The 57,671-nt window shown below is 71.4% G+C and carries 46 protein-coding genes (1 of these 46 only partly in view); 24 read left to right on the forward strand and 22 right to left on the reverse strand.

Going from position 1 to position 57,671, the window contains the following annotated elements:
* Positions 1–15: 15 nt before the first annotated feature.
* Positions 16–1,401 carry a glycoside hydrolase family 43 protein gene (locus A6P39_RS39120; RefSeq protein ID WP_067051491.1) on the reverse strand — a complete coding sequence of 462 codons (1,386 nt, stop codon included), beginning with the start codon at positions 1,399–1,401 and terminating at the stop codon, positions 16–18.
* A 222-nt stretch (positions 1,402–1,623) separates the two neighbouring features.
* On the reverse strand, positions 1,624–3,015 hold the full coding sequence (locus tag A6P39_RS39125; protein WP_159396130.1) for a hypothetical protein: 1,392 nt from the start codon (positions 3,013–3,015) through the stop codon (positions 1,624–1,626).
* A gap of 220 nt (positions 3,016–3,235) precedes the next feature.
* Here A6P39_RS39125 and A6P39_RS39130 point away from each other — a divergent pair, with 220 nt between their 5' ends.
* From A6P39_RS39130 to A6P39_RS39150, 5 genes are all read left to right on the forward strand, one after another.
* Positions 3,236–4,321, forward strand: a complete 1,086-nt coding sequence (locus A6P39_RS39130) for an S-(hydroxymethyl)mycothiol dehydrogenase (protein WP_067051496.1) — start codon at positions 3,236–3,238, stop codon at positions 4,319–4,321.
* Positions 4,321–4,953, forward strand: a complete 633-nt coding sequence (locus A6P39_RS39135; protein ID WP_067051498.1) for an MBL fold metallo-hydrolase — start codon at positions 4,321–4,323, stop codon at positions 4,951–4,953. Before A6P39_RS39130 ends, A6P39_RS39135 begins: the two co-directional genes overlap by 1 nt.
* Before the next feature lie 260 nt (positions 4,954–5,213).
* The gene (locus A6P39_RS39140; protein WP_067051502.1) at positions 5,214–5,576 is read left to right on the forward strand and encodes a bifunctional 3-phenylpropionate/cinnamic acid dioxygenase ferredoxin subunit; all 363 of its coding nucleotides are present in this window, start codon (positions 5,214–5,216) and stop codon (positions 5,574–5,576) included.
* Positions 5,573–6,742, forward strand: coding sequence for an NAD(P)/FAD-dependent oxidoreductase (locus A6P39_RS39145; protein WP_067051575.1), 1,170 nt, complete (start codon positions 5,573–5,575; stop codon positions 6,740–6,742). Before A6P39_RS39140 ends, A6P39_RS39145 begins: the two co-directional genes overlap by 4 nt.
* A gap of 60 nt (positions 6,743–6,802) precedes the next feature.
* Positions 6,803–7,936 (forward strand): aromatic ring-hydroxylating oxygenase subunit alpha, encoded by a 1,134-nt coding sequence (locus A6P39_RS39150; protein ID WP_067051504.1) that lies wholly within the window; start codon positions 6,803–6,805, stop codon positions 7,934–7,936.
* 74 nt (positions 7,937–8,010) lie between these two features.
* On the opposite strand, the gene A6P39_RS39155 is transcribed toward A6P39_RS39150, so the two are convergent.
* Complete coding sequence (locus A6P39_RS39155; protein WP_067051506.1) at positions 8,011–8,808, reverse strand: IclR family transcriptional regulator; 798 nt, start codon at positions 8,806–8,808, stop codon at positions 8,011–8,013.
* 152 nt (positions 8,809–8,960) lie between these two features.
* On the opposite strand from A6P39_RS39155, the gene betA reads away from it, so the two are divergent.
* The 6 genes from betA (at position 8,961) to A6P39_RS39185 (ending at position 19,023) form a co-directional block, all read left to right on the forward strand.
* Complete coding sequence (gene betA, locus A6P39_RS39160; RefSeq protein WP_067051508.1) at positions 8,961–10,631, forward strand: choline dehydrogenase; 1,671 nt, start codon at positions 8,961–8,963, stop codon at positions 10,629–10,631.
* Between the two features lie 211 nt (positions 10,632–10,842).
* Positions 10,843–12,312, forward strand: coding sequence for an aldehyde dehydrogenase family protein (locus tag A6P39_RS39165; RefSeq protein WP_067051510.1), 1,470 nt, complete (start codon positions 10,843–10,845; stop codon positions 12,310–12,312).
* A 20-nt stretch (positions 12,313–12,332) separates the two neighbouring features.
* On the forward strand, positions 12,333–13,424 hold the full coding sequence (locus A6P39_RS39170; RefSeq protein ID WP_067051513.1) for a quaternary amine ABC transporter ATP-binding protein: 1,092 nt from the start codon (positions 12,333–12,335) through the stop codon (positions 13,422–13,424).
* Positions 13,424–15,400: an ABC transporter permease gene (locus A6P39_RS39175; protein ID WP_067051515.1), complete on the forward strand. Its 1,977-nt coding sequence runs from the start codon at positions 13,424–13,426 to the stop codon at positions 15,398–15,400. The genes A6P39_RS39170 and A6P39_RS39175 overlap by 1 nt, the downstream gene beginning before the upstream one ends.
* Before the next feature lie 13 nt (positions 15,401–15,413).
* Positions 15,414–16,376: an ABC transporter substrate-binding protein gene (locus A6P39_RS39180; protein ID WP_067051517.1), complete on the forward strand. Its 963-nt coding sequence runs from the start codon at positions 15,414–15,416 to the stop codon at positions 16,374–16,376.
* Positions 16,377–16,584: 208 nt separating this feature from the next.
* Positions 16,585–19,023, forward strand: coding sequence for a GcvT family protein (locus A6P39_RS39185; RefSeq protein WP_067051519.1), 2,439 nt, complete (start codon positions 16,585–16,587; stop codon positions 19,021–19,023).
* Positions 19,024–19,142: 119 nt separating this feature from the next.
* Here A6P39_RS39185 and A6P39_RS39190 read toward each other — a convergent pair whose 3' ends face one another.
* On the reverse strand, positions 19,143–20,681 hold the full coding sequence (locus A6P39_RS39190; RefSeq protein ID WP_067051521.1) for an AMP-binding protein: 1,539 nt from the start codon (positions 20,679–20,681) through the stop codon (positions 19,143–19,145).
* Positions 20,682–20,851: 170 nt separating this feature from the next.
* Complete coding sequence (locus A6P39_RS39195) at positions 20,852–21,649, reverse strand: IclR family transcriptional regulator (RefSeq protein WP_067051523.1); 798 nt, start codon at positions 21,647–21,649, stop codon at positions 20,852–20,854.
* 457 nt (positions 21,650–22,106) lie between these two features.
* On the opposite strand from A6P39_RS39195, the gene A6P39_RS39200 reads away from it, so the two are divergent.
* On the forward strand, positions 22,107–22,607 hold the full coding sequence (locus A6P39_RS39200; protein WP_159396131.1) for a hypothetical protein: 501 nt from the start codon (positions 22,107–22,109) through the stop codon (positions 22,605–22,607).
* Positions 22,608–22,832 carry a hypothetical protein gene (locus tag A6P39_RS39205; RefSeq protein ID WP_267893356.1) on the forward strand — a complete coding sequence of 75 codons (225 nt, stop codon included), beginning with the start codon at positions 22,608–22,610 and terminating at the stop codon, positions 22,830–22,832. It begins immediately after the preceding gene.
* A gap of 44 nt (positions 22,833–22,876) precedes the next feature.
* Here A6P39_RS39205 and A6P39_RS39210 read toward each other — a convergent pair whose 3' ends face one another.
* Complete coding sequence (locus A6P39_RS39210; RefSeq protein WP_067051531.1) at positions 22,877–23,533, reverse strand: response regulator transcription factor; 657 nt, start codon at positions 23,531–23,533, stop codon at positions 22,877–22,879.
* A complete protein-coding gene (locus A6P39_RS39215; protein WP_079133610.1) occupies positions 23,473–24,771 on the reverse strand; it encodes a sensor histidine kinase in 1,299 nt (432 codons plus the stop codon). Before A6P39_RS39215 ends, A6P39_RS39210 begins: the two co-directional genes overlap by 61 nt.
* A 177-nt stretch (positions 24,772–24,948) precedes the next feature.
* Here A6P39_RS39215 and A6P39_RS39220 point away from each other — a divergent pair, with 177 nt between their 5' ends.
* The 3 genes from A6P39_RS39220 (at position 24,949) to A6P39_RS39230 (ending at position 27,501) form a co-directional block, all read left to right on the forward strand.
* Positions 24,949–25,620 carry a VC0807 family protein gene (locus A6P39_RS39220; protein WP_159396132.1) on the forward strand — a complete coding sequence of 224 codons (672 nt, stop codon included), beginning with the start codon at positions 24,949–24,951 and terminating at the stop codon, positions 25,618–25,620.
* A gap of 36 nt (positions 25,621–25,656) precedes the next feature.
* A complete protein-coding gene (locus tag A6P39_RS39225) occupies positions 25,657–26,412 on the forward strand; it encodes an SDR family NAD(P)-dependent oxidoreductase (RefSeq protein ID WP_067051537.1) in 756 nt (251 codons plus the stop codon).
* A gap of 126 nt (positions 26,413–26,538) precedes the next feature.
* Positions 26,539–27,501: a LysR family transcriptional regulator gene (locus tag A6P39_RS39230; RefSeq protein ID WP_067051539.1), complete on the forward strand. Its 963-nt coding sequence runs from the start codon at positions 26,539–26,541 to the stop codon at positions 27,499–27,501.
* A 16-nt stretch (positions 27,502–27,517) separates the two neighbouring features.
* Here A6P39_RS39230 and A6P39_RS39235 read toward each other — a convergent pair whose 3' ends face one another.
* Positions 27,518–28,138, reverse strand: coding sequence for a TetR/AcrR family transcriptional regulator (locus A6P39_RS39235; RefSeq protein ID WP_067051542.1), 621 nt, complete (start codon positions 28,136–28,138; stop codon positions 27,518–27,520).
* Positions 28,139–28,184: 46 nt separating this feature from the next.
* Between A6P39_RS39235 and A6P39_RS39240 the strand changes: the two genes are divergently transcribed.
* The 3 genes from A6P39_RS39240 (at position 28,185) to A6P39_RS39250 (ending at position 30,937) form a co-directional block, all read left to right on the forward strand.
* Positions 28,185–28,649, forward strand: coding sequence for an SRPBCC family protein (locus tag A6P39_RS39240; RefSeq protein WP_067051544.1), 465 nt, complete (start codon positions 28,185–28,187; stop codon positions 28,647–28,649).
* Between the two features lie 158 nt (positions 28,650–28,807).
* Positions 28,808–29,170: a hypothetical protein gene (locus tag A6P39_RS39245; RefSeq protein WP_067051546.1), complete on the forward strand. Its 363-nt coding sequence runs from the start codon at positions 28,808–28,810 to the stop codon at positions 29,168–29,170.
* A gap of 183 nt (positions 29,171–29,353) precedes the next feature.
* Positions 29,354–30,937, forward strand: a complete 1,584-nt coding sequence (locus A6P39_RS39250) for an alpha/beta hydrolase (RefSeq protein WP_443053029.1) — start codon at positions 29,354–29,356, stop codon at positions 30,935–30,937.
* 91 nt (positions 30,938–31,028) lie between these two features.
* Here the strand turns inward: A6P39_RS39250 and A6P39_RS39255 are convergent, their stop codons facing one another.
* Positions 31,029–31,622, reverse strand: a complete 594-nt coding sequence (locus tag A6P39_RS39255; protein WP_067051550.1) for a PadR family transcriptional regulator — start codon at positions 31,620–31,622, stop codon at positions 31,029–31,031.
* A gap of 73 nt (positions 31,623–31,695) precedes the next feature.
* Here A6P39_RS39255 and A6P39_RS39260 point away from each other — a divergent pair, with 73 nt between their 5' ends.
* Both A6P39_RS39260 and A6P39_RS39265 read left to right on the forward strand, forming a co-directional pair.
* On the forward strand, positions 31,696–32,166 hold the full coding sequence (locus A6P39_RS39260) for a hypothetical protein (protein ID WP_067051552.1): 471 nt from the start codon (positions 31,696–31,698) through the stop codon (positions 32,164–32,166).
* 1 nt (position 32,167) lies between these two features.
* A complete protein-coding gene (locus tag A6P39_RS39265) occupies positions 32,168–33,334 on the forward strand; it encodes an FAD-dependent oxidoreductase (protein ID WP_067051554.1) in 1,167 nt (388 codons plus the stop codon).
* A gap of 23 nt (positions 33,335–33,357) precedes the next feature.
* Here A6P39_RS39265 and A6P39_RS39270 read toward each other — a convergent pair whose 3' ends face one another.
* The 4 genes from A6P39_RS39270 to A6P39_RS39285 form a co-directional block, all read right to left on the reverse strand.
* Positions 33,358–34,782: a M1 family metallopeptidase gene (locus tag A6P39_RS39270; RefSeq protein WP_067051556.1), complete on the reverse strand. Its 1,425-nt coding sequence runs from the start codon at positions 34,780–34,782 to the stop codon at positions 33,358–33,360.
* Entirely contained in the window at positions 34,779–38,792 is a 4,014-nt protein-coding gene (locus A6P39_RS39275) for a Pls/PosA family non-ribosomal peptide synthetase (RefSeq protein ID WP_079133604.1), read from the reverse strand. The genes A6P39_RS39270 and A6P39_RS39275 overlap by 4 nt, the downstream gene beginning before the upstream one ends.
* 238 nt (positions 38,793–39,030) lie before the next feature.
* Positions 39,031–39,993, reverse strand: coding sequence for an alpha/beta fold hydrolase (locus tag A6P39_RS39280; protein WP_079133611.1), 963 nt, complete (start codon positions 39,991–39,993; stop codon positions 39,031–39,033).
* Between the two features lie 62 nt (positions 39,994–40,055).
* On the reverse strand, positions 40,056–40,505 hold the full coding sequence (locus tag A6P39_RS39285; RefSeq protein WP_234379086.1) for a VOC family protein: 450 nt from the start codon (positions 40,503–40,505) through the stop codon (positions 40,056–40,058).
* A gap of 116 nt (positions 40,506–40,621) precedes the next feature.
* Between A6P39_RS39285 and A6P39_RS39290 the strand changes: the two genes are divergently transcribed.
* The gene (locus tag A6P39_RS39290) at positions 40,622–41,113 is read left to right on the forward strand and encodes a hypothetical protein (protein ID WP_067051559.1); all 492 of its coding nucleotides are present in this window, start codon (positions 40,622–40,624) and stop codon (positions 41,111–41,113) included.
* Here the strand turns inward: A6P39_RS39290 and grpE are convergent.
* The 3 genes from grpE to A6P39_RS39305 all read right to left on the reverse strand — a co-directional run bounded on the left by grpE (position 41,079) and on the right by A6P39_RS39305 (position 44,479).
* Entirely contained in the window at positions 41,079–41,639 is a 561-nt protein-coding gene (gene grpE, locus A6P39_RS39295) for a nucleotide exchange factor GrpE (protein ID WP_079133605.1), read from the reverse strand. The genes A6P39_RS39290 and grpE overlap by 35 nt on opposite strands.
* Before the next feature lie 2 nt (positions 41,640–41,641).
* A complete protein-coding gene (dnaK, locus tag A6P39_RS39300; RefSeq protein WP_067051562.1) occupies positions 41,642–43,510 on the reverse strand; it encodes a molecular chaperone DnaK in 1,869 nt (622 codons plus the stop codon).
* Between the two features lie 126 nt (positions 43,511–43,636).
* Entirely contained in the window at positions 43,637–44,479 is an 843-nt protein-coding gene (locus A6P39_RS39305; protein WP_067051563.1) for a hypothetical protein, read from the reverse strand.
* A 226-nt stretch (positions 44,480–44,705) separates the two neighbouring features.
* Between A6P39_RS39305 and A6P39_RS39310 the strand changes: the two genes are divergently transcribed.
* On the forward strand, positions 44,706–46,118 hold the full coding sequence (locus tag A6P39_RS39310) for an RtcB family protein (RefSeq protein ID WP_067051565.1): 1,413 nt from the start codon (positions 44,706–44,708) through the stop codon (positions 46,116–46,118).
* A gap of 27 nt (positions 46,119–46,145) precedes the next feature.
* Here A6P39_RS39310 and A6P39_RS39315 read toward each other — a convergent pair whose 3' ends face one another.
* From A6P39_RS39315 to A6P39_RS39330, 4 genes are all read right to left on the reverse strand, one after another.
* Entirely contained in the window at positions 46,146–46,604 is a 459-nt protein-coding gene (locus A6P39_RS39315) for an archease (protein ID WP_067051580.1), read from the reverse strand.
* A 309-nt stretch (positions 46,605–46,913) separates the two neighbouring features.
* A complete protein-coding gene (locus A6P39_RS39320; RefSeq protein ID WP_067051567.1) occupies positions 46,914–47,132 on the reverse strand; it encodes a hypothetical protein in 219 nt (72 codons plus the stop codon).
* Positions 47,133–47,282: 150 nt separating this feature from the next.
* Positions 47,283–48,125, reverse strand: a complete 843-nt coding sequence (locus A6P39_RS39325; protein ID WP_079133606.1) for a nuclear transport factor 2 family protein — start codon at positions 48,123–48,125, stop codon at positions 47,283–47,285.
* 12 nt (positions 48,126–48,137) lie between these two features.
* Complete coding sequence (locus A6P39_RS39330; protein WP_079133607.1) at positions 48,138–49,556, reverse strand: NAD(P)/FAD-dependent oxidoreductase; 1,419 nt, start codon at positions 49,554–49,556, stop codon at positions 48,138–48,140.
* 194 nt (positions 49,557–49,750) lie between these two features.
* Between A6P39_RS39330 and A6P39_RS39335 the strand changes: the two genes are divergently transcribed.
* Positions 49,751–50,119 carry an SRPBCC domain-containing protein gene (locus A6P39_RS39335; protein ID WP_159396133.1) on the forward strand — a complete coding sequence of 123 codons (369 nt, stop codon included), beginning with the start codon at positions 49,751–49,753 and terminating at the stop codon, positions 50,117–50,119.
* Between the two features lie 108 nt (positions 50,120–50,227).
* Here the strand turns inward: A6P39_RS39335 and A6P39_RS39340 are convergent, their stop codons facing one another.
* Both A6P39_RS39340 and A6P39_RS39345 read right to left on the reverse strand, forming a co-directional pair.
* Positions 50,228–54,136 carry a type I polyketide synthase gene (locus tag A6P39_RS39340; RefSeq protein ID WP_443053080.1) on the reverse strand — a complete coding sequence of 1,303 codons (3,909 nt, stop codon included), beginning with the start codon at positions 54,134–54,136 and terminating at the stop codon, positions 50,228–50,230.
* Positions 54,137–54,153: 17 nt separating this feature from the next.
* On the reverse strand, positions 54,154–57,671 hold the 3' portion of the coding sequence (locus tag A6P39_RS39345; protein ID WP_443053030.1) for an SDR family NAD(P)-dependent oxidoreductase. The gene runs 2,203 nt beyond the window's last position; only the last 3,518 of its 5,721 coding nucleotides appear in the window; its start codon lies off the right edge, out of view — the gene reads right to left on this strand; it ends in the stop codon at positions 54,154–54,156.

A 57,671-nucleotide genomic window follows, 5' to 3' on the forward strand; every position in this document is an offset into this window, starting at 1 on the left:
CGCCGGACCCGCTGGTCAGTAGCTGACGTGGAAGGTCGCGTCCTGCTGGTCGGTGGCGGTGGAGACCGGATCGATCCGCAGGACGTAGTCCGAGTGGCGGATGTAACGGGTGGGGTGGTTGTACGACCGGAAGGACGCCCAGCTCGCGTCGGCGAGGCCCGCCGTGCGGTAAAAGGTGGCGTCCGCCGCGAACGTGGACGTGCCGTCGTTCACGTCGAGTTGGAGCTGGTAGGCGTAGTGCCGCAGGTAGCGGCCCGGGTAGTTGACCGACTGGAAGGACACCCCGGAACCGTCGGCGAGCCCCGGCACGAGCTTCCACAGCGAGTCGGTGTACGGGTCGAAGGGGTACTCGTCGATGCGGCCGACGAAGTCGGAGTGCCGGACGTAACGGGCGGGATAGTTGTAGGACTTGAGCCGGTTCCATTCGGGGGCACCCCACCGGGCCACGAGACGGTCGTACTCCGTGCTGCTGAGGGGCGTGATCCCGCAGTGTTTGGAGTTCACCGGCTGCGTATAGGTCTTCTGGTCGAGTGCGGTCCACGTCCCCGAGGACATGTCGGCGGTCTGCCAGGCGTAGAAGACGCCGTTGGGCGTGTAGGTGTCACCCCAGAGGAAGAACGTGTCGGCATTCTGGGACTTGACCAGGGTGGGCGCCTCGGTGCCGCCGTGGGCGACGGGTGTGCTGAACTCGGTGAAGCTGCCGGGATCGAGGCTCGTGGAGCGGGCGCCGACCAGCTTCTGGTCCTTCTTGAAATAGAGGTAGTTGACGCCGTTCACGCCCACGGCCATGTCTCCGTCGATCACGTCGTAGCCCGGGTCGAAGAAGACCTGGGGGGCCGAGACGGTGACGAAGTCCGTGGTGTAGTTGACCATGATCACGTTGTGGCCGCTGCCGTTGACCGCGCAGTAGATGAGGGCGTACCGGCCCCGCCCCGCGTCCCAGAACGCCTCCGGCGCCCAGGCATGGGTGTTCATGTCGTGCACCTTGAGCCGGTGGTAGCCGGTGAAGGTGTGCAGGTCGGTGGAGTTCCAGACATGGACGTACTGGCTGACATAGCTCCAGTCGGTGCCCTTCAGGTCGGTGGCGAGGACGACGAAGGTGCCGTCCTGCTTGCGCAGGATGAACGGGTCGCGCAGACCGAGTGCGCCCTCGGTGGGGGTGACGACCGGGTTGTTCTGGTTGAGCGGCATCCAGTTGAGCGAGTCCCTGCTGACGGCCAGGTGGAGGCCGTAGTCGGTGCCGGTGCCGTTGGGCGACTCGGTGAAGTACGCCATCGCATAGGCGGAGTCGGCGGCGTGGGCGGTTCCGGCCCCCAGGCTCAGGGCGCCCGTCATGGCCAGGGGAGTGGCGGCGGCCAGGCCGAGGAAGGCGCGCCGGGTGGGGGAGGGGTGGGGGTTCATGCGCACTCCGAGTCATCGCGTTCGACATATCGATCAGAGTTCGGGTGATCGGTCAGACGGTAAGGCTGGGTCATGTGCGCGTCAATCACTTGGACCGGACTTGTGTGGCGTCTGTGCGAGAAGTGTCCGTCGTCCGGCTTCGGCACACGGCCGGTTCGTCCGGGCCGCGGCGAACAGCCTCCGGTCGGTTCGTCCGGGCCGCGGCGATCAGCCTCTGCGGCATCAGGCCGCACCTTCCGCATCCGGGAGCAGCAGCACCGTGTTGGACACGGCACCGGCAGCGGCGTTCACGGGCGAGGCGCCGCAGGGATCCGCTTCGGGACCCGGGTGGCGGACATGGGCCCCCGCGGGACCTCTGTCGACAAGGAACGGGGACAGGACCAAGGGGACGCGGGCGGCTGTGCGGACACCGTCCAGGCTCCGGAACGGCATCCACGTGGTGTCGGGCACGAGCCGGCGCTGGAGGACGAGAGTCCGCCGGCTCGACTCCCGCGTCAGCAGTTCCCGCCACTGCCGCTCGCTGACCTGGTGTCCGGCGACGAAGCCCGCGCCTCCGCGCCCGGAGGAGGGCTTGAGGATCAGGTGGACCCGGTCCCGCGCGGCCTGTTCCAGGATCTCCCGGCGCTGCTCAGGGCTTTGCCGGGGCCCCAGCCAGGTCGTCCACGGCACATGCCGCAGGATCAGCTCACGGTCCGCCGGGTCGTACAGCTCCAGGTCCTCGTGCATCCAGGCCAGGACCTGCTTGGCGCTGAGCAGGCACGACGCTTCGGGGACGAACAGCCGCACGGTGCCGGCCAGGACCTGCTCGCGCAGCACGCCGATGGATCGCCGGTCCGCCACCACGCGCCCGGCGAACTGATTGAAGACCACGTCGATGCGGTCGCCGCCCGCCCACAACCCGCCTCCGGTGCCGCCGCGCATCTCGGACAGGTCCGCGACGGACACGTCCAGGCCCGCCGTCCTGGCGGCTTCCGCGGCCGGCTCCAGGTACCGGCGCAGCGCGCGCGGGTCTTCCAGCTTCGCCGCGAGGCCCGAGGTCGCGCGCCAGGTCGGGACGAGGGCTCTGCTGCGCCCGGTGCCGGACACCGGTACGGTCCGGGCCAGGGCGTTCGCCCGGGCGCGCAAGGTCGACGGGGGCTCTGCGAGGGTGCCGCCCGGCCAGCGCAGGGCGAACGCCGTCCCACGCTCCTCGAGGCGGGGGATCCAGTAGATGTTGGGGCCGATGTTCAGCTCGACGAACCAGGGCGTGCCGCCGACCAGGAGCGCGTCGGGTCGGGCCATGCGCAGCAGCGCGGCGGCGGACAGGCGCTGCGACGGGTCCAGCAGCGGCAGGTCGAACTGCTCGTCCAGGGCCCGGTGCAGCTCGCCCGCGGTCCCGGCTCTGCGCCGGCAGGCGAGCAGGGCGCAGCGCAGCACTCCGGCCGCCAGCGCGGTGAACCGGTAGTACTCCGCTTCGGACAGGACCAGCGGTCGCATGGCCTCCCAGCGGGTCGGCCGCGTCTCCGGCGCCCACCGGCCGGCCTCGGCGCAGCGGCGCAGGAATTCCGAGCGGGATCCGCCGGGCAGCCGGTCCCACAGATCCCGCAGGACCACGGCTTTCGGCCCGGACTCCACGTACGCCTCCCTCGGACGGCGGCGGTGCGGCGGTGCGCGGCCCGCGGCGCCCACCGTCCCGGTGCCCATCCTGCGGCTGCGGCCCGGGATGCGCACTCCGGCACGTACCGGAGTTCCGATCCTTGACCGCCGCTTCGGCCTCCGCGATGCTGTGTTGCGAAACGCGAGATGCGTGCCGTAATAGGCAACATCTTGCCTCGCTGTGAGCAGAGGAGTGGCCATGACCCAGCAGGTCCGTGCCGTCGTCGCGCGGAGCAAGGGCGCCCCTGTCAGCCTGGAGACGATCGTCGTGCCCGACCCCGGCCCGGGGGAGGCGTTGGTCAGGATCGAGGCCTGCGGGGTCTGCCACACCGATCTGCACTATCGCGAGGGCGGGATCAGCGACGACTTCCCGTTCCTGCTGGGGCACGAGGCGGCGGGCGTGGTGGAGGCGGTGGGCGAGGGCGTCACGGACGTGGCACCGGGCGACTTCGTGATCCTCAACTGGCGTGCCGTGTGCGGCCAGTGCCGGGCCTGCCTGCGCGGGCGGCCCTGGTACTGCTTCAACACGCACAACGCCGAGCAGAAGATGACCTTGCTCGACGGCACGGAACTGTCGCCGGCCCTGGGTATCGGTGCCTTCGCCGAGAAGACGCTCGTGGCGGCGGGGCAGTGCACGAAGGTCGACCGGACCGCCTCTGCCGCCGCCGCCGGACTGCTCGGCTGTGGCGTCATGGCCGGCATCGGCGCGGCCATCAACACGGGCAATGTCGGACGCGGCGACACCGTCGCCGTGATCGGCTGCGGCGGCGTGGGAGCCGCGGCGATCGCCGGATCGAACCTGGCGGGCGCGGCGAAGATCATCGCGGTGGACATCGACGACCGCAAACTGGCCACGGCGACGAGGCTGGGCGCGACCCACACCGTCAACTCCCGGCAGACGGACGCGGTCGACGCGGTGCGCGAGCTGACCGGAGGCTTCGGCGCCGATGTCGTCATCGACGCGGTCGGACGCCCGGAGACGTACCGGCAGGCCTTCTACGCCCGCGACCTCGCCGGGACGGTCGTGCTGGTCGGCGTGCCCACCCCCGAGATGAAGCTGGACCTGCCGCTGCTCGACGTCTTCGGCCGGGGCGGGGCGCTGAAGTCGTCCTGGTACGGCGACTGCCTGCCCTCCCGCGACTTCCCGATGCTCATCGACCTCTACCTCCAGGGCCGCCTCGACCTGGACGCCTTCGTCACCGAGACCATCGCGCTGGACGACGTGGAGAAGGCCTTCGAGCGGATGCACGGCGGTGACGTGCTGCGCTCGGTGGTGGTCCTGTGATGGCCGGTGTCCGCATCGAACGCCTCGTCACCTCCGGGACGTTCTCGCTGGACGGCGGTACCTGGGACGTCGACAACAACGTGTGGATCGTGGGTGACGACACCGAGGCGGTCGTCATCGACGCCGCTCACGACGCCGACGCCATCGCCGGGGCCCTCGGCGGACGCGCCCTGCGGGCGATCGTGTGCACCCACGCGCACAACGACCACATCGGTGCCGCGCCCGAACTCGCCGCCCGGACCGGAGCGCCTGTCCTGCTGCACGCCGACGATCTGGAGCTGTGGAAGCAGACCCATCCCGATCGTGCGCCCGACGCGGAGCCGGCCGACGGGCAGTCCCTCACGGTCGCGGGAGTGGAACTGACCGTGCTGCACACCCCGGGCCATACACCCGGGGCCGTGTGCCTGTACGCGCCGCGACTCTCCGCGCTCTTCAGCGGCGACACGCTGTTCGCCGGCGGGCCGGGGGCGACGGGACGGTCCTACAGCGACTTCCCGGCCATCGTCCGTTCCATCAGGGACCGCCTCCTGACCCTGCCGGGCGGCACCGTCGTGCACACCGGGCACGGCGAGACCACCACCGTCGGTGCCGAGGCACCGCATCTCCAGGAGTGGATCGACCGCGGCTTCTGACGGTCCGGCCGCCGACGAGCGGCCCCGCCGCGGTGCCGGACCTGCGTGTACGGCACCGGCGGCAGGGCCGTCGGCGCGCCCCGCGAGGCGCCTGTTTCCCCCTTGCTGACCTGCGCTTTCGCAGGCGCTGCGGCATGCCCGGAAATCGCCGTCGAACCCGGCGCAACCCGGCTTCCCGACGCCTTGACAACGCTTCAGGGCCGCCAGCAGACTGACGTTGCGCTCATCGCAATCCGTTTCGTTATACGCACCGAGGTGTCATGATGATTCCCGCGTGCCGTCTCGCGGATCTGCCGCGAGGCGAGGCCCACCGGCTCGACATCGACCCGCCCGTGTCGGTGTTCCACACCGACGACGGCGAGCTGTTCGCCATCGACGACACCTGCACCCACCAGGATGCGTCGCTCGCCGACGGCTGGCTGGAGGGCTGCGAGGTGGAATGTCCCCTGCACGCCTCGAAGTTCGACCTGAGGACCGGAGCCGTGGACGCGCCCCCGGCCAAGCTGCCGGTCCGCACCCACGAGGTCGTCGTCGAGGACGGCATGATCCACGTCCGGATCTCCACGGAAGCGCCCAACCTGCCGCCGTGCATCGCCGCCCGCCTGGCCGGGGGCCCCGCGTGAGGACCGTGGCCGTCGTAGGCGCCTCGCTGGCCGGTCTGTCGGCCGCGCGTTCGCTGCGCAAGCGGGGCTACGACGGCCGCCTGGTCCTCGTCGGCGAGGAACCGCACCGCCCGTACGACAGGCCGCCGTTGTCCAAGGAGTTCCTGGCCGGCACCATCGGCGAGGCCGAACTGGCGCTGGAACGGGACGAGGAGGACCTCGAGGCGGAGTGGCTGCTCGGCACCCGCGCCACCGGACTCGACCGCACCGGGCGGGCGATCCGGCTCGCCGACGGCCGCGCGATCCAGGCCGACGGCGTGGTCATCGCCACCGGCGCCGCCGCCCGCACCCTGCCCGGCACCGAGGGCCTCGCCGGAGTCCATGTGCTGCGCACGCTGGACGACGCCCGCGCCCTGCGGGACGAACTGGCCCGGGGCGGACGGGTGGTGGTGATCGGCGGCGGGTTCATCGGCGCCGAGGTCGCCTCCACGGCGTACGCCCTCGGCCTGGACGTCACTGTCGTCGAGGCGGCACCGACGCCGCTGGCCGGGCCGCTCGGCCGGGCCATGGGCGAGGTCGTCTCCGCCCTGCACACGGATCACGGGGTGCGCCTGCTGTGCGGGGTGGGCGTCAAGGGGCTGAGCGGGGAGCACCGGGTCGACGCCGTCCTGCTGGAGGACGGCCGCACCGTTGCCGCCGACACCGTCGTCGTCGGCGTGGGCGCGCGACCCTGTGTCGACTGGCTCGAGGGATCCGGCCTCGCGCTCGACAACGGCGTGACGTGCGGGGCCGACGGCCGCACGAGCGTGGCCGGCGTCGTCGCCGTGGGCGACTGCGCCAACTGGTACGACCCGCACACCGCGGCCCACCGCAGGGTCGAGCACTGGACCGGCGCGCTGGAGCGGCCGGACGCCGCGGTCGCCGCCCTGCTCTCGGGCGGTGCCACCCAGCCGGGTGTGCCCCGGCCCGCGTACTTCTGGTCGGACCAGTACGGCGTGCGGATCCAGTTCGCCGGCCACGCCGCCGGGGCCGACAGCGTCACGGTCGAGGAGGGCTCCGCCGGCGAACGCAGCTTCCTCGCGGTCTACCGGCGGGCGGGCCGGCCGGTCGCCGTGCTCGGCATGAACCAGCCACGACTGTTCACCCGCTGGCGCAAGCAGCTCGCCTCCGCGGCGACCGGGTCCTGACGTGTCCACGGACCGACGTACCGACGTACCGACGCCACGACGTTTCCCGAGGAGTGCACCGTGACCTCGACCAGCCTGCCGGACAGCCTGATCGCCACCCTCCCCGGCTCCGCCTACACGGACCCCGGCATCTTCGCCCAGGAACAGGAGCACATCTTCGAGGCGATGTGGTTCTGCGTCGCGCGCTCGTCCGACCTGGCGAAACCGGGCGCCTTCCGCACCGTCGACGTGGGCCGCGAGAGCATCCTCGTCACCCGCGCCCGGGACACCTCGATCCGCGCCTACTTCAATGTCTGCCGGCACCGCGGAGCCAGGCTCTGCACCGACGGGGCCGGCGAGGTCAAGCGCGCCTTCCAGTGCCCGTACCACGCCTGGACGTACGACCTGGACGGCAAGCTCGTCGCGGCGCCCAACCTCACCAAGATGCCCGACGTCGGCCGCACCGAGTACGGCCTCGTGAGCGTCGCCGTGCGGGAATGGCTCGGCTATGTCTGGGTGTGCCTGGCGGAGAACCCGCCCTCCTTCGAGGAGGACGTGATCGGCGAGGTCGTCAGCCGCCTCGGCGACGTGGAGTCGATCGAGCACTACGACATCGCGAACCTCTCGGTGGGCAAGCGGATCGTCTACGACGTGAAGGCGAACTGGAAGCTCATCGTCGAGAACTTCATGGAGTGCTACCACTGCGCCACGATCCACCCCGAACTCACCGAGGTGCTCCCGGAGTTCGCGGACGGCTACGCGGCTCAGTACTACGTCGGCCACGGCGCCGAGTTCGGCGCGGACGTCCGGGGCTTCACCGTGGACGGCTCCGAAGGGCTCGACCGCATCCCGTCAGTCGCCGAGGACCAGGACCGCCGGTACTACGCGATCACCGTAAAACCGCAGGTGTTCATCAACCTGGTGCCGGACCATGTCATCTTCCACCGTATGTACCCGACGGCGCACGACCGCACGGTGGTGGAGTGCGACTGGCTCTATCTGCCGCACGTGGTGGACAGCGGCAAGGACGTCAGCCGGTCCGTGGAACTGTTCGACCGGGTCAACCGCCAGGACTTCGACGCCTGCGAGCGCACCCAGCCGGGGATGGCTTCACGGCTGTACGCCAAGGGCGGAGTGCTCGTGCCCAGCGAACACCACATCGGAGCCTTCCACACGTGGGTGAACGAACGACTCGGTACGCGTCGGCCGGAGTGATGCGAAGGAGGGCTGCCGCCCCTGGCCCGCGTGAGCGGCGTACGCGGGCCGTGCGGCGGTCGTGCTGCGTGGGCTCAGCCCAGGTACCCCATCCGGTGGCTGATCTCCTCCGCGCCCTTGACCAGCACCGGAGCCAGCTCGTGCATCCGCTCCTCGGTGAACCGGTAGGCGGGTCCGGAGGCGCTGATGGACGCGATGACCCGGCCCTCCCGGTCCCGGATCGGCGCGGCCATGGCGTGCAGCCCGATCTCCAGTTCCTCCAGCGTCCAGGCGTAACCGCGCTCGCGGGCCTCGGCGAGGTTCTTCTCCAGCCTGGCCTTCGCGGAGATCGTGTGCGGGGTCAGCTTCTTCAGGCCGGCCTCCGCCAGCAGCGCGGCGCGCTCCTTGGCGGGCAGATGGGCCAGCATGATCTTGCCGCTGGAGGTGGCGTGCAGCGGGGTCAGCTGGCCGACCCAGTTGTGCGCCGTGACGGCGGCCTGGCCGCGCACCTGGTAGAGGTTGATCGCGTAGTGCTCCTGCATCACGGCGATGTTGACCGTCTCGCCGATCCCCTCGGCCAGTCGCTCGCACACCGGCCGGCCCTGCTGGGTGATGTCGATACGCCCCGTGACGGCGCCCGCCAGGCGGACGATGCCGAAACCGAGGGCGTACTTGCCCCGCTCGCCCGACTGCTCCACGAGGCCGCGCGCCTCCAGGGCACCGAGCAGCCGGAAGGCGGTCGACTTGTGCACGTCGATCTCGGCGGCCACCTCGCTCACGCCCGCCTCGCCGCGCTGGGCCAGGATCTCGAGGACGCTGATGGCCCGGTCGACGGACTGCACTCCGCCGGACTGCGACCCGCTGGTTTCGGTATCCGGACTGTAGTTGCTCATAGCGGAACTATACGCGCAGTAAACAACGCTCCTGCAAGTAACGCGGAGTGAACACAGATCTTACAAGTTGCGTTGTTCGCAACCTGGTGCGCATAGCGATACCCGTACTAGCATGCCGCGCGTATCGACGGCGCGAGCGAAGGTGAGGCACCATGGCTCCCCTGCACTACGACTTCGTCATCGTCGGCGGTGGATCGGCCGGCAGCGCACTGGCGAGCCGGCTCTCGGCCGACCCCGGGAACCGTGTGCTCGTCCTGGAAGCGGGCCGCTCCGACTACCCCTGGGACGTCTTCATCCACATGCCCGCGGCGCTGACCTATCCCATAGGCAGCCGCTTCTACGACTGGAAGTACGAGTCCGAGCCCGAACCCCACATGGGGGGCCGGCGCATCTACCACGCCCGTGGCAAGGTGCTCGGCGGCTCCAGCAGCATCAACGGCATGATCTTCCAGCGCGGCAACCCCATGGACTACGAGCGCTGGGCCGCCGACCCCGGCATGGAGACCTGGGACTACGCCCACTGCCTGCCCTACTTCCGCCGGATGGAGAACTGCCTGGCGGCCGACCCCGACGACGAGTTCCGCGGTCATGACGGCCCGCTGGTCCTCGAACGCGGACCGGCCACGAATCCGCTCTTCACGGCCTTCCTGGAGGCCACCCAGGAAGCGGGTTACGCCCCCACCGACGACGTCAACGGCTACCGGCAGGAGGGCTTCGCCAAGTTCGACCGCAATGTCCACCGCGGGCGCCGGCTCTCGGCCTCGAAGGCGTACCTCAAGCCCGCGATGAAGCGGCCGAACCTCACCGTGAGGACGCGGGCACTCGTCACCCGGGTGCTCTTCGAGGGCAGGCGGGCGGTCGGTGTCGAGTACCGGCGCGGCAAGGGCGCACCCCAGCAGGTCCGCGCCGGCGAGGTCATCCTGTGCGGCGGCGCGATCAACTCCCCGCAGCTGCTGCAGCTCTCCGGGGTCGGCAACGCCACCGAGCTGTCCGCCCTCGGCATCGACGTCGTCCAGGACCTGCCGGGCGTCGGTGAGAACCTGCAGGACCACCTGGAGGTGTACGTCCAGTACGCCTGCAAGCAGCCCGTGTCCATGCAGCCGTACATGGCGAAGTGGCGTGCCCCCTTCATCGGTCTGCAGTGGCTGTTCGGGAAGGGGCCCGCGGCCACCAACCACTTCGAGGCGGGCGGGTTCGCCCGCAGCAACGAGGACGTGGACTATCCCAACCTGATGTTCCACTTCCTGCCGGTCGCCGTCCGCTACGACGGCTCCTCGCCGGCCGGCGGCCACGGCTACCAGGTGCACGTCGGGCCCATGTACTCCGACGCCGTCGGATCGGTGAAGATCAGGAGCCGGGACCCGCGGCAGAAGCCCGCACTGCGCTTCAACTACCTCTCCACCGAGCAGGACCGCAGGGAATGGGTCGAGGCGATCCGCGTCGCCCGCAGGATCCTCAACCAGCCGGCGCTCGCCCCCTACAACGGCGGCGAGATCTCGCCGGGACCCGCCGTGGACACCGACGAGGAGATCCTCGCCTGGGTCGCCAGGGAGGGCGAGACCGCCCTGCACCCCTCCTGCACCTGCAAGATGGGCATCGACGAGATGGCCGTCGTCGACCCGCTGAGCATGCGGGTGCACGGACTGGAGGGGCTGCGCGTGGTGGACGCGTCGGTGATGCCGTACGTCACCAACGGAAACATCTACGCCCCGGTGATGATGACCGCCGAGAAGGCGGCCGACATCGTGCTCGGAAACGAGCCGCTGCCGCCCTCCAAGGCCGCGTACCACCGGCACCGCGACGCCCGGAAGCACGCCGGGTAGCCGGTGGGCGCAGAGGACCTGCGGGCGCTGCTCGCGGCGCCCGGGGACCGTGTACGCAGCCGTCGCCGGCCCCGTGCGGCGGGCGAAGCTGAACGCCTGAAACCGGGATCGGCCGACCCCTTGACGGGTGTCGGCCCATTCGGCCAGGGTGTTCCACCACAAGCAATGCAATGCACAATGCGCAACGAATTCTGCTCGAAGGGCGCGGCGCATGGCAGATCTGTATGTGGACGGACAATGGCGTGATCCGGTGGCCGGCGGCCAGCGGGAGATCCGCTGCCCCGCGGACGGCACGCTCGTCGCGAAGGTCTCGGAGGCCACCCGCCCCGACACCGGGACGGCGATCGCCGCGGCCCGGCGCGCCTTCGACGACGGCCCCTGGCCCCGCACCCCCGAGCGTGAGCGCGGCGCACTGCTGCTGCGCACCGCCGACATCCTCGAGCGCGACGCCGGGGAGTTCGCCCGCGCCGAATCCCTCGACACCGGCAAGCGCCTGGTCGAGAGCGAGTACGACATCGCCGACGTCGTCTCCTGCCTGCGCTACTACGGCGGCATCGCCGGCACCGGCGCCGGCCGGGTGGTCGACACCGGCCGCGACGACGCGCTCAGCCGGGTCACCTACGAGCCCGTCGGCGTCTGCGGCCTGATCACCCCCTGGAACTACCCGCTGCTGCAGGCCTCCTGGAAGGTCGCCCCGGCCCTCCTCGCCGGCAACACCCTCGTCCTCAAGCCCAGCGAGCTGACGCCCTCCACCTCGATCCTGCTGATGAAGGCGCTGGAGGAGGCCGGGCTTCCGGCCGGCGCCGCCAATCTCGTCCTGGGCGCCGGAGCCGAGGCGGGCGCGCCGCTCGCCGAGGACCCGGCCGTCGACATGGTGTCCTTCACCGGAGGCCTGCAGACCGGGCGGCACATCATGGCCACCGCCGCGGCGACGGTGAAGAAGGTCGCCCTGGAACTCGGCGGCAAGAACCCGAACGTGGTCTTCGCCGACGCCGACTTCGCCACCGCCGTCGACTTCGCGCTCACCGCCGTCTTCCTGCACTCCGGGCAGGTCTGCTCGGCGGGCGCCCGTCTGATCGTCGAGGACAGCCTGCACGACGCCTTCGTGGACGAGGTCGTACGCCGTGCCCGGCTCATCCGCCTGGGCGGGCCCTTCGACCCCCGGGCCGAGACCGGACCGCTGATCTCCGCGCAGCACCGGGAGAAGGTCGAGGCGTACGTCGCGGCCGGCCTCGCCGAGGGTGCCGTGCTGCGCTGCGGCGGCCGGCGCCCCGACGACCCGGCGCTGGCAGGCGGCTTCTACTACCCGCCGACCGTCCTGGACGAATGCCGGCAGGACATGCGCGTGGTGCACGAGGAGTCCTTCGGACCCGTGCTGACCGTCGAGCGCTTCCGTGACGAGGAGGACGCCGTCCGCATCGCCAACGACACGGAGTACGGCCTCGCCGGTGCCGTCTGGACCCAGGACGCGGGCAGGGCCCAGCGGGTCGCCCGCCGGCTGCGCCACGGCACCGTGTGGATCAACGACTACCACCCCTATGTGCCGCAAGCGGAGTGGGGTGGTTTCGGGCACTCCGGCGTGGGCCGTGAGCTGGGGCCGACCGGCCTCGACGAATACCGGGAGCCCAAGCACGTCTGGCAGAACATCCAACCCCGGCCGCAGCACTGGTTCCGCGGCTGAACGCCGAAAAGAGGTCGATCGTGACCCCAGCACAGACCGAGGTGTCGCGGCGGCGCGACACGTCCCAGGACCCCGAGGACCGCACCCCGGTCATCTCCGTGCGCCGGCTGTGGAAGGTGTTCGGGCCGAAGGCCGACGAGGTGCCCGGCTCGGCGGAGTTGTGCGGTCTCACCCGCCGCGAGCTGATGGACCGCACCGGCTGCACGGCCGCCGTACGGGACGTGGACTTCGAGGTGTCGCCCGGCGAGGTCTTCGTCGTCATGGGCCTGTCCGGCTCCGGCAAGTCCACCCTGGTGCGATGTCTGACCCGGCTGATCGAACCGACCGCCGGGGAGGTCGTCTTCGAGGGCGAGGACATCCGGGACGCCGATCCCAGGCGGCTGCGCGAACTGCGCCGCAGCAAGTTCTCCATGGTCTTCCAGCACTTCGGCCTGCTGCCGCACCGCAGGGTCGTGGACAACGTGGCGTTCGGCCTGGAGATACGGGGCATGGGCAAGGCCGAGCGCACCAGGAAGGCCCTGGAGGTCGTCGAACTGGTGGGCCTCGCCGGATACGAGAACTCCTACCCCGACCAGCTCTCCGGCGGTATGCAGCAGCGCGTCGGACTCGCCCGCGCCCTCGCCGGCGACCCCGACGTCCTCTTCTTCGACGAGCCGTTCTCCGCGCTCGACCCGCTGATCCGCCGCGACATGCAGAGCGAGGTCATCCGCCTGCACCACGAGGTCGGCAAGACCATGGTGTTCATCACCCACGACCTCTCCGAGGCACTCAAACTCGGCGACCGCATCCTGATCATGCGCGACGGCAAGATGGTGCAGTGCGGCACCGGAGACGAACTGGTCGGTGCACCCGCCGACGACTACGTACGCGACTTCGTCAAGGACGTACCCCGCGGTGACGTCCTGACCCTGCGCTGGATCATGCGTCCCGCGGAGCCCGAAGACGCCCTCGACGGGCCCGAGTTGGGCCCCGACGTCGTGGTGCGCGAGGCCACCCGGGCCGTACTGGCCGCCGAGAAACCGGTCAAGGTCGTCGAGCGCGGCAAGCTGCTCGGCATCGTCGGCGACGAGGAGATCCTCTCCGTCGTCGCCGGCCGGGAAGGCGGCGCGTGATGGCCGTCGCCGCCGACGCGACCGCGCCGGTCGCGACGATACGCAAGAAGGTCAGCCGTCCCATGGTGGTGGCGGGAATCCTGCTCGCCTGGCTGGTGCTCTTCGCCGTCCTGCGCGGCCGGCAGACGCTGACCCTCGCGGCGGCCGACCTCACCGCACTGCACCGCTGGCTGAACGACCTCAACGACAGCATCGGGGCCAACCGCAACTCCAACCCGCTGTTCCTCTACTTCTTCAACGAGATCCGGCTGGCCATCGACAACCTGGTGACCTTCGTCCAGTCCCTGATCTCCCAGCCCACCGGCACCCGGCCCGTCCCGCAGATCGGCTGGCTCGGCGTCGTCGGCGTCACCGGCTATGTCTCCTGGGCCGTGGGCAACTGGCGGGTCGCCCTGCTGGCCGTGGCCGGCTTCACCTTCTTCGGGCTGCAGGGGCTGTGGCAGGAGAGCATGGACACCCTGGCGCTGACCCTGTCCGCCGTCGTCGTGGCGCTGCTCATCGGCATCCCGCTCGGTGTGTGGGCCGGCCTGTCCGACCGGTTCAACCGGATCATGACGCCCTTCCTGGACTTCATGCAGACGATGCCGACCTTCGTCTACCTCGCCCCGCTCACCCTGATCTTCCTCATCGGCGGGGCTTCCGCCGTGATCACCACGGTGATCTACGCGGCACCGCCCGCCATCCGCATCACCGCGCACGCCATCCGCTCCGTGCCCGAGACCACCGTCGAGGCGGCCGACTCGCTCGGCGCGACACGCACCCAGCAACTGGTGAAAGTCCTGCTGCCGATGTCGAAGCGCACGGTCGTCATGGGCGTCAACCAGACCATCATGGCCGCCCTCGCCATGGTGACCATCGCCGCCCTGATCGACGCGCCCGGCCTCGGCAAGACCGTCGTCCAGGCGCTGCAGTCCCTCGATGTGGGGACCGCGTTCAATGCCGGCCTCGCCATCGTCGTCATGGCCATCGTGCTCGACCGGGTCACCACGGCGGCGGCCGGACGCGCCGAGGCGGCCCGCCGCACCGGCGGCCGCCTCCTGAAGTGGCGCCGGCCGCTGCTGGTGGCCGGCGGGATCGCGGCCGCCGTCCTGGTCTACCTGTCCCACACCTACGTCTGGGCGGCCGAGTTCCCCGGCAACGGCAGCACCGGCAGTCACATCGCGAGCGCGGCGGACACCGCCACCACCTGGCTGCAGGACCATCTCTCGGGACTGACCAACGCCCTGCGGGACGCCATCACCAACGGCCTGCTCAACCCCTTCCAGACGCTGCTCACCGACTCCCCGTGGTGGCTCGTCGGCATCACCCTGGTCGCGCTCGGCGCGGTGCTCGGCGGCCGGTGGGCCGCGGTGACGGCCGCCGTGTGCGTCGGGCTGCTGGTCGGTACGGGCGTGTGGTCGGACAGCATGACCACCCTCGCCTCGACCGCCGTGGCCACGGTGCTGGTGATGCTGCTCGGTGTCGTCTTCGGCGTGTGGATGGGACGCAGCCCGCTCGTGGACCGGCTGGTGCGGCCCACGCTGGACGCCGCACAGGTCATGCCGCCGTTCGTCTACCTCGTGCCGTTCCTGGCCCTGTTCGGCGCCACCCGGTTCACCGCGATCGTCGCGGCCGTCGTCTACGCGGCACCCGTCGCCATCAAGATCATCGCGGACGGTGTGCGGAACGTGCCCGAGTCCACCGTGGAGGCGGCCACTTCGGCCGGGTGCAACACCTGGCAGATCATCACCAAGGTCCAGCTGCCGATGGCACGCAGCGCCCTGACCCTCGCGACCAACCAGGGTCTGATCTACGTGCTGTCGATGGTTGTTGTGGGCGGCCTGGTAGGGGCCGGAGCACTCGGCTACGACGTCGTGGCCGGGTTCTCGCAGGGAGAGCTGTACGGCAAGGGGCTGGCGGCGGGGCTCGCCATCGTACTGCTCGGAGTCATGTTCGACCGGATCACTCAGGCTGCGGCACGACGCACCAGGGCATAAGGAGCACGACACCATGGCAAGACACTGGCGAGCCGGCGCGGCCGGCCTGGCCGTCCTCGGCCTCACCCTCACGGCCTGTTCGGGGGCGAAGGTCGGCGACAGCACCTCGGGCTCCAAGGCCTCGGGCGGCAAGTGCGGCACCTTCAACCTGGCCGTCAACCCCTGGGTGGGCTACGAGGCGGACGCGGCGGTCGTCGCGTACGTCGCGCAGCACGACCTCGGCTGCACGGTCAACAAGAAGGACCTGAAGGAGGAGATCGCCTGGCAGGGCTTCGGGACCGGTGAGGTGGACGCCGTCCTGGAGAACTGGGGCCATGACGATCTGAAGAAGAAGTACATGACCGGCCAGAAGACCGCCGTCGAGGCGGGCCAGACCGGAAACAAGGGCGTCATCGGCTGGTTCGTGCCGCCGTGGCTGGCCAAGGCCCACCCGGACATCACCGACTGGAAGAACCTCAACAAGTACGCGGCCGACTTCAAGACCTCCGAGTCGGGCGGCAAGGGCCAGCTCCTCGACGGCGACCCGTCCTACGTCACCAACGACGCGGCGCTGGTGAAGAACCTGAAGCTCGACTTCAAGGTGGTGTACGCGGGCAGCGAGACCGCGCTCATCCAGGCGTACCGGACGGCCGAGAAGAACAAGCAGTGGGTGATCGGCTACTTCTACGAGCCGCAGTGGTTCATGTCCGAGGTGCCGCTGGTCAAGGTGAACCTGCCGACGTACAAGACGGGCTGCGACGCCGACGCGGCCAAGGTGGCCTGCGACTATCCGGTGTACAACCTGGACAAGATCGTCAGTTCGAGCTTCGCCAGGTCGGGCAGCCCGGCGTACAACCTGGTGAAGAACTTCAACTGGACGAACGACGACCAGAACGCCGTGGCCAAGTACATCGCGGTGGACAAGATGTCGGACGACGCCGCGGCCAGGAAGTGGGTCGACGCGAACCCCGACAAGGTCAAGGCCTGGCTGAAGTAGCCGGAGCCGGGACGAGGCCGGTCGAACAGGCCCGGCGGGCGGTGCGCACCTGTGCGCACCGCCCGCCGGGCATCGCCTTGTTCCGGGCTGTTCTCCGACGTCACCGCCCCCTTGACACCCCTCTCGGCGACGGGCACATTGAGTTGCGCAGCCTGAATCAAGTTGCGCAGAAAGCAACTGGACCGGTCTCAAGTTCGGAGGTTGGGCGATGGCGGGACCCCGAGTGGTGATCATCGGAGCGGGTGTCGTGGGAGCGGCCCTGGCGGACGAGATCTCCGCACGCGGCTGGACCGAAGTGACCGTGGTCGACCAGGGCCCCCTCCCGGCCACCGGGGGATCCTCCTCGCACGCCCCGGGCCTGGTCTTCCAGACGAACCCCTCGAAGACCATGACGGAGCTGGCCCGCTACACCGTCGAGAAGTTCTGCTCCCTCGAGGTCGACGGTGAGCCCTGCTTCCTCCAGGTCGGCGGCCTCGAGGTGGCGACCAGCCCCGAGCGCCTCGCCGAACTGCACCGCCGCCACGGCTGGATCACCGCCTGGGGTGTCGAGGCACGCCTGCTGACTCCCGACGAGTGTGTGGAGCAGCACCCACTGGTGAACCGGGACAGGGTCCTCGGCGGCCTCCTCGTCCCCACCGACGGCCTCGCCAAGGCCGTCCTCGCCGTCGAGGCACAGATCCGCCGGGCCACCGAGCGCGGTGTCCGCTTCCTCGCCCGCCACGAGGTCCTGGACGTGCGGCAGAGCGAGGGCCGGGTCACCGGCGTGGTGACCGACCAGGGCGAGCTTCCCGCCGACATCGTCGTGTGCTGCGCCGGCATCTGGGGCCCGAAGATCGCCCGCATGGCCGGGATGAACCTGCCCCTCACCCCGCTCGCCCACCAGCTCGCCTGGACCGGCCCGGTCCCCGCCCTGGCCGGCCAGACCGAGGAGGCGGTCCGCCCGATCCTGCGCCACCAGGACGCCGACCTCTACTACCGCGACCGCTTCGACGGCCTCGGCATCGGCTACTACGGCCACCGCCCCATGCCGGTCTCCGCCGACGACATCCTCTCCGTGGACGAGGCGGAAGAAATGCCCTCGGTCATGAAGTTCACCGAGGAGGACTTCGAGGAGGCCTGGACCGAGACGAAGTCCCTGCTGCCCGCGACCCGCGAGGCCAAGGTCGAGGAGGGCATCAACGGTCTGTTCTCCTTCACCACCGACGGCTACCCGCTGCTCGGCGAGTCCCCGGACGTCCAGGGCTTCTGGGTCGCCGAGGCCGTGTGGGTCACCCACTCGGCGGGCGTCGGCCGGGCCGTCGCCGAATGGCTGGTCGACGGCCACTGCTCCTCGTTCGACCTGCACGAGTGCGACGTCAACCGCTTCGAGCCGCACCAGCTCTCGCCGGAGTACGTCCTGGCCCGCGACTGCCAGAACTTCGCCGAGGTCTACGACATCCTCCACCCCCTCCAGCCCTCCGGAAAGCCGCGCCCGATCCGCACCAGCCCGTTCTACGCCCGCCAGCAGGAACACGGCGCGTTCTTCCTGGAGGCGAACGGCTGGGAGCGCCCCCAGTGGTACGAGGCCAACGCGGGCCTGGTCGAAGGCCGTTCGATCCCCACCCCCAACGACTGGGCCGCCCGCTACTGGTCGCCCGTCGTCGGCGCCGAGGCCCAGGTCACCCGCGAGAAGGTCGCCCTCTACGACATGACCGCCCTCAAGCGCCTGGAAGTCAGCGGCCCCGGAGCCGCCGACTTCCTGGAGCGGCTGGTCACCGGCAAGGTCGCCAAGTCGGTCGGTTCGGTGACGTACACCCTGCTCCTGGACCACGACGGCGGCATCCGCAGTGACATCACCGTCGCCCGCCTCGCCCGAGACCGCTTCCAGGTCGGCGCCAACGGCAACCTCGACCTCGACTGGCTCACCCGCCACCTGCCCGCCGACGGCCGCGTCCAGGTCCGTGACATCACGGCCGGCACCTGCTGCATCGGGCTGTGGGGCCCGCTCGCCCGCGAGGTCCTGCAGCCGCTGACCGGCGAGGACTTCTCCAACGAGGGCCTGAAGTACTTCCGCGCCAAGCACGCCCACATCGGCAGTGTCCCGGTGACGGCCATGCGTCTGTCGTACGTCGGTGAGCTGGGCTGGGAGCTGTACACCACCGCCGACCTGGGCCAGAAGCTGTGGGACACCCTGTGGGCGGCGGCCGAGCCGCTCGGCGGCATCATCGCCGGCCGGGGCGCCTTCAACAGCCTCCGCCTGGAGAAGGGCTACCGCTCCTTCGGCACCGACATGACCTACGAGCACGACCCCTACGAGGCCGGCGTCGGTTTCGCCGTCAAGCTCGACAAGGGCGACTTCATCGGCAAGGCCGCGCTGGAACGCCGCAAGGCCGACGTACGGCGCAGGCTGAGCTGTCTCACCATCGACGACCCACAGGCGGTCGTCATGGGCAAGGAGCCGGTGTACGACGGTGACCGCGCCGTCGGCTACGTCACGAGCGCCGCCCACGGCTACACCATCGGCAAGGGCATCGCCTACGCCTGGCTCCCGGCCGAGCTGGCCGTCCCCGGCACCACCGTGCACATCGGCTACTTCGACCGGCGGATCGAGGCGGTCGTCGCCGAGGAGCCGCTCTTCGACCCGGCCATGTCCCGCCTCCGCGGCTAGCCCAGGGGAAGGAACACCACCGGTGACCGCACAACTCCTCGACTGCGGGGCGACCGCCGCCGCCGTCCGTCGCGAACTCACCTGACCGCGACGCCGACCCCGCCTGGAGACGCGGCGGCTCAGCCGGACAGCCGGGATCGCAGCAGCCGCTTGTCCGGCTTGCCCGCCGCCGTCAGCGCAATGGCGGGCACCAGGTGCAGGGCGTCGGGAGCGTAGAGGCGGCCCTTGCGGGCGGTGACGAAGTCACGGATCTCCGCCAGCGAGGGCCGCTGTCCGGCGACGGGCACCACGGCGGCGTGGACGTGCTCCACCGACTCCTCGTCCCGGGCGCCGTAGACCGCGCACTGGGCGACGGCCGGGTGGCTCAGGAGAAGGTCCTCCAGCTCCGCCGGATACACATGGCCCCCTACGACCACGATCATCTCCTTGATCCGGTCCACGATGTAGAGGTAGCCGTCCTCGTCGAGACAGCCGACGTCACCGGTGCGCACCCAGCCGTCCCGCAGCACCTCGGCGGTCAGCTCCGGCTGCTTCCAGTAGCCCTGCATCACATAGGGCGAGCGCACCTGCACTTCGCCGCGTTCCCCGGGCGGCAGGGTGGTGCCGTCGGCGTCCACGACGGCGATCTCCACGCCGGGCAGGGCCCGGCCGACCGTCAGCTGCCCGCCGGGACCGGTCACCTCGTGGTCCTCGGGGCGCGCCTCGGTGATCATCTGCGCCTCGGACTGCCCGTACAGGCCGTAGAGCACGGGCCCCAGGACCTTGGCCGCCTGCCGCAGCCTGGCGGGTGAGGCGGCGGTGCCGCCGTAGCTGATCCGGCTCAGGCTGGACAGATCGGTGCGGGGCAGGTCCGGGTGGTCCAGCAGTTGGTAGAGCAGCGGCGGCAACAGCCAGGTGTGGGTGATGCGTTCGCGCTCGATCAGGGCCAGCACGTCCCCGGCCTCGAAAGCGTGCCGCAGGACCACCGAGCCGCCCTGGTGCAGCGCCCGGTCGGCGAAGATGCCGGCGAGATGGGCGAGTGAGGTGCAGGCCAGAAAGCGGGGCGGGTCACCGGCGTCGGTGAGCGGGTACGCGAGGCTCTGCCGGTAGGGGCCGTGGGTCATGCGGATGCCCTTGGGGATCCCGGTGGTTCCGCCGGTGTGCCGGATGCACCAGTCGTCGTCCGGGCCCACCGCAGAGGCCATCGGCCGCGCGGGGCGCCGGGCGGCCGTGGCCAGGACGTCCTCGGCGAAGCCGCTCGGACCCAGGCCAAGGATCTGCGGACCGTCGGGGAGCTGTGACAACTCCCGTGCGGTGTCGTGGCGTTGGCCGTCCACGAGCAGCAGGGAGCAGTCCACGCTCGCCATCACGCGGGCCATGACGGGCGGGCTCATGCCCTCGTAGAGGGAGACCACCCGGGCACCGGCCAGATTGGCGGCGTAGCGGGCGACGAGGGCCTCGGCGGTGTTGCCGGTGAGCAGGGTGACCGTGGTGCCGCGGCCCACCCCGCGCTCCGCCAGTTCCCCGCCGAGCCGGTGGATCCGGTCCCGTAACCCGCCCGCGCTGATCACGAGCCCCTCGGCGGTCGTGACGGCCGCGCGCGACGGCTCGGCGGACAGTGCGTCGAGTACGGCCTCCACGTAGCTGCGGAAGCCGCCTTCCGCGGTGGCGTGGCTCATGTCTCTTCCCCCCTGTCGGAACCGGTGGACACCGTCGACGCTAGTCGCGACCGTTCATGCCTTCCACGACCTGTTCCGTCATGTGCTCATGACGCGTCGGGCATGAGCCCTTCCAGCGGTTCCGCGCCCTGCCCGGCGGGCCGGTGTCAGCTGGTGGCGCAGGAGGGGGGTCAGCCCGGATGGCCCATCCGGTGGCTGATCTCCTCGGCGCCCTTGAGCAGCGCGGGCGCCAGTTCGTGCAGACGCTCCTCGGTGAAGCGGTACGCCGGCCCGGACGCGCTGAGCGCGGCGATGACCTCGCCGTCACGGGAGCGGATCGGGGCGGCCATGGCGTGCAGCCCGATCTCCAGTTCCTCCAGCGTCACCGCGTAGCCACGCTCACGCGCCTCGGTGAGGTTCTGCTCGAGCTTCTTCCTGGCGGTCAGGGTGTGCGGCGTCAGCCTGCGCAGCCCGGAGGCCGCGAGGACGCGGGCCCGCTCCTTCGCCGGCAGGTGGGCCAGCAGGATCTTGCCGCTGGACGTGGCGTGCACCGGGGTGAGCTGCCCGACCCAGTTGTGTGTGCCGACGGCGCCGGGACCGCGCACCTGGTAGAGGTTGACGGCGTAGTGCTCCTGCAGGACCGCGATGTTGACGGTCTCGCCGATCTCCTCTATCAGCCGCTCGCACACCGCACGGCCCTGCTGGGTGACGTCGAGACGGCTGGTGACCGCACCCGCGAGGCGTACGATCCCGAACCCCAGCCGGTACTTGCCCCGTTCGGCCGTCTGCTCGACCAGGCCGCGTGCCTCGAGCGCACCGAGCAGGCGGAACGCGGTCGACTTGTGGACGTCGATCTCGGCGGCGACCTCACTGACACCCGCCTCGCCGCGCTGGGCGAGGATCTCCAGGACGCTGATGGCACGGTCGACGGACTGCACCCCGCCCGCCGAGGAGCCTGGTGTTTCGTTATCTGCAACGCTGTTGCTCATGGCGCAACTATACGCAGTGGCGTGTCTGTATCCCGCCACGCCGGTATACCACGGTGCGGCGGTGTGCGCAGGGCCTCCGGACGGGCTCGTCAGCGCCCGGCCCTTCCATGCGGTGCGTGACGGTTCGGATGGCAGCCGGTGGGGAGCTGGCCTAGCGTGCTGACCAGGGGAGCGACCTGGTCCGGCCCTGAGAGGCGGTGCGTGCCGCTGTGATCGACTTCGAGGAACTGCAAGATCCCGACCAGTTCGTCCGCGCCGCCATGCAGTGGCACTTCGGGCCGGACACCGGATCGGCGTTCTGGCTGGACCAGGCGCGCGGGCTGGACTTCGACCCGCTCACCGACGTCAGGACGTTCGACGATCTGGCCCTCTTCCCGAACGTGGTGAACGAGCTGCGGCAGGTGCGGATCGAGGACCTGATCCCACGCGGGTACGGCGGGAGGCGCATCCGGTCGCCGTGCTCGAGAGCGGCGGCACCACGGGCGTACCCGAACGGGTGGTCCTGCTGGAGGACTGGCTGGACCGCAATGTGTCCCTGTGGCGAGCGAGCCTGGCCGAGCACGTTGTGCGGCAGGAGGTGAACTGGCTGATGGCCATGCCCTCCGGTCCGCACCTGTCAGGTCCGTTCGCCCAGCGGCTGACCCGGCTGACAGGTCGTGTCGTGTTCACCGTGGACCTGGACTCGCGCTGGGCGAAACGGCTGGCCGCCCAGGGGCGCACGGATGAGCTGGAGGCCTACGCGCTGCACGTCGTCGACCAGATCGGGCACATCCTGCGCAGCCAGGACGTCGGGGCGCTGATGATCACGCCGCCGTTGCTGCAGCGGCTCGCCGGCCGGGAGGACCTGGTCGCACTGGTCGAGGAGAAGGTGCACGACCTCCTCGGCCGCACGCCCGCCCCCCTGCCGGAACCCCGCGGCGCGGCCCGCGTGCAGTTCCTCTTCGCCCCGCCCGGGTAGCTGACCACCGTCCACGGAAGGGGCCGCGTGGCGGAGCACCCGGCGGTGCGGGCCGCCGATCTGACGGTGTCCCCCGGAGATGTCATCGCGCCGGTGAAGAACTCCTTCACCCGCTCCGCGGTCTTCGTCACCACCGTGGACGGCCCCGACCCCGTACAGGCGGTGCACGAGGTCGACGAACTGGCCATCGCGCTCGCCTCGCAGGTGGTCTTCGAGGTGACCTGAGCAGGGAGCGCGGCCGGGATCTCCCGCTCGCGGCCCCGACAGGATCAGGGGCGGCCGGACCCGTTCAGGTACGCCAGCACCGCCAGCACCCGGCGGTTGGTCTCCTCGGAGGCGGTGATGCCGAGCTTGCCGAAGATGCTCGCCGAGTGCTTGCCGACGGCGCTCTCGCTGATGAACAGCCGGGCGGCGACAGCGGCGTTGGAGTAGCCCTCGGCCATCAGGGCCAGTACCTCGCGCTCGCGGGGCGTGAGGGAGGCGAGCGGGTCGTCGCGGCGGCGGCCGCCCAGCAGCTTGGCCACGACCTCCGGGTCCATCGCGGTGCCGCCGTCCGCGACCCGGCGTACGGCTTCCACGAACTCCTCGGCGCCGAGGACCCGGTCCTTGAGGAGGTAGCCGACACCCCCGGTGCCGTCAGCCAACAGCTCGCGCGCATAGAGCTGTTCGACATGCTGCGACAGCACCAGCACCGGCAGCCCGGGCCGCCTGCGCCGGGCCTCGAGCGCCGCCTGCAGCCCCTCGTCGGTGAAGGTGGGCGGCAGCCGTACGTCCACCACGGCGACGTCCAGCTCCTCCTCGGCCAGCGCCCGCCGCAGCTCCGGACCGCTGGCCACGGCGGCGGCGACGGTGAAGCCGTGTGCCGTCAGGAGAGTGCAGAGCCCCTCCCGGAGGAGGAAGAGGTCTTCTGCGAGGACAACACGCAAGGCAGCTCCATCGTCACCAGGGTTGGCCCTCCGGCCGGGCTCTCGATGCCGAGAGTACCGTCGAAGGCCGACAGGCGGCGGCGGATGCCACGCAGCCCGCTGCCGCCCGCCCCGAGCAGGGGCCCGTCCTCCTCGCGGGCGCCCCCGCACCCGTCGTCCCGCACCACACAGCGCAACACGCCGTCCCTGTGGCTCAGTTCGACGCGGGCATGCGCCGCGTCCCCGTGCCGGGCGGCGTTGGTCAGCAGCTCGGCGACGGCGAAGTACAGCGCGGCCTCGATCGGCCCTTCGGGGCGGCCCGGCAGCCCGTCGGCATCGACCTCGGCCTCGAGCGGGGCGTCGAGGGCGAGCGCGCGCAGCGCGTCGACCAGCCCGCGTTCGGCCAGCACCGGCGGGTGGATGCCGCGCACCAGGGCGCGCAGCTCCGTCAGGGCGCGCACCGAACTCTCGCGGGTCTGCCGTACCAGCTCGCGCGCCCGGTCCAGGTCCGTGTCCATCAGTGTCTCGAGCGCGCCGAGGGCCAGGCCCATCGCCACCAGCCGGGCCTGCGCGCCGTCGTGCAGGTCGCGTTCGATGCGGCGCAGTTCCGCGTCCCGGCTGTCCACGGCCGCGAGGCGGGTCTCGGTCAGCTCCTCGACCCGCTCCGCCAGCCGGCGCCGTTCCACCTCGGCGGCGACGGCAGGTGCCGGGCCGAGCAGCCGCGGCAGCCAGTGCCGGGCGTGCAGCCGGGAGGCGGGGCCGGACAGCCACAGCGCGGCGCAGTACAGGGCGAGGCCACCGGGCACCGCCACGACCGGCTCGTGGAGCAGGCCGTGATGACTGCCGAACAGCGCGGCGACACCCGGGGCGAGCAGCCCGAACAGGCCGAACCACGCCAGCGCGCCGGGGCCGAGCAGCACCACCAGTGCGACCAGCGGTTCCAGCGCGAGGAAGAGCAGGTCGCGGCGGCCGGCCGGATCCTCGCGCAGCGGCCGGTCCCGGAGATAGGGGCTGGGGATGGCCGTACCGCCCCACCGCCCGGGCACCTTGCGGTAGTTGCCCATCACCGCCCGCACCGCGCGGAGCCAGCCGTGGTCCGGGTCGCCCTCCGTGCGGAGCCGGCCCGCCAGGTACACGAAGAACATCGTCAGGGCCGCGAGGCCGCACCAGCCGATCGCCCAGCAGTACCCGAGGTCCCGGTGGCGCCGCCCGAACCGGCGCAGGGCGGTGCGGGCGACGCGTCCGGCGGTCGTGGTCATGTCCACCAGTGTGGCGTGACCTGGGACGGACGGCGTGTGCCCAGACTCCGTGCGGGGGTGGGGCTGGGCACACCCCCTTTCGGCAGCTGGGCCCCATGTGCGCGTTCCCGCAGCTCCGTAGCGTCGAAGGCGTCAGGACAGGACACGGTCCGAGGGACACGGACCAGGGGGAAGGACATGAGCGCGATGCGTAACGTGAACAAGGACGTGGGGTCGCCGAACGGGCCGATGCTGCAGAGCCTGGTGCTGAACGTCGCCGCGCCGCTGGCCGTGTTCTACGGGCTGCGGGCGGCCGGGGCCGGCCTGTGGTGGGCGGTGTCGGCGAGCGCCGTTCCGCCGACGCTGGAGGCGCTGCTGACGGTGGTGCGCGAGCGGCGCGTAGGGCTGCTGGGCATCCTGGTGCTCAGCATGGTGGCCCTGGGGGCGGCGCTGTCGGTCGTGACGGGGAGCCCGCGCTTCATGTTCGCCAAGGACGGCTGGATGACCGGGATCGTCGGGCTGGTGTTCCTGGCCACGCTGCGCGGGCAGCCTTTCATCTACCGGATCCTGTCGTCGGTGACGAGGGGGGACAAGCGCACTCAGGTGGAGCACAACTGGCAGGTGTCGCCGACCTTCCGCCAGGTGATGCGGCTGCTGACGGCGGTCTGGGGCATCGGCCTGCTGCTGGACTCGGCGGTGCGGGTCGTGCTCGCGTACACGCTGCCCGTCGACTCGGTGATGCTCGTGACCACGCTCCAGTACGTGGTGCTGTTCGTGGGCCTGGAGATCTTCAGCCGGCGCTACGGGCGCGGGCCGGCGCGCCTCGCCGCCATCCGCAGCGAGGCCGCGACGGCGCCGGCGGCGGCCTGACAGAGGCATCGGAACCGACGACGGAGGAGCAGGGTCATGGCGCAGGTGGTAGTGGTCACGGGGGCGGCGAGCGGCATCGGCGCGGCGGTCGCGCGGCACTTCGGCGGGCTCGGGGCGCACGTGGTCGTGGGGGACATCGACGAGGCGGGCGGCGCGGCCGTGGCGCGGGAGGCGGGCGGGCTGTTCGTCCGGACCGACACCACGCGGGAGGAGGACAACCTCGCGCTGATCGCCGGCGCGGTGGAGGCGTACGGCGGGCTGGACCTGGTGCACCTGAACGCGGGCATCGGCGACGGCGGCGGCTTCGGGGAGGACGACTACGACGCGCACCGCCAGCACCGGGTGCTGGCGGTGAACCTCCACGGCGTGATGTACGGACTGCACGCGGCGCTGCCGGCGCTGGCCGCGCACGGCGGGGGCTCGCTCGTGGTGACCTCCAGCATGGCCGGGGTCGGGCTGGCCCCCTTCGACCCGGTGTACGCGGCGACCAAGTACGGCGTGATCGGACTGGTCCGCTCGCTGGCCCCGACGTGGCAGGAGAAGGGCGTGCGGATCAACGCGATCTGCCCGGGGTTCGTCCGCACGCCGATCCTGCCGCCGGAGGCCGTCGACTACATCGTCGGCGAGGGCTTCGCCCTGGCCGAGCCCGCCGAGATCGCGGCGTCGGTCGCCGACATCGCGGCGGGTGAGGAGACGGGGCGCGCGTACGTGCTGCAGGCGGGCCGCGCCCCGGAGCCGGTGGCCTTCCCGAAGCTGGAACTCGTACGGGCGGACACCGGAACCCGGAAGTGACGATCAACGGCCGGGAGTCACAACTGTCCATTGACCAGAACCCTCCAGCCAGGGATGAACCCGCAGATCAACCAAGCAAGCCGACGGCAAACCACAAATAATCCTTGTGACGGTAGGCTGTCCGCTGTGGATCTCAACGCTGTGCGCACGTTCGTCTCGGTCGTGGACACCGGCCAGTTCCAGAAGACCGCGGCCGACCTCTCGCTCACTCAGCAGGCCGTCTCCAGGCGCATCGCCACGCTCGAGCAGGACCTCGGGGTGCGGCTGTTCGACCGCACCGGACGCGGCGTCGACCTCACCATCGACGGCAAGGCGTTCCTGCCCCACGCCCGTGCCCTCCTCCAGGCCGAAGAGCGCGCGGTCGCGTCCGTGCGGCCGGGGAGCCGCGCCCTGCGCGTCGACGTCGTCGGCCGCCGCTCCGGCACGGCCGGACTGCTGCGGGACTTCCACAGCGCCCATCCGGAGACACAACTCGACGTGGTGACCCTCTTCGACGCCGACCAGGCCGTCACCGCCCTCCAGGCGGGCTCCATCGACGCCACCTTCCGGGCCGTCCTGCCCGGAAGCAGGCTCCCCGAAGGCATCGAGAGCGTCCCGGTCTACGACGAACCCCTCCAGCTGTGCGTCGGCCCCGCCCACGCCTTGGCCGACGCCGCCGCGATCACCCCGGCCCAGCTCGCCGGACAGCGCATCTGGATGCCCGGCAACGTCCCCGGCACCGAATGGGCCGCCTACTACGACGCGTTCGCCGCCGCCTTCGGCGTCACCATCGACGCGATCGGCCCCAACTTCGGTGTCGAGGCACTCCTCGACGCCATCGCCGACTCGGACTCGCTGGCCACCTTCTTCGGTGAACGGACACCGCTCGTCTGGCCCGCCAGCTACGGCCTGCGGCGCATTCCCGTGCACAACCCCACGCCGGTCTATCCCCACTCCCTGCTCTGGCGCACGGACAACCCTCACCCGGCGCTCGCCGACCTGCGCACCTACCTCGCTGCCGTACGGCCGAACCGCACCGACGGGCCGGCCTGGGTACCGACGTGGGCCCAGAGCGGCCGCTTTGGCGCCACGGCCGAGCCCGATCGGTGAACCGGCGTCCCCGCCCTCAGGGACTTCGCCCCTCCGCGCCGTAGTACAGCCCGAGGAACTCCTCCATCGCCGCGTCGACGCCGGCGCGGTCGCCGGTGGCGAGCAGGTCGAGGAGCAGGCCCCGGACGGTGGCGAGCCCCAGTCTGGCGCGGTTCCGGGCCTGGGCAGGGTCCGCCCCTGCCGCCACCTCGGCGCTCACGTGCGGCTCCAGCCAGTCCGTCACCAGCCCTTCGGGAACCGGGAGCGCCTCGGGGCGGCCCCGTAGCGCCTGCCCGCAGAGTTCGAAGAAGAGCCGCTCCTGACCGGCCAGTTCGGGGTCGGCCAGCTGTTGCCACAGCCGGCGCGCGGCATCGGCGGGGGAGAGGCCGGGCTGGGTGCGGAGCCGGGACAGCAGCTCGCGCTGGCGCCCCTCCGACGTGCGGACGATCTCGACGAGCAGCTGCTCCTTGGTGCCGAAATAGTGGATCAGCATGCGGTGACTGACGCCGATCGCGGCGCCCAGGCGGCGCAGACTCAGGTCCGCGATGCCGTGTTCCGCCACGTGATCGACGGCCGCGTCCACCAGCTGGGCGCGCCGGTCCCCGTCCGTGCCGCGCGCGGCCCCGCCCTGCGGATCCGCCTCGTCGCTGTTCACCACAACGCGAGTGTACCGAACGGTACATGCCGCATGTACCGTGTGGTACATGAAGTCTGTCACCGTGTCGACCGACGTACCGCAGACGCCCGAGCAGGTCTACGACTTCCTCGATGTCATGGCTCACCACGAGCGATTCACCGACCACTACCTGACCGACTGGCGCTACAGCGGCCCCGCTCGCGGCGTCGGATCATGCGCCACGGTCACCGCCGCGCTGGCCGGGACGACGACCGACGTCACCGTCGAGGTCGTCGAGGCCGACGAGCCGCGGCGCATCGTCGAACGCAATGTCAGCGCGGGCGGCCGTCGCCTGGCCCACGGCACCTACACCATCGAACCGCTGCCCTCCGGCGGGAGCCAGGTCTCGTTCACGTACGCCTGGACGCGCGCCCCGCTCGCCGACCGCCTGCTGACTCCCGTCGTCCGGGCCACCATCCGGAGCGCCAACCGCACGGTCATGCGGCGCCTGGCCGTGGAACTGGCCCGCCATGTGTCCGCCGCCGGCTCCTGAGAGCGCCGTTCGGCCGGCGGACCCGACGGCCACGACGGAGGTTTGCACCACATCTCCGTCCGCGGTGGGCGCCGGACTTCGGCAGGACGGAACGAATCCGCTCCCGTCGGCGTCGTTGTCCTGTGAAGAGCAAGAGTCCTGTACTTGATCGTCGTGTTGTGCCGGCCGCCGTCGCGGCCCTCGTCGTCCTGACGGGATGTTCGGCACTGGCGGCAGGCGGTGCGAAGACCGTCACGCGCAAGGAATCCATCACCCGGCCGGTCACCGTCGGCGGCGACGACCGCACCCTCACCGTCATGACGGTGTCGGGCGGGTGCGACGGCCTTCCGCGCCTCCGCGCCGCCGAGACCCCGAAGGCCGTCCTGCTCACCGTGCAGGTCGTCACCCGGACGGGACCGGGCGTCGCCTGCCCGGCCGTCGCGCGCTTCGGCCCGGCCCGAGCCACCCTGCGCACCGTGCTCGGCTCGAGGACCGTGACCGACCGCACGACCGGCCGTCGGCTGCCGGTGCGCAGACAGTGAACTCGGCGAGGACGGCCGGGCGGACGTGGACCATCCCCGTCTGGTTCTCCTCCCCACGTCTCTTTCTTCCTACGCCGCGAGTCGTAGCAGGAGCGCAAGTCCGCCCCACAGATGGATTCGCCCGTCCCCGCGGACACGAAATCGTCGTGCCGTCCTGGAAGTTGACCGAAAGGATCGGCCATCGTGCGGATAGGACGCATGGCGCCCTTGTTCACCGCGGGGATCACGGCGACGCTGCTCGCCACCCTCGCCCCCGCGGCGCAGGCATCCGCGGCAGACCCGCTGAGCAGATTCGAGAACCAGAAGCCCGCGTGGCAGCGATGCGACGCGTCGCAGCCCGCCGCCCTGCAGTGCGCGACGATCAAGGTCCCGCTCGACTACGACCACCCCGGTGCCAAGACCATCGACCTGGCCATCTCCCGTATGAGGACCAGCGTCCCCGGCAAGCGGCACGGCGTGATCCTCTTCAACCCCGGCGGCCCGGGCGGCGAGGGCCTGGACATGCCGGTCATGATGAAGGAGGGGATGCCCAAGAAGGTCCTCGACCAGTACGACCTCATCGGGTTCGATCCGCGCGGCGTGGGCCGCAGCAGCCCGGTCACCTGCGGTCTCACGACCACGGAGCAGAACTTCGAACACGCCTACCGGACCGAGACGTTCAAGCGCGACGTCACCTGGGCGCGGACCGTCGCCGACAAGTGCCGTGCCAGGAACGGCGACAAGCTGAAGTACATCACCACCCGCAACACCGCCCGTGACATGGACGTCATCCGGGCCGTTCTGGGCCAGAAGAAGATCTCCTACCTGGGCTACTCCTACGGCACGTACCTGGGTGCCGTCTACGCGCAGATGTTCCCGCAGCGGACCGACCGCTGGGTGCTGGACAGCGCGGTCGACCCCGCACGGGTCTGGCGGGGCATGATCCAGGTCTGGGCGCAGGGCACCGAGCCGGCGTTCACCCGCTGGACCAGGTGGACGGCGCAGCGCGACCGCACCTACCGGCTCGGCGGCACCCCGGCCGAGGTGAGGAAGGCGTTCTGGGATCTGATCGCCCGCGCCGACCGCTCACCCGTCGACGACGGCGGCCGCAAACTCACCGGCGACGACATCCGCGCCGCCCTGCGCCCCGCGTTCTTCACCCCCAAGTACGCGGCCGAGGCGGTCGTGAACCTCAAGAAGGCCGCCGACGGCCATGCGGCCTCCCGCGGCTCCCTGACGCCGGGCGACCAGCCGGGACCGCGCGGGTTCACGGCTCTTGCCGCACAGGCGCCGGCCGACAACGGTACGGCCGCCTTCTGGACCGTGGTCTGTGGCGACACGGCCGCCTGGCCGCGCGACCCCGAGCAGTACCGGCGCGACGCGATCCGCGACAAGGCCGCGTACCCGCTCTACGGCGACATCGCCTCCAACATCCTGCCGTGCGCGTTCTGGAACAAGCCGGCCGAGCCCGTCACCACCGTGAACAACAAGGTCGGCGTGCTCACCGTCCAGAACGAGTGGGATCCCCAGACGCCCTTGGTCAGCGGGCTCGGCATGCACCACGCCCTGAAAGGCTCGCGCATGGTGTTCGTCAAGGGCGGCGAGGGCCACGGCGTCTACTCCGCGGACCCGCGGGCCTGCGCCAACCGCACCGTCAACGCCTACCTGAGCACCGGAAGGCTCCTGGCACGGGATGTCACCTGCGCGCCGTCCGCTCCCCGGAGCCCCGGCGTGGCCCAGCCTCTCGTCCCGGCGCCGCAGCACACACCGGCAGGGCCCCGCTTCTGACGGACCGTGCCGGCCGGCGAAATCGGCAACGGGGGACGTGACCGCGCGGGCCGCCGGAGTCAAGTGACTCCGGCGGCCCGCGCACCCGGTGTCAGGACGCGGCCCTGGCCAGCGCCGCCAGGGTCTCGAAGTCCCAGGTGAGCGCGCCCGAGCGGAGGTCGGATGTGACCGCGTCGAGCCAGTTGAGCTCCGCGGTCAGCACGGCGCGGCGGTACTCGTCCTCGAGCGTGGTGATCCGGGGCAGCGCCAGTTCGCGGGCCTGCTCGGCGGACGCCTCCAACTCGGCGAGCTGCGACCGTACTTGGGAGGCACGCCCGGACAGATCGGCCTCCACCTCCTGCGGCAGCAGCATCATGGTGAAGGAGAGCGCGGCCGGGAACTCCGGGTACTCCGCCCGCGGCGCGACCAGCATCTCCCGCAGCCACTTGCGTGTCGCCGTACGGCCCGCGTCGGTCACCTCGTAGACGGTGCGTTCCGGGTACTGCTGATCCCGGCTGGTCTCGCGTACCGCGATCAGTCCCGCCTCGAGCAGCCGGTCGATGGTCCGGTACAGGCTCGCCCGCTGACTGACGTTGACGACCTGGTCCTTCCCCCACTGCTTGATCAACCGCTGGATGCCGTACGGGTGCAGCGGCTGCATGTGCAGCAGCGAGAGAACGGTGAGGCCGAGGGGGGAGCTGCGCATGCCTGGAGCCTACCGGAGGCAATCTCAACAGAACTAGTTGACGTGAGACTAGTTTCACTGCAACTATCGGTTCATGACGACAGCGACCCCGCTCGCGTCCGCCGAGCGCATCCACGCGGACCACGCCACCGTGAAGCACCTCGGCCACTGGACCGAGGCCACCGAGTTCGACGTACGCGCCCGCCGCGCCACCGTCGTGCTGGACCTCCGCTCGCAGCGGATCAACTGGGCCGAGCCGGTCACCGTGCGGCCGGCACTCGCCTTTGCCACGCTCACCCTGCTGCTTCCCGAAGACGTCGCCGTGGACGACTGGGACCTCGCCTTCACCGGCCGCGGCCGGGTCAAGGACGCACAGTCCGGCACCGGCCCGGCCCGGCTGCGGCTGGCCGGAACGGTCGCCGACGGCGAGATCCGCGTCCGCCGTGGCGGCAGCGCCCAGCTCACCGCCATGTGCTCGCGCGCCTACCTGGACGACCTGCGTCGAGCCCACCGCGACGGCGGCGTGCCCACCGTCGACGACCCCACCCGGGAGAGGACCCACTGACATGACCCGCACCCGCACCGCGATCGTGGTGGGCGGCGGCATCGCCGGCCCGGTCGCAGCCCTCGCGCTGCGCCGGGCCGGGATCGAGGCCACCGTGCACGAGTCCCATGCGACGACCGCCGACGGCATCGGCGGAGGCCTGGGCATCGCGCCCAACGGTCGTGCCGCACTCGGCCTGGTCGGGCTCGACCGCGTCGGCGCCCCGATGAACGCCATCGTGCTGCAGAACCACAAGGGCCGGACCATCACCGAGATCCGCCAGCCCATGCAGTTCAGCTGGCGCACCGACCTGTACCGACGGCTCTACGACCTGGCCGTGGACCAGGGCGTCCAGGTCCACCACGGCCAAGAACTGGCCGAGGTCCGCGAGAGCGGCACCGGCATCCGGGCCGTCTTCGCCGACGGCACCACCAGTGAGGAGGCCGACATCCTGATCGGCGCGGACGGCCTGCGCTCCACCGTGCGCCGGCTGATCGACCCCCAGGCGCCCGAGCCGCGCTACTCGGGCCTGCTCGGCTTCGGCGCCCGTGTCGAGGGCGCCGCACTGCCGCCCACCGGCGACCGGATGTACATGGCCTTCGGACGCCGGGCCTTCTTCGGGTACCAGACCTTCGAGGACGGCACCGGCGTGTGGTTCGCCAACCTCCCGCACCCCTACCTGACATGGAAGCAAGCCCGGCAGACCTCGAACGAACAGTGGCTGGGCCGGCTGGACGAGGCGTTCGCCCAGGACACCTTCCCCGCCCTGGACCTGCTGCGGCGCACCCCACCCGCGGACCTGATCACCGCCGGCCCCATGGAGGACCTCCCGCACGTGCCGCACTGGCACCGCGGCCGGATGGTGCTGGTGGGCGACTCGGCCCATGCCACCACCCCCAGCTCCGGCCAGGGCGCCTCGCTCGCCGCGGAGAGCGCCGTGGAACTCGCCCGCGCGCTGCGGGACCTGCCGCACCCGCAGGCCTTTGCCGCCTACGAACAGGCCCGCCGCGCCCGGGTCGAACGAGTCATCGCGCAGGCCGCCCGCACCAACAGCGGCAAGGCCGCCGGCCCGGTGGGCCGGGTGTTCCGGGACGCTCTCCTGCCCGTGTTCGCCCGCCTCGCCACCCCCGAGAAGATGGCCTGGCAGTACGACCACCGGATCCCCTGGGACGCCCCCGTCGCCGCGTGAGGATGCCGGCGCCGGCGGCGGACTCAGGCCCGTACGCGGTCCGGGCCCGGATGCGGCAGGGGCGGGAGCCGCTCGTCGTACAGCCAGGCGCGCAGCAGGGGCTCGATCTGCGCGGGCCGGGAGTGTCCGGCGTGGGCGATGAAGGCGGCGGTCTCGGCGCTCTTGCCGCGGTGAGCGTGGTGCCAGCCGCGCAGCATCGCGAAGAAGTGCCCGTCGCCCATCGTCAGGCGCAGCGCGTGCAGCGCGCACGCGCCCCGGTTGTAGACACGGTCGTCGAAGATGCGGTGCGGCCCGGGATCCGCGATCCGCAGGTTCTGCGAGCCCTTCGCCAGCGTGCGCCAGACGTTCCGGGCGATGGTGTCGGCGGAGTCCTCGCCGATGTGCTCCGACCACAGCCACTCGCCGTAGGTGGCGAAGCCCTCGTTGAGCCAGATGTCGCGCCAGTTCCGCAGGCTCACGCTGTTGCCGTACCACTGGTGGACGAGTTCATGGGCGACGAGCGTCTCCCAGGTGCGGTCGCCGTCGATGTGGTTGCGGCCGAAGACGGACAGCGTCTGGTTCTCCACCGGCTGGTCCAGGTCGGCGTCCACGACGACCGCGCCGTACGTCTCGAAGGGATACGGCCCGAACCACTCGGTGAACGCGCCGAGCATGGCGGGCTGGCGGCCCAGATCATGCCGGGCCTGCCGGGACAGCCGTACGGGGAACGCATTGCGCCCGGTGATGCGCCGGCCGGCCGCGGTGTCCTCGGCCGTCCAGGTCTCGTAGGCGAAGCGGCCGGTGTACAGCGAGGCGAGATAGGGGGCCATGGGGCCCCGGTGACGGTACGTCCAGCACTCCGAGGACCCCGCCGTGCTCCGCTCCAGCAGCGTCCCGTTGGCGAGCACGTGGTGACCGTGGGGCACGGTCACCCGGAAGGTGAACTCGGCCTTGTCGTCCGGGCGGTCGTTGCACGGGAACCACGAGGGGGCACCGAGCGGCTGGGAGGCGACCAGTGTTCCGTCGTGCGCGTCACCGGTGCGGTCCCAGCCGATCTGCCCGAACGGCGTGCGCAGCGGACCCGGCCGGCCGCCGTAGCCGATCTCCACACTGAACGGGGCGCCCGCGCCGATCGGGCGCGGCGCGGGCAGGATCAGCTTGTTGCGCTTGCGGCCGGGGCGGACGGTGGCCCCGTCGATGCGGGCGTCGTGCACGGCCAGCCGGGCGAGGTCGAGTTCGACCTGCGGCAGGGGCCGCTCCGCCACCGCCCGGATGTGCGCCCGCCCGTCGAGCGTGCCGGCGGCCGGGTCGTACGCGAGGTGCAGGTCGTAGGAGAGGGTGCGGTGGCCGTCCGATCCGTGGTTCGCGAAATAGCGTGCCGCCCGCGGCGGCGTGTGGTCCGCGGCCGCCGCGGCGAGCGGGGCGAGCGCCGCGCCGCGGATGAGAGAGCGCCGGCTGCACCGGGTCACGCCGCCTCACCTCCGGCGAGCGCAGCGGTGCTGGGCGCGCCGACACCGGCGATGGGGTTGCCGGCCCAGCGGGTGCCGTCCGGCACCGTCTCACCGCGCATCACGAGTGAGGCGGCGGCGATGGAGGCTCCGGCACCGATCGTGGTGCCGGGCAGGGCGATGCTGTGCGGGCCCAGGGAGGCGCCGGCCGCGAGCCGTACGGTGTCCATCCGCATGATCCGGTCGTGGAAGAGGTGGGTCTGGAGCACACATCCGCGGTTGACGCTGACCCCGTCGCCGAGACTGATCAGGTCGGTCTCCGGCAGCCAGTAGGTGTCGCACCACACGCCGCGGCCGATGCGCGCCCCGAGGCTGCGCAGCCACCAGTTCAGCACCGGCGTGCCCAGGTGCGCCCCCGCACCCCACGGCACGGCCAGCACCTCCACGAAGGTGTCGAACAGCTCGTTGCGCCACACGAACGACGACCACAACGGCCGCTCACCGGACCGGAACCGGCCCACGAGCAGCCACTTGGCGCCGGTCGTGGTCAGACAGGCCACCAGGGACGCGGCCATCAGCAGCGGAATGCCGGCGAGCGCGGCCAGGGGCAGCCCGCCGATGTCCAGGAACCTCTGCTCGGCGAGCAGCAGGCATTCCGCGAGCACCGTGCCGATGATCACGGGCAGGACGCGGCACAGTTCCACGGCCGCGCGCGCCGCCACCAGCCGCCGGGGCGGGGCGAACGTGCGTGCCGGGTCAGCGCTTTCCGGCAGGCGGGGCAGCGGCATCGCCGGCCGCCCGATCCAGGACATGCCGGGCTCGCCCTGCACCGGCGCGTCGGACAGCACACCCACCAGGGCGTGGTCGGCGACCTCGCGATCGGGGCCGACGATGCCCGAGTTGCCGACGAACGCGCGCGCGCCGACGCGCACGGGCCCCAACCGCAGCCATCCGCCGCGCAGTTCGAACGGCGCGACGAGCGTGTCGTCGGCGAGGAACGCCCCGTCGTCCACCCGGAGCAGCGACGGCAGCGGAAGCACCGTCGAGATCTCGGCGCCACGGCCGACGCGCGCGCCGAGCATCCGCAGCCAGTACGGCGTCGCCAGGCTCGCGTACAGCGGGAAGAACCCGGCCCGGGCACCGTCGAGCAGCCGCGTCACCAGCCAGGCCCGCCAGGCCACGCCCCCGTCCGCGCGGTGCAGACCGGGCTTGATCGACCGGTTCAGCAGGCGTACGGCGAGCACGGTGACCAGCATGCCGAAGAGGGTGGTCATGACCGCGAACAGCGGTGCGGCGGCGAGCAGTTGACCGGCCACGCCGGACAGCGTCGGCGTGGAGCGGACCAGCAGCCAGGTGCCGAACAGCGCCGGGGCCGCCGCCAGCAGGGACAGCAGGGGCAGCCCGGCCAGGGACAGCGCGTAGGCCAGGTGCCAGCGCCGCCGGCGGTCCTCGGGCGGTGCCGGCCAGCCGGCACCCGCCAGACGCTCGGCGGGCTCGGCCGGCCGGGCCGGCGAACCGGTCCACACGGTGCCGTCCGGGATCCGCCCGTCCAGACAGCTGCCGGGGGTCAGCTCCGCACCACGTCCTACGACGGCACCGGGCAGCAGCGTGCTGCGGTGCCCCACCCGGGCGCCCGCACCGACGTGGACCGGGCCGACGTGCAGTGTGTCACCGTCCAGCCACCAGCCCGCGATGTCCGCCTCGGGCTCGATGCTGCAGCCGTCCCCCAGCTCGGCCAGGCCGGTCACCGGGGGCAGCGTGTGCAGCCGTACGTCCCGCCCGGTGCGGCAGCCGAGGAGCCGGGCGTACCAGGCCGCCCACGGCGTGCCGGCCAAGGACGGCACGCCGAACGACGCGACCGCCCGCTCCGCGCTCCACAGCCGCAGGTGCACGGCCCCACCGCGCGGGTGGGCGCCCGGAGTGATCGAGCCGGCCAGCGTACGGGCGAGGCCCGCTCCGATCAGGCAGCGCAGCGGCGCGCTGAACAGCACGGCCCAGCCGACCAGGACCAGCCACCACGCCGTGTGCGGGGCCCAGCGGTGCGGCGCGATCCAGCCGAGCACGTTGTCCGCCGCCGCCAGGCCGACCAGCCCGCGCAGGCCCGTGATCCCGTACCCGGCCAGCTGGACGAAGAACTGCACGACGGCCGTCCGTCGGGGTATCGGCCGGGCGGGGCGCACCTCCAGCGCGGGGCCGGCGAGGGAGTCGAGGTGGGCGGCCATGCGGTGCAGCACCGGGTGCCGGTAGAGATCGGCGACGGACAGGCCCGGGTACTGCGCGCGCAGCATCGAGGCCATGCGGGCGGCGGTCAGACTGGTGCCGCCGAGCGCGACGAAGTCGCTGTCCGGACCGGGCCGCAGACCCAGCAACTGCTCCCAGACGTCCGCAAGCCGGGCCGCCGTCCCCGACAGCCGGTGCTCCGCGTCACCGCCGTCGCCCCCGCCGCCGGCCAGCGGCACCGGCCAGGGCAGCGCCTTGCGGTCGACCTTCCCGGAGGCGCGCGTGGGCAGCGCCGGCACCTCGGCCAGCACCGGCACCAGCGGTGCGGGCAGCCGTTCGCTCAGCAGGTCCCTGGCCTTGCCGGCCTCGAACGCGGACCGCCCGCCGGTGGTCTGTTCCGGAATGACGTAGCCCACCAGCACCGGGGCGCCGACCGCCGTCGACTGCACGGCCGCTGCGGCGCCGCGCACCCCCGGCAGCGCGAGCAGGGCCGCGTCGATCTCGCCCAGTTCGACGCGCCGCCCGCCGAGCTTGACCTGGTCGTCGGCGCGCCCGAGGAACACCAGCCCCTCGGCGTCGGCGCGCACGAGGTCGCCCGAGCGGTACGCACGCGGCGAGTCGAGCGCGGGACACGGACGGAAGCGCTCGGCGTCCTTCGAAGGGTCGAGATAGCGTGCGGTACCGGCGCCGGCGATGACCAACTCGCCCTCCTCGCCGTACGCCACCGGTTCCCCGGCCTCGTCGACGACCGCCAACTCCCAGCCCGCGAGCGGCAGTCCGATGCGCACGGTGTGGCCGGGAACCAGCCGGGCCGCGCACGCCACGACGGTGGTCTCCGTCGGACCGTAGGTGTTCCACATTTCGCGTCCGGGACCGGCGAACCGTTCGACCAGGCCGGGCGGGCAGGCCTCGCCGCCCAGGATCAGCAACCGCACCCGCCGCAGCGCCTGTTCGGGCCACATGGCCAGCAGCGTCGGAACGGTGGAGACGACGGTGATGCCACGGTCCTCCAGCCAGGCGCCGAGTTCATGACCGGCCCTGACGAGCGAGCGTTCGGCAGGCACCAGGCAGGCGCCGGAGCGCCAGGCCAGCCACATCTCCTCGCAGGAGGCGTCGAAGGCGACGGACAGTCCCGCGAGGACACGGTCGCCGGGGCCGAGCGGGCGGTCACGCAGGAACAGCTGTGCCTCGGCGTCCACGAAGGCGGCCGCGGACCGATGGGTGACGGCCACCCCCTTGGGCGCGCCGGTCGAGCCGGAGGTGAAGATGATCCACGCGTCGTCCTGAGGGAGGGGCGTACAGCGGTGCGCCGCCGTTCCCGACGGCACGGCCGGATGGGCGGGCTGCGGATGGGGCCCGAGGACGAGACACACCCCGGCCTCACGGAAGACGGTGACGGCACGCTCCTCGGGGTCGTCCGCGTCGACCGGCACGTAGGCCGCCCCGCAGTGCAGTACGGAGAGGATCGACAGGTACAGATCCGCGGTACCGGAGGGCACCCGGACGCCCACGCGGTCGCCGGGACCGATGCCCCGGCCGGTGAGGACCTGGGCGCGACGCTGCACCTCCGCCCACAGCTCACGGTAGGTCAGTGTTTCGGTGCCCGCCTCGAGGGCGGGAGCGTCCGGATGGCGGGCGACGGTGGCCTGCAGGATGTCGATGAGGGAACGCGGCGGTGAAGCCGCAGCCGAACGGAACAGAGCCCGGCCGTCGGATGGCGTGAGGGGCTGGTGGGGCGCATCGAATGCGGGCGAAGACAAAGTGGTGCCTCTGCTGTGCGGTGCCGATGGATGCGAAGTCGCGACGTCCATTACGGCTTGTCAGAGGCGCTGGCGTGGCGGGACGTTCACCAACTCATTGCAATTTATACACGACCGGACCATGGGTGGAAATTGGGGAATTCCAAACCGCGTTTCAGTCCTTCGGATTGACGTGTGCTTAATTTTTTCGATTCCGGAAAGAAAGCTGCATGAGAATGGTTTGAACTTTCCGTGGCTACGGTGTGACACGCCGTCAGGACGGCGGACCGTCGCCGGTACCGGGCCGTTCTCAGGTGTGCGCCTTGAGGAACTCGATGAGGGCCGCGTTCACCTCGTCCGGGCGTTCCTGCTGTGTCCAGTGACCGCAGCCGGCCAGCTTGACGGGCTTGCGCCACAGGTTGGGCATCAGGTCGGGGAGCTTCTCGATGAGTTCGGGCGTGCCCGGGAAGGCCGGGACCAGGTCGCGGTCGCCGTAGACGTACAGGGCGGGCCGGGTGACGACGGCGCCGTGCCACGCAGCGGTCAGTTCCCAGTTGCGGTCCAGGTTGCGGTACCAGTTGAGCGGCCCGGTGAAGCCGCCGGCGAAGCTCTCGGTGAGCGCGTCGAGATCGTCCTCGGTGAACCAGTCCGGCAGCACCTCGGGGTCCGCCAGGCCATCGAGCCAGCCCTGCCCGGGCTCGATCAGCGGCTGCATGTCCGCACCGGCGGCCCGGGCGGAGCCGGAAGCCGCGTAGAAGAACTTCCGGAGCGTGGTGCGTACGTCCCTGGCGAACTCGGCGTCAGCCACACCGGGGCGGTTGAAGTAGTTCCAGTAGAAGCGGCCGCCGAACCTCTTGTCCATGGTCGCGAGCGGCGGCTGCGTCCCACGGAAGGGCGGCGGCACGCTCAGACCGGCCACCGCGCGCACCATGTCCGGTCGCAGCAGCGCGGTGTGCCAGGCGACCGGGGCGCCCCAGTCGTGCCCGACGACGAACGCCTGCTCCTCTCCCAGGGCCCGGATCAGCCCGACGACATCGCCGACCAGGTGGAAAATGGTGTAGGCGCTGACGTCGTCGGGGTGGTCGCTGCGGCCGTAGCCACGCTGGTCGGGTGCGACCACCCGGAAACCGGCGTCGGCCAGCGGGCCGAACTGGTGGTGCCAGGAGTGCCAGGACTCGGGGAAGCCGTGCAGCAGCACCACCAGGGGGCCGCTGCCCTGCTCGGCGATGTGCAGCCGGATTCCGTTCACGTCGATCATGCGATGCTCAACCATGTGCATGAGCGTACGCGTCATGATCGTCGGGCGTTGGAGGGCGGCCGGAACCCGGTCGCCAGTCAGCCGGCCGGTGGGGGCTCTTCGCCGAAGACCCAGGGCGCCAGGACGACCAGCCAGCCGTCCGGGTCCTCGAAGAGAACGGCGCCGTGCTGCGGCCAGTAGGGATTCGCGGAGGGGACGGGGCTGTGCCCGTGCTCGGTGAGCCGCCGGGCGACGACGGCGACGGCCTCGGGGCCACGCAGATAGAGCACCAGCTGGTTCTCCGGGTGCGGGTCGGGGATGCGGGGCGGCGCGCCGTGCTGCAACAGCTCCATGTGCACCGGTGTGCCCGGCAGCCCGAGGACGATGCCGTCGTAGCCCTGGTGGCCGCGCCACTGAGCGAGTACCGGCAGGCCGAGGACGTCCCGGTAGAAGATCAGGACTCGTAATGCGCGGTCGGCCGGGCGAAGCGGACCGCTCCCACGTCGAGGTGGCTGGGCCAGGAGTGATGCATGTACCGATGCTGACATGTACCCACCGGAGGGCAAATCGGGCTTTGGGCCTACGATCGCAGGAGCGGGTCCGCTCGGCTTCCAGAAAGCCGGCGGAGTGCTCCCTGAGGGACGGCGGAAGGGAGGCGCCGACGATGGCACACATGCTGATCAGGGGAGATGACCTGGTCGTACGGCTGGCTCTGTGGGAGCGGGCGGCCGTACGGTGCGGCGACGTACGGGTGCCGCTGGCGGCGGTGCGCCGGGTGACGGTCGAACCGGCCTGGTGGCGGGCCCTTCGCGGCATCCGGGAGCGCGGCGTCCGCATCCCCGGCGTCCTGTGCCTCGGCACACGCGGCCATCACGGCGGGCGGGACTTCGTGGCGGTGCGGCCCGGCAGACCCGTGGTGTGCGTGGAGCTGTGGCCGTCGGCGCCCTTCCGGCTGCTCGCCGTGGCCGAGAGGAGTGATCGGGACGCCAGGGTCCTGGCTCGCGAGCTGCGCCGGGACGCACCGAGGACCGACACCTCCACGCCGTGCCGGCAGCCGCTGCCCGTGCCCGAGGAGGCGGAGGGACGTCCCGCCGTCATGCCTGTCCTGGAGTCGACGGACCTCACCCGCGCCGGTCACCGTGCCCTGCGCGCGTGAGGCCGGGACAGCCGCTGCCGCTCGCCCCGCCGGATCGGGGCCGATCACGGCCGAGCGGGTTCAGCGCGGGTGGCGGCGGCCCGGTGACCTCCACATGGGCCGGACGGAGCAGCCCGGGACCGAGCCGGTAGCCGGGGCGCAGGATCTTCGTGCAGATCAGCTGGTCGGCGCCGGGGGAGATGTGATGGGTGACGGCGTCGTGGCACGCGGGGTCGAAGGGGTCGCCCTCCTTCCCGAACGCCTCAAGTCCCAGAGCGCCCACCTGGGTCCGCAGGGTGTCGGCGATGTCCTTCAGGCCCGTCGTCACGGGTTCGTGCACGCAGGCGCGGTCGACGGAGTCCAGGACGGGCAGCAGGGCACGCAGGACGTTGGTGACGGCGATCTCACGTACGGCGATGCGGTCGCGGCGCACCCGCTTGCGGTAGTTGTCGTACTCGGCCTTCACCCGCTGCAGGTCGGCCGTGCGCTCCTCCAGCAGACGCTGCAGCTGGGCGGGGTCCCTGGTCCGCACCCGGCCCTTGTCCATCGTCAGCCCGCCTCCGGCTTGTCGTCGTCGACGATCTCGGCGTCCACCACCTCTTCGTCCGAGGAGGCGGCGGCGGAGGCGCCCGACGACGGGCCCGCACCGGAGGCCGCCTGCCCCTCCGTGCGGGACCTCTCGTACATCGCCGTGCCGATCTTCTGCGCCGCCTCGGCCGCACGCTCCATGGCCTGCCGGATCGCGGCCGTGTCCTCGCCCTTCAGCTTCTCCTTCAACTCGGTGAGCGCGCTCTCCGTCTCGGTCTTCGCGTCCGCCGGGATCTTCTCGGGGTTGTCCCTGATGAGCTTCTCGGTGGAGTAGACGAGCTGTTCGGCCTGGTTACGGGTCTCCGCGTCCTCCCGGCGCCTGCGGTCCTCCTCCGCGTGCTGCTCCGCCTCGCGGACCATCCGGTCGATGTCGTCCTTGGGCAGCGCCGAGCCGCCGGTGACGGTCATCTTCTGTTCCTTGCCGGTGCCGAGGTCCTTGGCGGAGACGTGCATGATGCCGTTGGCGTCGATGTCGAAGGCGACCTCGATCTGCGGGACACCGCGCGGCGCGGGCGCGATGCCCGTCAGCTCGAACATGCCGAGCTTCTTGTTGTACGCGGCGATCTCCCGCTCGCCCTGGTAGACCTGCACGCTCACCGAGGGCTGGTTGTCCTCGGCGGTGGTGAAGATCTCCGAACGGCGGGTCGGTATCGTGGTGTTGCGCTCGATCAGCTTGGTCATGATGCCGCCCTTGGTCTCGATGCCCAGGGACAGCGGAGTGACGTCCAGCAGCAGGATGTCCTTGACCTCGCCCTTGAGGACACCGGCCTGGAGCGAGGCGCCGACGGCCACCACCTCGTCCGGGTTCACGCCCTTGTGCGGGTCCTTGCCGGTCAGCTGCCGCACCAGGTCCGTGACCGCGGGCATACGGGTCGAACCGCCGACCAGGATGACGTGGTCGATGTCGGACACCTTGATCCCGGCGTCCTTGACCGCGTTGTGGAACGGAGCCTTGCAGCGGTCCAGCAGGTCCGACGTCAGCTGCTGGAACTGGGCGCGGCTGAGTTTCTCGTCCAGGTGCAGCGGGCCCTCCGGGGAGGCCGTGATGTAGGGGAGGTTGATGTTCGTCTCCGTCGAGCTGGACAGCTCGACCTTGGCCCGCTCCGCGGCCTCCCTCAGCCGCTGGACGGCCATCTTGTCCTTGGCGAGATCGATGCCGTAGTTGTTCTTGAAGGTCGTGACCAGGTGGTCGACGACGCGCTGGTCCCAGTCGTCGCCGCCGAGGTGTGTGTCGCCGTTGGTGGCCTTGACCTCGATGACGCCCTCGCCGATCTCCAGCAGGGACACGTCGAAGGTGCCGCCGCCCAGGTCGAAGACGAGGACCGTCTGGTCGTTCTCCTTGTCCAGCCCGTACGCCAGCGCCGCCGCCGTCGGCTCGTTGATGATCCGCAGCACGTTCAGGCCGGCGATCTCCCCGGCCTCCTTGGTCGCCTGCCGCTGGGCGTCGTCGAAGTAGGCGGGGACGGTGACCACCGCGTCGGTGACGTCCTCGCCCAGGTGCGCCTCCGCGTCCCGCTTGAGCTTCTGCAGCACGCGTGCGGAGATCTCCTGCGCCGTGTAGCGCTTGCCGTCGACGTCACCGTGCTGGGGGAAATGCCAGCTGTGATGGCCCATGTACCGCTTCACGGAACGTGCGGTGCGGTCGACGTTGGTGACCGCCTGCCGCTTGGCGACCTCTCCGACCAGCACCTCGCCGTTCTTCGCGAAGGCCACGACCGAGGGTGTCGTCCGGGCCCCTTCCGCGTTGGTGACGACGGTGGGCTCGCCGCCTTCGAGGACCGAGACCACGGAGTTCGTCGTTCCCAGGTCTATGCCGACTGGACGCGCCATCTGGACTCACCCTCTTCGTCTGTGGGCGGTGCAGCACTTCCATCTTCGACCACCTGGCCGACCACTGCGAGCTGCTGATTTCGGACGCGGGGAGGGACGAAGCCGACCGCGGCGGGCGTCAGTGACTCACTGTGCACCGGGCCGCGACTCATAGTGCAGGCAGTGGAAGCGGCCGTTCTCCTCGAGCCCGGCGGGGTCATGGCCCAGCGCCCGTACCGCCGTGATCGCGTACCGCTGCTCGCGATCGTCGGTGAACAGACGCTGGGGATAGGTGCCGGAGGCATCGAGCGTGGTGCGCAGACCGTGCGCGGCCAGTGCGCGGACGATCGGGTCGTACGACACGGTCCGCAGCACGAACGCGCTGACCCACACCGGCCTTCGCGCACCGTCCAGCAGTGCCATGAACGTCCGGGCGGTGACGTAGCTGCCGCCGCCCGTCAGCGTCAGGAGGCCGACCTCGGCGAGCGCGCGCCGCAGGCGAGGGCCCGGTGGGCCCTGTTCCAGGTCGTCGGTGAAGGCGGCGTCCAGGAGCCCCACCTCGAGCGCGTACCGCACGGCGGGGGCCGAGACGTCCAGGCCGAACACCGGCACCGCGCCGGGCCGGCGCCGCTCGGCGTAGAACTCCTTGTCCTTCGCCGCGAGTTGTGCCGTCGACAGCTCACGGCAGGCAGGGGAGGTGTACCGCTCGTACATCTCCGCCAGCGTCACGTCATGGTTGAGCAGAGCCGCGTTGATCCCGTACGAGCAGCACACGTCCAGCACGGCCGGCGCGTGGGGGTGGCCGTCGTCGAGTGCGGAGCGTTCGGCGGCGGCCTGCCGGAAGAACGGCTGAGCACGGTGCGGGATCTCGTACTCGAGCGGGGCCAGCCGCCTGAAGTACGTGCGGGGGTCCGGTCGGTCGTAGATGTCGTCGAACCGCGCCTTGCCCCCCGCCCCGCCCTCGGCGCCGTCGGAACCCGGCCCGGCCATGCCCCTCCCCTCCTCACTCCTCCTCGCAGAACACATCGCCACCTCCATCATCTCTCGCCTCCCGCGTCCCGGGATGTCTATCACCGACCGCAGCACTGCCCGCGCGGCATGCCCGGTGTCGCGCGGTGTTGCACCAGGCCGGAGCATGGAGGAGGAGGCACCGGCGCGCTCGCCGCCCCGCACGGGCGGTGGTCCCGGGGCGCACCGGGCCGGGGCGGAGGCAGCGATGGAATTGGTCGAAGAACGTTCCTTCCGCTACCGCATCGAGCCGTGCGGTGGCATGCGGGTGCCCGGGGTCGTGTTCGCCTCCCGGGGGCTGCTGGCGGACGCCGAGCAGTCCCTGGAGCAGGTCGTGCACGTGGCCGCGCTGCCCGGGATCGTCACCGCCTCCTACGCCATGCCGGACATCCACTGGGGGTACGGCTTTCCCATCGGCGGTGTCGCGGCCACCGACGTGGACGCCGGAGGGGTGGTCTCGCCGGGCGGTGTCGGCTTCGACATCTCCTGCGGGGTGCGGCTGCTCGCCGCGGACTGCGACGGTGACGAGTTCCGGCCCGCCCTGACCGCCGTGATGGACAGCCTGGACCGGGCGATCCCACGCGGTGCCGGGCCCGGTGGCGTGTGGCGGCCGGACGGCACCGGCGAGCTGGAGCGGCTGCTGGCCGGGGGCTCCCGGTACGCCGTGGAGCGGGGGCACGGGGAGGAACGCGACCTGCTGCGCTGCGAGGACGGCGGCGCGGTCGCCGACGCCGATGTGACCCAGGTCGGGCAGCGGGCCCGCGAGCGAGGCCTCGGCCAGGTCGGCAGCCTGGGCTCCGCCAACCACTTCCTTGAGGTGCAGCAGGTCACCGAGGTGTACGACGGCCCGGCCGCGACCGCCTTCGGGATCGAGCCGGGCCAGGTGTGTGTGATGATCCACTGCGGGTCCCGCGGACTCGGGCACCAGATCTGCACCGATCATGTGCGGTTCATGGACCGCGCCATGGCCCGGTACGGCATCACCGTGCCCGACCGGCAGCTGGCCTGTACGCCGGTGGACTCGCCCGAGGGGCGGGCCTACCTCGGGGCGATGGCCGCGGCCGCCAACTACGGCCGCGCGAACCGCCAGCTGCTGTCCGACGCGGCCCGGACCGTCTTCCGGCACGCCGCGGGCGCCCGGCTCTCGCTGGTGTACGACGTCTCCCACAACCTCGCCAAGATCGAGACCCATCCGGTGGCGGGCCAGCGGCGGCGGCTGTGCGTGCACCGCAAGGGCGCCACCCGGGCCTTTCCGCCCGGACATCCCGAACTGCCTGAAGACATAAGGGAGTTCGGGCAGCCGGTGCTGATCCCCGGCACGCTCGGGACGGCGTCGTACGTGCTGGCAGGAGTGCCCGGGGGCGACGCCTTCCACTCGACCTGCCATGGTGCGGGCCGCACCATGAGCCGTCACCAGGCCGCGCGCACCGTCACCGGCAGTGAGCTGCGCGTACGCCTGCGTCAGGCCGGGATCGCCGCACGTCCGAAGTCCTGGCGCGGCCTGACGGAGGAGACGCCGGAGGCGTACAAGGACGTGGACGCCGTGGTCGCAGCGAGCGAGGGGGCGGGGCTGTGCCGCAAGGTCGCCCGGCTGGTGCCGCTCGGAGTGGTCAAGGGGTGACGAGGCCGACGGGTGCCCGTGCACGGCTCACACGTCCACGATCACCGTGCAGGTCCATCCGTACGGGTCCGGGCCGATGTGCAGCTCCTGCCAGGAGACACCCTTGGGAGCGGCGCCGATGACGGTGACGTCGGCGAGGTCGGCGAGCGAGAGCCGTACCTCCAGTCCGCCGTCGTCGGTGGCCTCCGCCTCCACGTCGACCGGGACCCGGCCCGCGACCTCGAGCCGGAAGACGACCTCGTCCAGCAGCGCGACCAGCAGGTCCTCGTCGCCGCCGGGAGCGAGACGGATCCGTTCGACGCCGCTGGGATGGATGTCCGACACCTCGGCGAAGGCCTCCACCAGGGCGCGTACGGCCTCGGTCAGGCAGTGTTCACGGGTGGTGCCCCAGGCGTGCAGACGCGTGTCGGCGGTGTGCGGCATCGCGCAGTGACCGTTCTCGCCCTCACGCCGCGCCTGCAGCTCGTCGCCGATGTCGCCGACCATGTCCACCACAGTACGCCGCCCCGAGCGGGCCTGCCCCGTGGCTCCGTCGTCCCGATCACCGCGCTTGCGGGCGTGCGCCTTGGTGCGCCGTCAGCCGTGACACCAGCAGCTCGGTGAAGGGGGTGGCCGCCCGGGGGAGCCGTCGGCCGAGCATCGTCCGGACCCGAGCCGGGCGCACGGTGTGACACTCCAACTGGACTCCGGTTCCGAAGAGTTGACGCTGACTGGTGCCGCGCCCTGTGCGCAACTCCTCGACCGGCGTCGCCCACCCGGCGTCGCCGCGGCGGCACTGTTGACGGCCCGCGGGGCTCAGACGCTGTTGGGCCAGTCGTACGGCCCGCCGCCGCGCCAGTCGATCAGTTCGGGATCGTCGATCGCAGTGTCGGCGGGCGGCAGGTCCGCGCGGTGCAGGAATTCGAGGACGTCGAACAAGGTGTAGGCGGTGCCCATCAGCTCACCGCGGACCGTCACCCGCCGTCCGCCGTCCTGGGCGGGCGGGTCCACCACCACCGGAGCGTGCCCGTCCATGACACCAGTATGCCCGGAAACGGACCGCTGGGCAGTCAGCTGGGAGCGCTGCGGGTGCCGGTGTCCGGGAACCGGGATCACCGACGCCGTCCGCGCACTCACGAGCCCTCGCCGTCATGTCGACTTCATGACAAGCTGGACGGGGCGTTGTCACGGTTCGAGCAGGGAGACGTCCGTCGCTCCCCAGTAGGCGCGCATCTCCTCGATGAGGCCGTCGCCGTCCACGCCGATCACCATCACGTACTCGATGCCGATACGCGTCCGGTCCGGATCGGCCGGGGTCGGCAGCGTCATGAGGTGGTGGCGGGCCAGGAGCGGACCCGAGGGCAGGTAGTCCATCGTCGCGGACACCGTGACGGCCGCGTGCCGCCCGTCCTGTCCGGCAACCGTCAGCCCGGCCGCCTCATGGACGTTGCTGCCCACCGCCATCGTGGCGTGGGCGCGCAGCGCCTCGAGCCCCGTCCGGGTCCAGGAGCCGACCGGGTCCTCGAAGCGGATGCGGGGCGAGTACAGCTTGAGCAGGCCGTCCACGTCCCCGTCGTTGATGCGCAGGCAGTGTTCGCGGGCCAGCTCCTTGCGGTGCTCCTCGTCGGGCGCCGGGGCCGCGGGCCACGACGAGTCCGTTCTGCCCCACATCACGCGCAGTTCCTGGATCAGACCGTCCTCGCCGACGTCGAGGATGCCCATCACCTGAGTCCGCACCCGCCGCTGCGGCGGCAGCCCCGGCGCGCCCACCGTGACGGTCGCCGGGAGCACGACGGAACAGCCGTCATGAGCCGCGTACGCACGGCCCGGCTCCTCCCGCAGCCCACCGGCCAACGCCGGGGCCAGCCGGGTGCCGACGGCCTCGCGGCCGGTCACCGGCTCGCTGCCCAGAGGATCGACGAGCCGCGCGTCCGCGGCGAACAGCCGTAGCACACCGTCCAGTTCACCGGCGTTCACGAGACGGCAGTACTCAAGAGCCAGATCCTTGCGCACGGACTCCACAGGCATGTCCCGTCCCCCTCAGGCCGTCACGCCGGCGCCGGACGCCAGCCGTGCGAGTTCGTCGGTGTGCAGCGGCGGTTCGGTCAGCACGGGCGCCTCGGGGCCACGCCGGAGCGCCGCCATCACTTCGGGATCCTGCATGCTCGCCATGGTCGCGGACAGGGTGTTGAGGGCGACCGCGGCCCGGTTCACCGCCCGGTTGCGGGTCGCGGTGGCCCCCACGAGGTCGGTGACACGCTGCCGCTCGCCCGCGTGCCGGGTCAGCCGAGGGTCCCGGGTCCGAGTACGGCAGCCCGGGTAGCCGATGTCGTGCGAGGTGGCCAGCACCCATGCGTCGTCCACGGCCAGGGCGATCGCGTGCTGGGCCGCGCGCGCCAGACCCGGCTCGAACGGCCGCTCCCGGAGCTGCTTCTCGAGCGCCAGCACGCTGTGCGCAGCCGCGCTCATACCGTGGCCGTAGACCGGGTTGAAGGCGGCCACCGCGTCCCCGAGGACCACCAGGCCCTCGGGCCAGGCCGCCAGCCGCTCGTAATGCAACCGCCGGTTGACCGTCGAACGGGACCGCTCCACCGAGGTCAGCGGCTGCGCCTTGGTGATCAGCTCGCCGACCAGCGGATGACGGACGCCTTCCCGGGCAAACGTCACGAACTCCTCGTCGACGGCGGGTGGTTCGCCCCCGCGCGTCCCGGACACCGTGACGATCCAGCGCCCGTCCTCGATCGGCATCAGGACCGCGTTGCACCCGGGCCGGCCCGCCCGGTGGTCGGCATGCACGCTGACCAGCGGGAAGTTCACCGCCGCGGCCTCCGGCGCACGGAAGATCCGGGTGGCGTACACCATCCCCGAGTCGACGAACTCCTCCTCGGGCGCCGGCACTCCCAGCTCGGCCACCAGCCGCTTCAGCGGTGATCCACGGCCGGTCGTGTCGACCACGAGATCAGCCGCGAGCTCCCGCTCCGCACCCGACTCCCCGTCCCGCACCCGTACGCCCGACACCCGGCCCGCGTCGCCGAGCAGCGCGAGCACCTCCGTCTTCTCGGACAGGGAGATACGCCCGTCCCGCAAAGCCTGCTCACGCACCGTCCAGTCCAGCAGCGCACGACTGCACGCGATCATGAACTGGGCCTCGGGGAAGCGGTGTTGCCAGCCATACGCGGTGAAGGACACCTGGCCGTCGGGAATTCCGATCCGGTGCGCTCCGGCGGCCTGCAGCCGGTCCGTGGTACCGGGCAGCAGTTCCTCGACGATCCGGGCGCCACCCGACCAGAGAATGTGCGCGTGCCGGGCCTGCGGAACTCCCTTGCGCAGCTGGGGCCCCGAGGGAAACTCGTCCCGGTCGATCACGGTCACCGAGCCGACGTGACGAGCCAGCATCGAGGAGACGAGCATTCCGGCCATGCCGCCGCCCAAAACCACGGCGCTTCGGGTACTGGTCATCGGTTCACGCGATCCTTTCCCGCGGCGAGGAATCGCCCAACACCGTACCCCTGGACCGGGTTCAGTGATGAGACGAATTCTCTCGGCCGGGCACGAATAGGGGACGGTAGGGGTGCCGGTAAGGGTTACTGCGCCCTGTCCGGGCTGAGTAGCGTGAGGGTCCAGCGACGTGTTGCCCAATGGGGAGGAATCGCATGAGTGATACGCGGGAAATGCTCATCTCGGCCTCGGTGGAGCAGGTGTGGGCGGTCCTCACCGAGGACAAGTACCTGAACCAGTGGTTCGGCGAGGCCGATACCGAGATGGACCTGCGTCCCGGCGGAAAGATGGTCTTCCGCTTCAAGAACGGCGGAGTCTTCTCCGCCACGATCGAGCGGATCGAGCCCCACAAGTATTTCTCCTACCGCGTGCTGACGGTCCCCACCGAGGCGGCACCCGACGACACCAACTCCCGGCTCATCGAATTCACCCTCACCCCCGAGGGGGCGGGCAGCACACGGCTGGGGCTCGCGGAAAGCAACTCCCACCTCGACGGAATCAAGCGGGTCGCCGAATCCATCTGACCTCCATCTGACCGACGATCCGGTCGATCCGTACGATCCATTCGGGTCAGGGGCTCTTCGATACCAGGAAACGGTACCGAAGAGCCCTTTCCCATTCCTGGCCCATTCTCACTCGAGGGTGGTGAGCCAGTTCTCCACCGCACGGGCACATGTCTCGGCATGCCTGCTCTCGAGCATGGTGAAGTGGTTTCCCGGAACTTCGACGACCGTGCTGCCCGGCCGCCATACGGCCCGCCAGCCGGGATCCGCTGCGGAGCCGGTCAGCGGCTCGGCCGGGCGCAGCAGCAGGGTGGGCACCTCGCGCGGTGCGACGGCGAAGTCCAGGCTGAAGTACTTCGCCCGCGCGGTGACCCAGGCGTCGCCCGAACCGTCGTCCTCGGCGCCCGTCGCGGTGTTTCGCGCCAGCAGCATCTCGTTGATCACCGGCAGCCAGTCCTGCGACCCCAGCCCGTCCCCGGACCCCCACCACGGCGTGTCGATGAGCACCAGCCCCGCCGGTGCGTCGCCGGCCTCCTCCAGGTGGGCTGCCACCGCCGCCGCTACATAGCCCCCCGAGGAGTGACCGAGCAGCACGCACCGCCGCCCCCCGACAGCCCCGCGCACCACCGCGGCCTGCGCTCGGGCCAGCGCCTTGGCCGAGGCGGGCAACGCCTCCCCGGGCCGGAACCCCGGCAGCCCGGCCACCGCGATGTCCCGCCCGTCCCCCAACTCCCGGGCCAGGGCCAGATACTGCTGGAAGTCCGGCTTCCACACGAACGACGGGAAGCACACCACGGCCGGCGCCTCGTCACCGTGACCGAGCCGTACGACACCGGGGGACTGCGCCGGTTCGCTCTCGAACGTCGGCCGGTACTCGGCGAGGCGCAGGGCGAGATGGTGGACCTCGGCGAAGTCCCCTTGCCCACACGCCCGGACGAACAGGTCCGAGAGGGAGTCCGCGACGGCCGGGGCCGGCCGAACGGCCCGAGTCACCGCATCGGGGGCCGCGTCCGGTGCCTGGACCAGATACTCGGCGAGGGCACGGGCCGTCGGGTGCTCGAAGACCGTCGCAGGGGAAATGGGCATGCCGGTGAACTCGCCCAGCCGGCGCCGTAGTTCGACGGCCGTGAGGGAGTCGATGCCCAGCTTGATGAACGGCGTCGACGCGTCCACGTCCGCCGGTTCGGCGAAGCCCAGGACCAGGGCGACCGTCTCACGAACCAATTCCTCCAAGGCGTCCAGCCGTTCCTCCGCCGACAGGCCGTCGAGCCGTTCGGCAAAGGTGGGCCGGGCGTCGTCATCGGCCTCGACAAGGCCCGGGCGCGCAGCGACCTCGGACGTGCCGGGTACGGCGTCGAGCCAGTAGTGCCGGTGGTCGAAGGCGTAGGTCGGGAGGTCGAGCGACTGCCCGGTGGCGCTGGACGGCCAGGTGATGGCGGTGCCACGGGTCCAGAGTTCGGCGAGGGCCGTGCGCAGAGCTTCGGCCTCGGAACGTCCCTGGCGGAGGGTGGAGACGGCGAGTACGTCGTCGAGGGTGGTGCGGGCGAGGGTGGTGAGGGTGGTGTCGGGGCCGAGTTCGAGGAGGCAGGTGACGCCGTGTTGGGTGAGGTGGTGGAGGCTGTCGGTGAAGCGGACGGGTTTGCGGATGTGGTGGGTCCAGTAGTCGGGGGAGGTGAGGTGGTCGGTGGTGTGTCCGGTGGTGTTGGAGATGACGGGGGTGTGGGCGGGTTGGTAGTCGATGGTGGCGGCGATGTGCCGGAATTCGTCGAGGATGGGTTCCATGTGGGGGGAGTGGAAGGCGTGGGAGACGTTGAGGTGGCTGGTTTTGCGGCCGAGGTCACGGAAGTGATCAACGATGGCTTGTGTGGCGTGCGTGTCGCCTGAGATGACGGTGGTGTCGGGTGAGTTGAGGGCGGCGATGGCCACGCCTGCTGTGAGGTGTTCGGTGATTTCGGTTTCGGTGGCCTGGATGGCGATCATGGTTCCGCCGGTGGGGGCGGTTTGCATGAGTCGTCCGCGGGCGGTGACCAGGCGGGCTGCGTCGGGCAGGGTCATGACGCCGGCTGCGTGGGCGGCGGTGAGTTCGCCGATGGAGTGGCCGAGGAGGTAGTCGGGTCGCAGGCCGTAGGTGTGGGTGACGAGCTGGTACAGGGCGGTTTCGAGGGCGAAGAGGGCGGGTTGTGCGTACTGTGTCTGCTGCAGCAGTTCTGCGTCGTCGCCGAAGAGTATGTCGCGCAGGGGGCGTGGCAGGTGTGGGTCCAGGGCGTGGAAGGTCTCGTCCAGTGCGGCGGCAAAGACGGGCTCGGTGTCGTACAGCTCCCGTCCCATGCCGGGCCGTTGGGATCCCTGTCCGGTGAACATGAACGCCACCCGCCCAGACCGCACACTCCCCGTGACGACGCCGTTCGCCGGCTTGCCGGAGGCGAGTGCGTGCAGGCCCCGTGCGAACTCGTCGTGGTCGCAGGCCAGGACGACGGCGCGGTGGTCGAGCGACGCGCGGGTGGTGAGCAGGGCGGCGGAGACGGCGGACACGGAGACCTCGGGGGTGTCCTCGGTGAAGGAGAGCAGTCGGGCGGCCTGGGCGTGGAGGGCCTTCCTGGTCCTTGCGGAGAGTGGCCAGGGCACCGGGCCCGTCGGCCTTCCGGGTTCGTCGGTGGTGGGCGACGGTTCCGGCGGGGCCGCCTCCAGGATGACGTGGGCGTTGGTGCCGCTGATACCGAAGGAGGAGACGCCGGCCCGGCGCGGGCGGCCGGTCTCCGGCCACTTCACCTCCTCCGCGAGCAGCGACACATTGCCCGCGTCCCAGTCGATGTGGGGTGAGGGCGCGTCGATGTGCAGGGTCTGCGGGAGTACTTCGTGGCGCAGCGCCATGACCATCTTGATCACGCCCGCGACACCCGCGGCGGCCTGAGTGTGACCGATGTTGGACTTCACCGAGCCCAGCCGGAGCGGGCGGTTCTCCGGCCGCTCCCGGCCGTAGGTGACGAGGAGCGCCTGGGCCTCGATGGGGTCGCCGAGCGTCGTGCCCGTGCCGTGGGCCTCGACCGCGTCGACCTCGGCAGGCTCGAGGCGGGCGTTGGCGAGGGCCTGGCGGATCACCCGCTGCTGGGAGGGCCCGTTGGGCGCGGTGAGGCCGTTGCTGGCGCCGTCCTGGTTGACGGCGGAGCCGCGTACGACGGCGAGGACCCGGTGCCCGTTGCGGCGGGCGTCGGAGAGGCGCTCCACGAGGAGTACACCGGCTCCTTCGGAGAAGCCGGTGCCGTCGGCCGCCGCCGCGAACGCCTTGCAGCGGCCGTCCGCCGCGAGCCCCCGCTGCCTGCTGAACTCGGTGAACAGGCCGGGCACGGCCATCACCGTCACGCCTCCGGCCAGCGCGAGTGAGCACTCGCCGTTGCGCAGGGCCTGGCAGGCGAGATGGAGTGCGACCAGGGAGGACGAGCACGCCGTGTCGACGGTGACGGCGGGCCCTTCCAGCCCGAAGGCGTACGAGATCCTGCCGGACAGCACGCTGGCCGAGGTCCCGGTGCCGACGTATCCCTGGACGCCCTCGGGGAACTCCGGCAGGCCGATCGCGTACCCGGAGGCGATGGCTCCGGCGAACACACCGGTCCGGGTTCCGCCGAGCGACGTCGGATCGATGCCCGCGCGTTCGAAGACCTCCCAGGCCGACTCCAGGAGCAGCCGCTGCTGCGGATCCATGGCCAAGGCTTCGCGCGGTGAGATGCCGAACAGGAGCGGGTCGAACTGTCCGGCGTCGTAGAGGAAGCCGCCCTGGCTCGTGTACGACGTGCCCGGGTGGTCGGGATCGGGGTCGTAGAGCGCCTCGAGGTCCCAGCCGCGGTCGGTCGGGAAGCCCGAGACCGCGTCCCGGCCCTCGACGAGCAACTGCCAGAGCTGTTCAGGGCTCTGGACCCCGCCGGGGAAGCGGCAGGCCATGCCGATGATCGCCACCGGCTCCCGGGACGCCATGGTGAGCTGGTGGTTCTGCCGCCGCAGCCGCTCGTTCTCCGACAGCGACGCGCGCAGCGCCTCGACGATCTTCTCGGGCGATGTGGTCATTTCCGGAACTCCGTCTCGGGGGTGTCCAGCGCGAGCTGTACGAGATCGTCGAGGCCCATCGTGGCGATCGACGCCTGCTCGCTCCCGGCCTCGCCCCCGCTGCCGTCCGTGGTGTCACCGGCTTCGGCGAGCCGGAGCAGGACGTCGACCAGACCGGCCTCGCGCAGCCGCTCAAGGGACAGGGACATGAGCGCCTCGCGTACGGCGGTCTCCTGCGGGTCGACGTGCGGGACCGCGCCGATCTGGGGTTCCAGCCCGGTGCGCAGGTGCTCGGCGAGGCGAGCCGGGGTCGGATAGTCGAAGACGAGGCTGGGCGGCAGCCGCAGCCCGGTGGCGGCATTGAGCAGATTGCGCAGCTCGACCGCGGTGAGGGAGTCGAATCCCAGCTCGTTGAAGGCGTGGTCGGGGGCGATGGAGGCGGACGAGGCGTGCCCGAGGACGTTGGCCGCCTGCGTCCGTACCAGCTCCAGGAGTTCCCGGTTCCGGTCGGCTTCGGGCAGTGCGGCGAGCCGCCGTACGAGCACCGCCCCGCCCTCGTCGCCACCCTGGTCCGCGGCCCGTCGGGCGGACGTACGGACCAGGCCGCGCAGTACGCCGGGCAGCACCCCGGCCTCGGCCAGGCCCCGCAGGGCCGACGGGTCGAGCTGGACGGGTGCGATGCAGGCCTCGTCCAGCGTGCAGGCGGTGTCGAACAGGGCGAGCCCCTGCTCGGCGGAGATCGGCACCACTCCGCTGCGGGACATCCGGCGTCGCTCGCCCTCGTCCAGATGCCCGGTCATACCGGTCGCGTCGGCCCACAGACCCCATGCCAGCGAGAGGGCCGGCAGGCCCTGCGCGTGCCGGTGGCGGGCCAGCGCGTCGGTGAACACGTTCGCCGCCGCGTAGTTGGCCTGGCCGGGATTGCCGAACAGGCCGGCGATCGAGGAGAAGAGGACGAACGCCGTCAGGTCATGATCCCGGGTCAGCTCGTGCAGGTTCACGGCGGCATCCGTCTTCGGCCGCATGACCCAGTCGACGCGCTCCGGAGTCATCGCGCCGATCACACCGTCGTCGAGCACACCAGCCGTGTGCACGACCGCCCGCAGCGGGTGCGCGGCCTCGATGCCGTCCAGCACGCCGGCCAGCGCGTCCCGGTCCGCCACATCGCAGGCCACCACCACGGCATCGGCGCCCAACTCTCCCAATTCGGCGATGAGTTCGGCCGCGCCGGGAGCGTCCGCGCCGCGCCGGCTGGTCAGCAGCAGATACCGCACGCCGTACCGGGTCACCAGGTGCCGGGCGAAGAGAGCCCCCAGCGTGCCGGTGCCGCCGGTGATGAGGACGGTGCCGGACGGGTCCCAGACGGGGACGGCGGCCTCGGCCGGTACGGCGACCCGGGCGAGCCGCGGCACGAGCACGGCCCCGTCGCGCACGGCGAGCTGCGGCTCGCTCACCGACAGGGCGGCAGCGACCGCACCCGGCAGCGCGGTCACGGAGGACCGCCGGTCGTCCACGTCCAGCACGACGAATCGCCCGGGATTCTCGGATTGCGCCGAACGCAACAGCCCCCACGCCGGGGCCTGCACCAGATCAGCGACATCCGTGTCGGCGTCCGTGGCGACCGCGCCCCGCGTGATCACGACCAGCGGAGTCGACTCCAGCCGCGGATCGGCCAGCCACGCCTGCACCTCCGACAGCACCACGGAGGTGGCCGCGCGGGCGTCCGCAGCGACATCGCCGCCGGACGCCGGGGAGCAGGCCAGCAGCACCACGTCCGGCACGTCGTCGCCCGAGTCCAGCGCCTGGGCCAGGCTCGCGACATCGGCATGGGCCGCCGCACGCAGGCCGGTCGCCAGCACCGCCGACACCAGTGCTTCGGCCTCCCGCCCGAGCACGACCCAGCCCCCGGCCGGATCCGCACCGGCGCCGGTGCTGCGAATCGGCTCCCACACCGAGCGGAAGAGGTCCCGCTCGGACTGCTGCGTACGAGGCAACTGCCCGGGCGAGACGGGACGCGACACCATCGAGCCCACGGAAGCGACCGGCCGCCCCATGGCATCCGCGAGCCGCAGGGCCACCGCGTCCGTGTCGGCCTGCGACAGCCACACCCGCAGCGTCCGGGCGCCCACGGCACGCAGCGAGACATCACTCCACGCGAACGGCAGCCGTACCCGCTCGGTGTCGGCGAAGAAGTCCCCCACACCGATCGCATGCAGCGAGGCGTCGAGCAGCGCCGGATGCACCCCGAACCGCCCCGCCTCCTCCCGCGCCTCGTCCGGCAGGGCCACCTCGGCGTAGACGTCCTGCCCATGGCGCCAGGCCGCCCGCAGACCACGGAACACCGGCCCATAGCCGTGTCCGACCTCGGCCAGACCCTCGTAGAAGCCGTCCAGGTCCACCGGCTCGGCACCGGCGGGAGGCCACACCGTCAGGTCGAACGGTGTCGCGTCGGCCTGCTTCGCCAGCACGCCGCTCGCGTGCCGTGTCCACGCATCAGCATCCTCCGTGTCGCCCTCGGGCCGCGAGTACACGTGCAGCGCCCGGCGCCCGGTCCCATCGGCCTCGCCGATCACCACCTGGGTCCGCAGCGCTGCCCGTTCCGGCAGGACCAGCGGCGCTTCGAGGGTCAGCTCCTCCAGGCACTCGCAGCCGACCTCGTCTCCGGCCCGCAACGCCAGCTCCACGAACGCCGCCCCCGGAAGCAGCACGGTACCCAGCGCCACATGGTCCGCCAGCCACGGGTGCGTACGCAGCGAAAGCCGCCCGGTGAGCACGAGTTCATCCCGTCCGGCCGGACGAACCACGGCCCCGAGCAGCGGATGTCCCGGTGCCGACAGCCCCGCCGCCGCGACATCGACGGGACCGCCCTGACCCTGCTCCAGCCAGTAGCGCTCCCGCTGGAACGCGTACGTCGGCAGGGCCGCTGCCCGCGCGGATCGCAGCGCGGGCAGCGACGCCCAGTCGACCGGCAGACCTCGAGTCCATGCGGTGGCGAGTGCGGTGTGGAGCTGGGTGAGGCCGCCGTGGTCGCGGCGGAGCGTGCTGGTGATCGTGGTGTCCAGGCCGGAGTCCTGCACCGTTTCTTCGAGGGCCAGGGTGAGGACGGGGTGGGCGGTGGTTTCGATGAAGTGGCGGTGGCCGTCGCCGAGAAGAACACGAATCGTCTCTTCGAAGCGGACGGTGTGGCGGAGGTTGGTGTACCAGTAGTCGGCGTTGAGTGTGGTGCCGTCGATGGGTTGGGTGGTGACGGTGGAGTAGAGGGGGATGGTGGTGGGTTGGGGGTTGATGTCGTGGGCGGCGGTGAGGACTTGGGTGTGGATGGTTTCGACTTGGGGGGAGTGGGAGGCGTAGTCGACGGGGATGCGGCGGGCGCGGATGCCGTGTTGTTCGCAGGTGGTGTGGAGTTGGTCGAGGGCTTGGGGGGTGCCGGAGACGACGGTGGAGTGGGGTCCGTTGACGGAGGCGATGGAGAGGTCTTGGCCCCAGGGTTGTATGAGGTCCAGTGCGTGGTCGTGGGTGGTGGCGAGGGAGGTCA

Source organism: Streptomyces sp. FXJ1.172, from assembly GCF_001636945.3.
Classification (GTDB): Bacteria; Actinomycetota; Actinomycetes; order Streptomycetales; family Streptomycetaceae; genus Streptomyces.

Bases quoted from the DNA above. Each gene is read 5' to 3' on its own strand.
- grpE (WP_079133605.1), bottom strand. From the start codon at position 41,639: ATGGACAAGGGCCGGGTGCGGACCAGGGACCCCGCCCAGCTGCAGCGT.
- A6P39_RS39335 (WP_159396133.1), top strand. From the start codon at position 49,751: ATGAGTGATACGCGGGAAATGCTCATCTCGGCCTCGGTGGAGCAGGTG.
- A6P39_RS39220 (WP_159396132.1), top strand. From the start codon at position 24,949: ATGAGCGCGATGCGTAACGTGAACAAGGACGTGGGGTCGCCGAACGGG.
- A6P39_RS39275 (WP_079133604.1), bottom strand. From the start codon at position 38,792: ATGGACGTCGCGACTTCGCATCCATCGGCACCGCACAGCAGAGGCACC.
- A6P39_RS39140 (WP_067051502.1), top strand. From the start codon at position 5,214: ATGATGATTCCCGCGTGCCGTCTCGCGGATCTGCCGCGAGGCGAGGCC.
- A6P39_RS39255 (WP_067051550.1), bottom strand. From the start codon at position 31,622: ATGCGCAGCTCCCCCCTCGGCCTCACCGTTCTCTCGCTGCTGCACATG.
- A6P39_RS39180 (WP_067051517.1), top strand. From the start codon at position 15,414: ATGGCAAGACACTGGCGAGCCGGCGCGGCCGGCCTGGCCGTCCTCGGC.
- A6P39_RS39265 (WP_067051554.1), top strand. From the start codon at position 32,168: ATGACCCGCACCCGCACCGCGATCGTGGTGGGCGGCGGCATCGCCGGC.
- A6P39_RS39190 (WP_067051521.1), bottom strand. From the start codon at position 20,681: ATGAGCCACGCCACCGCGGAAGGCGGCTTCCGCAGCTACGTGGAGGCC.
- A6P39_RS39195 (WP_067051523.1), bottom strand. From the start codon at position 21,649: ATGAGCAACAGCGTTGCAGATAACGAAACACCAGGCTCCTCGGCGGGC.
- A6P39_RS39320 (WP_067051567.1), bottom strand. From the start codon at position 47,132: ATGGACGGGCACGCTCCGGTGGTGGTGGACCCGCCCGCCCAGGACGGC.
- A6P39_RS39240 (WP_067051544.1), top strand. From the start codon at position 28,185: ATGAAGTCTGTCACCGTGTCGACCGACGTACCGCAGACGCCCGAGCAG.
- betA (WP_067051508.1), top strand. From the start codon at position 8,961: ATGGCTCCCCTGCACTACGACTTCGTCATCGTCGGCGGTGGATCGGCC.
- A6P39_RS39185 (WP_067051519.1), top strand. From the start codon at position 16,585: ATGGCGGGACCCCGAGTGGTGATCATCGGAGCGGGTGTCGTGGGAGCG.
- A6P39_RS39305 (WP_067051563.1), bottom strand. From the start codon at position 44,479: ATGGCCGGGCCGGGTTCCGACGGCGCCGAGGGCGGGGCGGGGGGCAAG.
- A6P39_RS39130 (WP_067051496.1), top strand. From the start codon at position 3,236: ATGACCCAGCAGGTCCGTGCCGTCGTCGCGCGGAGCAAGGGCGCCCCT.
- A6P39_RS39120 (WP_067051491.1), bottom strand. From the start codon at position 1,401: ATGAACCCCCACCCCTCCCCCACCCGGCGCGCCTTCCTCGGCCTGGCC.
- A6P39_RS39155 (WP_067051506.1), bottom strand. From the start codon at position 8,808: ATGAGCAACTACAGTCCGGATACCGAAACCAGCGGGTCGCAGTCCGGC.
- dnaK (WP_067051562.1), bottom strand. From the start codon at position 43,510: ATGGCGCGTCCAGTCGGCATAGACCTGGGAACGACGAACTCCGTGGTC.
- A6P39_RS39290 (WP_067051559.1), top strand. From the start codon at position 40,622: ATGGCACACATGCTGATCAGGGGAGATGACCTGGTCGTACGGCTGGCT.
- A6P39_RS39260 (WP_067051552.1), top strand. From the start codon at position 31,696: ATGACGACAGCGACCCCGCTCGCGTCCGCCGAGCGCATCCACGCGGAC.
- A6P39_RS39325 (WP_079133606.1), bottom strand. From the start codon at position 48,125: ATGCCTGTGGAGTCCGTGCGCAAGGATCTGGCTCTTGAGTACTGCCGT.
- A6P39_RS39285 (WP_234379086.1), bottom strand. From the start codon at position 40,505: ATGTCAGCATCGGTACATGCATCACTCCTGGCCCAGCCACCTCGACGT.
- A6P39_RS39315 (WP_067051580.1), bottom strand. From the start codon at position 46,604: ATGGTCGGCGACATCGGCGACGAGCTGCAGGCGCGGCGTGAGGGCGAG.
- A6P39_RS39280 (WP_079133611.1), bottom strand. From the start codon at position 39,993: ATGGTTGAGCATCGCATGATCGACGTGAACGGAATCCGGCTGCACATC.
- A6P39_RS39225 (WP_067051537.1), top strand. From the start codon at position 25,657: ATGGCGCAGGTGGTAGTGGTCACGGGGGCGGCGAGCGGCATCGGCGCG.
- A6P39_RS39330 (WP_079133607.1), bottom strand. From the start codon at position 49,556: ATGACCAGTACCCGAAGCGCCGTGGTTTTGGGCGGCGGCATGGCCGGA.
- A6P39_RS39135 (WP_067051498.1), top strand. From the start codon at position 4,321: ATGGCCGGTGTCCGCATCGAACGCCTCGTCACCTCCGGGACGTTCTCG.
- A6P39_RS39165 (WP_067051510.1), top strand. From the start codon at position 10,843: ATGGCAGATCTGTATGTGGACGGACAATGGCGTGATCCGGTGGCCGGC.
- A6P39_RS39215 (WP_079133610.1), bottom strand. From the start codon at position 24,771: ATGACCACGACCGCCGGACGCGTCGCCCGCACCGCCCTGCGCCGGTTC.
- A6P39_RS39175 (WP_067051515.1), top strand. From the start codon at position 13,424: ATGGCCGTCGCCGCCGACGCGACCGCGCCGGTCGCGACGATACGCAAG.
- A6P39_RS39310 (WP_067051565.1), top strand. From the start codon at position 44,706: ATGGAATTGGTCGAAGAACGTTCCTTCCGCTACCGCATCGAGCCGTGC.